Origin of the sequence: Rhodomicrobium sp. R_RK_3 (genome assembly GCF_002198715.1) — a bacterium.
GTDB lineage: Bacteria > Pseudomonadota > Alphaproteobacteria > Rhizobiales > Rhodomicrobiaceae > R-RK-3.
In genome coordinates this window covers 111,156-165,168 of sequence record NZ_MWLK01000031.1, presented here as the reverse complement: position 1 = coordinate 165,168, position 54,013 = coordinate 111,156, and the positions used below count along the sequence as shown (strand labels likewise).

The following is a 54,013-nucleotide window of genomic DNA, read 5'->3' as shown; positions in this document are numbered from 1 at the left end:
CCGCTTGGCGCTCGTCGCCATGGTCGTCACCGGCGCGTCGGGCGCGATGGCGCGCAACCGGGCCGACCAGAACTGGGTGGACATGTCCAAGCAATGCGGCGGCTTTTCCTGCGACAGCCAGCAGGGCAGCCGCGCCTTTTGGGCCACCGAGTCGAGCCACGGCGGCCGCTGACGCCGCGCGCGGCGGCAGGTCCCGCGGACTTGCCGCCGCCGCCCCGGTCACTGTCCCAGCAGCGCGTCCCGCTCCTTGATCAGCGCGTCGAGCTGCTCGCTTTGCTGGGCGATGCGGTCGGCGTTGCGTTCCTCGTCGCCGGCGCCGGAATAGCCGGCGGCCTGCTCGGTCAGCTCGGCGATGTTCTCGCGCAGAAGGGCGATGCGGTATTCGAGGTCGGACAGCGATTGCGAATTGCCATTGCTCATGATGTCGGGTCCCGGCTCAAACTCTCGTTGCGTCAGCATATCCGCTCAGGCGAATTTGGACGAGCCTTCCTCTTCGAAGCTCACAGCGACATCGCCATTGGCCGACAAGCGCACCTTGTCGCCTTCAACATCGGCGACCAGCCCCAGATCGATGAAATGATGATGGCCCTTGTGCGCGCCCTCGCCGCTATCGGCCTTGATGAGCTTGATCTTGCCGTTCTCGACGCGGTCGACGGTGCCGACATGGACGCCGTCGGCGCCGATCACTTCCATATGCTCTTTGATCTCGCTGGCATGCATTTGATTTCACTCCTCGAAACGGTTTGGGGCGACAGTGCTGCGCTAACGTTCGGCAGTGGCCCGCGGTTCACGTCAAGCTTTGCGGGCGGCTGCTCCCCGGCGAATCACACGGCCGGCAAGGGTGCGCCAGCGACATTAGGATGTGTGCAAATCATCACAATGCCGCTCGGATCGGATTTGGTGCGAAAAAACATTCTGAGCTGAAATAGCGCGCTATTTCAATGGCTTGGCTGGCCTCTTCTAGGGCGAAAAGCGCCCTTCCCGACAAGCCTGCAACCCTGGGTCGGTGTCGCTGGTATTGAGGCTCCTTTATGCATTGAATATTCGATTTCCGGGGGGAGCCGATGTTTCGCCGCACCTGCGCGCTATTTTCGTTGATTGCCACGACTGTCTTGCCGTCTCAGCTTTACGCCGCCGACATCTACGCCAAGGACGGCGGAAGCTTCAAGGACGCGCCGGCCTATGCCAGCCCGGCGATCTGGTCCGGTTTCTATATCGGCGCTCATGCGGGCTATGGCTGGGGCGACACCAGCATCGGGGACGGCGGCACCAAGCTGGGCCAGCCGACGGTTCCGGGCGGACCGCCGCCCTTCGGCGCCTTTGCTTGCGGTCCGGCATTGACCGGCAATTATTGCGGCACGCCGATGGAGATCGACTCGGAAGGGGCGTTCGGCGGCGTCCAGCTCGGTTATAACGTGCAGCGCGGCCGTTTCGTCTTCGGCGTCGAGGGCGAACTCGGCTGGCTGAACATCGAAGAGGACAAGCTGCTGTTTCGGCCCAATGACGACCAGGATTTCGGCTCGGTCGAATATGGCATGTACGGCACGCTGACCCTGCGCGCGGGCTACGCCATCGACAGGGCGCTCGTCTATGCCAAGGGCGGCCTCGCTTTCGCCGACATCAAGCACACCGCCTTCGACATCGACAACGGCGCGCTCGCCGAGGGCAGCCAGACCAGCACCAGCGATGTGCAGACCGGCTGGGCGCTCGGCGCCGGCATCGAATATGCGCTGACCGATCGCGTCTCGGTGAAGGCCGAATATCTCTACATGGATTTCGGCACGGACGATTCCCGGAGCCCGCAAGGCGACATCTACGACTTCGAGAACGCGCTGCACACGGCCAAAGTCGGCGTCAACATCCATCTGACGCCGGATGCCGAAGTGCTGAAATAGAACCAAGCGGGGGGCCGAGGCCCCCCTTTCATTTCTGCCCCGGTTTTGCCGCGCATTCCTGTTCCCACGACCCAATCCGGCGCCGCCGCGGCCGCGCGACTGCTGGCGGCTGCGGTAGCGCCGCGGGTGGGGCGAAATTTTAAGGGAGTTCAGGACAGACGGGGGGCTATTTCACCAATTGGCGCAGGGCGGCGACGAGCAGGTCCTGCTGGAACGGCTTCACCACGCGCGGCGCCGCGTCGAATTCGGGCCGGACGCCGCCGGCGCCATAGCCGGTCGAGAAAATGAACGGAATACCCCGGCCACGCAGAATTTCCGCGATCGGATAAACATCCTCGCCGTTGAGATTAATGTCCAGCACCGCAAGGTCGACCGCCGCATTCCTCGCCAAGTCGATGCCGGTGTCGAGCGAATTGGCCACCGCCTCGACCTGCAGGCCGGCATCGGCGAGCATGTCCTGCAGCATCAGCGCAATCAGCACTTCGTCTTCGACAATGAGGACTCGCCGCGGCGAGGCACTGTCATGGTCCATGGCAATTTCCATGTTCATGGGATAATCCTTCACCAGGAAGATACACGGCCCCGGCCACATAGCAAGCGGCGCAAGCGGGCCGCCCTGCCGCATGCGCCTAAAGTCCGGCCGTGTATACGGGGGACGGCGAGGGAAATGAGTTTGAACCTTCCTTTGCCGGAAACGTTATGCCGCCAGTAACAACCCGACGGAGGACGACATGGATAATTCGACGAAAGCTTACGGCAAGGAAGCGATGTCTGCGGCCGAAGATGCCGCCGAGCGCCTCAAGCACAAGGCCAACGAAGTGGCGGACCGCGCCCAGGAGAAGTTCGGCGAAGCGTATGATGAAGTATCCGCGCGCGCCAGCGAAGCCCGCGACGCGGTGCGTGATTACGCCAATCAGGCGGCCGACAAGCTTGACGAATCGCTGAAGACCCGTCCGATGTCGACATTGATCGGCGCGGTTGCGGTCGGTTTTCTGCTTGGCGCGATCTGGAAGCGGTAAACGCCCGAGGCCGTTGCGTTCCGGCTTGGCCGGATCGAGGGTTTTGGGTCCGGCGCTTGGTCGCGTTTCGCGCCCGGACTATGCATTTGCTCGAAATTGCTTGAGAAAGCGCCCCGATGTTTGGCTCGCTCATCGACTATGTGAAACTGAGCGCTGCCTCGGCCACGACGCGGATTATCAGCGTCCTGGCCGTCGCGGTGCCGTTGCTGATCGCCGCCTCATTCGGGCTCGCGGCGATCTATATCGCCATCAGCAACCGCTATGATTCCCTGACGGCGGCGATCTCCTTGGCGGTCGCCTTCGTCATTCTCGCCGTCATTGCGCTGATCGCGGTCACGATCTGGCGCAAGAAGCAGGAAGCGCTGAGGCAGGAAGCGTTGATGCGGGCCAGGCGCACGGCCGCCGCATCGGCGCTGATGGCGGTCAACCCGGCATTGCTGCTCGGCGCCGGACGCATGGCGGTCGGGCTCGCCCGCCGGGCGCCGCTGCTCATCATGCTGCCGCTCGCCGCCGGCTTCATCTTCGCCCTCACCCGGTCGTCGTCGCCGGATGAGGAGAAGGATCACGTCGCCTGACCGGCGATCAGGCAACAGGCAGTTCGTCGGAAACCTCGGCCGTCGCGCCGAGGTTTTCTATTGCCGCATCGACTTCCGCGCCCGCCAGCAGCGTCGTCACCGTCAGCCATAGCCAGGTCATGAAGATCGCCGCCGCCCCGAGCGTGCCGTAGGTGACCGAATAATGCGCGAAATTGGTCAGGTAGAACGAGAACAGCATCGACATCGCCACCCAGAGCAGCGCCGCCAGCATCGCACCCGCCGTCAGCACCTGCCAGTTCTTCTGCCGGCCGTTCGGGGCGAAATAATACAGCGCCGCGATCAGCACCTGCACCCCGAATAGCAGCGCCAGCCAGCGCAGGCTGAGCAACTGGCTTCCCAGCTCCTGCCGCAGCCATTCCGAGATCGGCAAGAGCATGATGTTCACCGCGATAATCATGAAGGCGAGAAACGCCGTGGTCATGATGGCGGCGAGCACGTTGATGCGCAGGAACGAGCGGGTCTCGCGCCGCTCATAGACCACGTTCATCGCCTCGATCAGCGATTTCATGCCGGAATTGGCGCTCCACATGGCGATGCTGAAGCTGAACAGGAAGGTGCCGAGATTGGCGCGCGGCCGCGATATCAGCTCGCGCAGGAAGCCCTGGAGCAGGCCCAGCACGTCGCCGGGCACGACGGCGGGCATGGTGGCGAGGAATGTTGTGATGTCGGCGGGGTCGCCCAGGAAGCCGTAAAGCGCGACGAGCGCCGCAAGGCCGGGAAAGATCGCCAGCACCAGGAAGAAGGCGCTCGAGGCCGCGACGCTGAGAATATTATGCGTCATGAAGCGGTGATAGATGCCCGCCGCAAGTTCGGTAATCAGCGAGCCGGCGGAGCGCGCCTCGGTGCGCGCGCTCTCCCGTTTCGATTGGAACACAAGGCGCCGGAGCGCCCGGTCGAACCATCCGCGCACGCGTGAACGGGGTTTCTGGAGCACATTGGCCGCCACAAACCCCGCCGCGAAAAGTCCGATCGTCGTCAGCACCCTGGTCGCGATGCCGCGCTGGATGCTCGGTCTAGGCGTATCGCCGTCAGCCACGTCTCACGAGACCTGCGACCAGCGACACGACGAATAGGATCACCGCGATCCAGAACAGCAACGAAGCGCCGGACGCCGCGGTCCCGGCGATGCCGCCGAAACCGAGCACCCCCGCGACGATGGCGACGACGAGAAAGATCAGTGCCCAATAAAGCAAATTACCCATGACGACCTCCTGTTTATGATGGTGGAGGACAAACGGCTGGCGAACATAGGGGTTCCCACCCGCCAGCCTCGGGATCATAAGGCGGCTTGCCGCCGTTGGCGAGGGCGCTAAAAGCTGTTGGATGTGCGCAAAAGCACAGCTTCGGTGAGGGGTTCCGGGCCGAAATCCTGCACCGCGTCGATACCGAGGATTTCCACCAGCCGGTTGCGCGCCCGGTTGACCCGGCTTTTGATGGTGCCGACGGCGCAATTGCAGATGGCGGCCGCCTCCTCATAGGCAAAGCCCTCGGCCCCGACGAGGATCAGGGCTTCCCGCTGATCCTCGGTCAACTGGCCGAGCGCCTTCATTAGATCCTGTGCGTCCATCCGCCCCTGTTGCGGTGGCGGCACGCTGAGACGCGAGACATAATCGCCGTCCTGGTCGGGCACTTCGCGGCGCCGGCGGCGGCATTCGGAAAAATATGTGTTGCGCAGGATCGTGAACAGCCACGCCCTGAGATTGGTGCCCTCCTGAAAACTGTCCAGGCTGTTCCACGCTTTCAGCATGGTCTCCTGCACCAGATCGTCTGCGCGGTCGGCGTCGCCGCACAAGGCGATGCCGAACGCCCGCAGATTGGGGAGGTAGGACACCAATCCTTGTCGCACAGCTTCCGAACTCAAGAGCGATCCTCCTGGCATTTCAGCTCGTTCAGAAGTTGTAAAAGGTGATCTGGTAAAGGTTCATGCAGGAGCTTGTCGTAGGAGGTTTTCAATTGAACGATCACCTGCTCCCCCAGCTCGGCACTATGTTCGCTTTGCCGGCTTTTGGCCGATTGGCCCGCCTTCAAACGAATTCCCTTGTGTTCCTCGGTATCTGACATCATCATCGCCGTGTCCCTGCAACCTGAGATCGTGCCACCTTCAGCCGTTCGCACGGCCGAAGTAAAAGGCGTCACGAAATTCAGGTTTGCTTGACTTGATTATCCCTCGATTGGTGCGTAAGTCTTGATGCACCCGCGTAGACTTTTGCGCATCATGGCCTCGGGAAAACTGAGCGTTTTAAAGCCCTCAAGGGCATGTAGCTTCAGGAAAACTCAAGAGTGGCCATGAAAGTTCCAGCCTTTGGCAGGGAACAAAGCGGCGCGTGGTGAGTTACCACGATCGGGCTTGCAACATCGGGAGTGGCATATGCGTTTATCCTCAACAGTGGCGTCAACCTTGCCAACGCTGCGGCGGTACGCCAGGGCGGTGACCGGGAGTCAGGCTGCTGGCGACGACCTCGTCGCGAAGGTTCTGGAGCGCTTGATCGCCACCACGGATCTGCTGCCGGCCGACCAGCCGGTGAGAATTGCGCTTTATCGTGAATTTTTGCGGCTCTTGAACGAAGGCGAGCCGGACGAGGCCGCCGAGCGGGACGAAGACACCGCCAGCGCCGCCGACAAGCGTCTCGGCCGGCTGTCGCCGCGTCCGCGCCAGGCCTATCTGCTGCGCGCGCTCGAGGGCTTCACCCCCGAGCAGGCCGCCTTCGCGCTCGACACCACCGTGCAGAATGTCGCGGCTTTGTCGGAGCAGGCCAACCGGGAGATGATCGGGCAGGTCGCGACCGACGTGCTCATCATCGAGGACGAGCCGATGATCGCGCTCGACCTGAAGGAGATCATGACCAGCCTCGGCCACCGCGTCACCGCCATCGCCCGCACCCATCGCGAGGCGGTTGAGGCCGTCGCCGAGGGCCGCTGCGGCTTGGTGCTCGCCGACATCCAGCTCGCCGATGGCAGCTCTGGCATCGAAGCGGTGAACGACATTCTGGAGACCATCGGCGTGCCGATCGTCTTCATCACGGCTTTCCCGGAGCGGCTTTTGACTGGCGAGCGGCCGGAGCCGACTTTCCTCATCACCAAGCCGTTCCAGCCCGAAAACATCAAGGCCATCACCAGTCAGGCGCTGTTCTTCAATCTGAACGCCCGCGCCCGCCAAGCCAAGCTCGGCACCGGCGCCGACGCGGCTCCGCCGCTGGGGTCTTAATCGGCGGGGCGGTTTGCGCCTCTGAGGCCGCGATACCCCTCACCCACCCGCCTATCGGCGAAGCCCTCTCCCTCAAGGGGAGAGGGTAAGGGCGCAAGGCTTCGAAGCTGTGACTCCCATCTGGCACGGCGCAGGCATCTCCCGTCGAGGAAGAGGGCGGGCGTCGTCAGGTTGAGGGGTGAGGGGGCTTTTGCTTCCTCTCTCCCGTCATCCGCTCAGCACAAAAAAAACGGCGGCTCGCGCCGCCGTCAAATTCCAATCCGGACCCCAGCTTACAGCCGGTTGGCCCATTCCTTAACCTGGCGCTCGGCTTCTTCACGGGCGATGCCGTAGCGTTCCTGTACGCGGCCGACGAGCTGCTCTTGGTTGCCCTCGATGCGGGCGAGGTCGTCATCGGTAAGATCGCCCCAGGATTCGCGAACCTTGCCTTTGAACTGCATCCAATTGCCTTTAATCTGGTCCCAATTCATCAAAGTCGCTCCCATCTGATTGAACTTGCGGAATCTTGCATCCCACTGCGCAATTAACGCGGATTGAACTCGAATAGTTCCGTTATCGCGAAGATGACTTTGGGGGAAGGGGGAGCGGCTTACGGCGTAATCGCCGCAAGCCGCTGGTACATGGACTGGGCAACGTGAGGGCATCGGGGAAGGGAGACTAGTCACGTGTCCATATACTTGCCGGGTCAACACACAGCTTCGGGGGTTGGTTCCCAAAAAATTTGAAATTCTCGCGGGGGCCGTTTGGCCGCACCCCGAAACCCTTCAACCTCCGTCTGAGCCGGCCCGCGTAAGCTGTGCCGCCGCGCGGGTGGAGCTGCGGTGAAATCGCCGCCGCGGGGGCAATCCCTATGCCGGAACTCAGGGCAGGCCGGGACGTTAATCGCGCATCCACGCCGTGCTATTTTGGGTTCATCGACATGCGCAACAATACCGGGATTGAGCGTCCGGCCGTCGCTGTCTCGTCGACATCCCGCTGGGCGAGCGCCGCCAATGTCTCGGTGGTCGGCCTGTTCTTCATCGCCGTGATGGTCGTGCTCTATCTGACGCGCGCCATCGCCGTTCCGGTCGTGCTGGCCCTCATCATCGGCACCATCCTCGCGCCGATGGTCACGCGGGTCGAGCGGCATGGCGTGCCGCGCGTGGTCAGCACCATCCTCATCGTGCTGTTCCTGCTGGCGGCGCTGGTGTTCTTCGCCATCGCGCTCACGGCACCTTTGACCGATTGGATCGGGCGCGCCTCCGAACTCGGCGCCCTCCTGAAATCCCGGCTGCAGGATTTCCGCCAGCCGCTCTCGGCGCTGCAGGATCTTTACGGCGCGCTGCAGAATATCGGCGGCAATGCCGGCCAGGGCACCGAGGCGATCAAGATCGAGGCCTCGGCCAATGCCAGCATCATCGAGACCGCCATCTCGGTGCTGACCCCGGCGCTCAGCCAGCTCCTGATTTTCTTCGTCTCGCTGATCTTCTACCTGATCTTCAAAAACGATTTCAAAGCCTCCGCCATCCTCGCCTTCTCGACGCGCGACACGCGGCTGCGCATCCTGCGCATCTATAATGACGTCGAATCCCGGCTGGCGCGGTTTTTCACGACCTTCACCATCATCAACATCACGCTCGGCGCCGTCATCACCCTGGCGATGTGGATCGTCGACATGCCCAACCCGCTGCTCTGGGGCGTGCTGGCCGCGGTTTTGAACTTCCTGCCCTATCTCGGGCCGGCCATCGTGACGATCGCGCTGATCGTCGCCTCGATCCTGTCCTTCCCGACGCTGGCGCAGGCCGCGCTGCCGCCGCTCATCTACACGGCGCTGCACGTGCTGGAGGGCGAATTCCTCACCCCCAGCGTGCTCGGCTACAGTTTGGCGGTGAACCCGTTCCTGCTCTTCCTGTCGGTGATCTTCTGGACCTGGATGTGGGGGCCGATCGGGGCGTTTCTGGCCGTGCCGATCGCCATGGTGACCGTCGGCGTGCTGCAAAATCTCTTCCCCGGCCCCGAACATCCGAGCCTGCCGTGAGGCCGGGGCGCATGAGCAACAGGAACGAAGATCCGATGCGCGGGCTTCTGCATAGATACGGTTCGTTCAGGGTCGTCGAACCAAAGTCGCAAACGGCGTGAGACGCGACCATCAGAGTCGCAACAGGGAACGGGGACCGTCATCGATGGGCGGCGCGGGGAGGGCAATAGCCAGCCGCGCGCTCAATCTGTCGGCTTTGGTCCCCAAAGCGGATGAAAGCAGTGACATGCGCGAGGAAAGTTGGCCCCTCAGCACGCATTTGATCGTCCTTGCGCTGGCGATCATGGTGCCGCTTCTGGGCCTTGCCGGATTTGCCCTCCGAAGCAGTTTCGCCACGGAGCGCGCGGCTGCGTTCGAGAGCACGCAGCGCATGGCCGATGCCGTGACCGACAGCCTCGACCGCGAATTCATCAGCGTCAAGACCATCCTCAACGTCCTCGCCCAGGACACCGCCTTCGACCGCGGCGAATACCGGACGCTTTATGACCGCGCCAAGGAGGGCCTGAAGGGCCGCCACGGCAATCTGGCGCTGGCCGGGCCGGACGGCGCGATGATCTTCTACACCCGCTATCCCTTCGGCACCGACCTGCCGCCGCCCCGGCTGGCCGACGATGTCGACCGGGATGCCGGCAAGACGCTCTCGCCGTCGCTGACCAATCTGTTCACAGGCTCGGCCTCGCAAAAGCAGCTCTTCGCCACGGTGGTGCCGATCGAGCGCAACGGGCGCGCTGCGGGCTGGCTGCATTTCACCATGGAGCCGCAGGAGCTGGCGACCGCCATCGCCGAGCCGGCGCTGCTGCCCGGCGCGGATTACATCCTCGCCGACGGCGCCGGCAAGGTCGTGCTGACCAGCTCGAAGATGCTGGCCAGCCCCGATATGCTCCCCGCATCCATATTGGACGCCGCCAAGGGCGATTTCGGGGTCTTCGAAACAAAGGTCGGCGACAGCCCGATGCTGGTCTCCTACCGGCGCTCCGCCCTCACCGGCTGGACGGGCTACTCGATCATCCCGCTCGCGGCCATCGAGGCGCCGCTGTCGCGGCTCTGGCACGATTTCCTCATCACCAGCATCATCGCGCTCGGGCTGTCGATCATCGCCGCCTTCCTGTTCAGCCGCACCATGACGCGGCCGATGCACGAGCTGATGCGTGCCGCCACCGCCTTCGGCCTCGGCGAGAGCGCGCCCCTGCCGCATTCGACCTTGCGGGAAGCCAACCTGCTCGCCGAGACCTTGAGCGAGGCCTCAACCACGCTGCGCACCCGGACCGACGAGTTGCGCCAGAGCGAGCGCCGCTTCCGCCTGTTCGCCGAGCGCACGCCGGACGCGATCTGGTTCCTGAATGTCGAGCGCGACCAGATGGACTATGTCAGCCCCGCCTTCGAGACCATCTGGGGCAGGCCGACCGCCGAGCTTACCGGCATGGCCGCCTGGAGCGAGACGATCTACCCCGACGATCTGGCCGCGCTCGGCGGCAAGCTCGAGCTGAAGCCGTCCGACAAGCAGATCGAATACCGCATCGTTCGGCCGGACGGCAGCACGCGCTGGGTGCGCGACACCCGCTTCCTGCTGCAGGCGAGCGAGGGACAGCCGGGCGTCCTCGCCGGCATCGTGCGCGATTTCACCGCCCGCAAGGAAGCTGTCGACGCGCTGACCGCCGCCCGCGTCGAGGCCGAGAACCGCATGGCGGAGCTGGAGCATCTCTACGAGAACGCCCCGATCGGTCTCGCCGTCATCGGCACCGACTACCGCATCCAGCGCGTCAATGATTTCGTCGTCAAACTCAGCGGCAAGCCGCCGGAGAGCCATGTCGGCCAGCCCATCTTCGATCTGCTGCCCAATATGCAGGAGGCGGCCGAGGGGCCGTTCGAGGAGCTGCAGAAGACCGGCAGGGCCATCCGCGGCATCGAATTCCAGGCCAGGATCGGATCGGAGCAGGAGGCGCGCTTCTGGTCCGCGCATCTCTATCCGATCCACGGCGCGGACGGCACGGTCAAATGCATCGGCATCATCCTGGAGGACATTTCCGCCGAAAAGCTGCATCAGCGCGAGCTGGCGCGCCTTGCCGCCATCGTCTATGCCGCCAATGACGCGATGTTCAGCGCCAGCCCGGACGGGGTGATCCTGAACTGGAATCCGGCGGCGGAGACGCTGTTCCAATATTCGGACGCCGACGCGGTCGGCAAGCCGCTGTCGATGCTGTTCCCGCCCCGCGCCGATGGCGAGCATGACGCGCTGATGCGGGAGCTGAAGAAGGGCGAGAGCTCGCGCATCGACACCGAGCTGCGCCGCAAGGACGGCAAGCTGGTGCCGATCTCGATCAGCCTCGCCCCGATCAAGCGCGGCGAGGAAACCATCGCCGTCTCGATCACCATCGAGGACATCACCGAGCGCAAGCGCTCCGAGGCGCGGCAATTGCTGATGAACCGCGAGCTGGCGCACCGGGTGAAGAATTCGCTGGCCGTGATCCAGGCGATGGCGCGGCACACGCTGCGCTCCTCCCCGAGCCCCGAGGCGTTCACCAAGGCGTTCGAGGGCCGGCTGCAGGCGCTGTCGACCTCGCATAATCTGCTCACCGCCTCGCAATGGGAGGGCGCCGAGCTGCGCGACCTGATCCGCGAACAGCTCGCCCCGAGCGGCGCCGGCACCGGCCGGCTGAAGCTGAGCGGCCAGCGGCTGACGCTGCCGCCCGGCATCGCGACTTCGCTCGGCCTCGTGCTGCACGAGCTGGCCACCAACGCGGTGAAATACGGCTCGCTCTCGGTGCCGCGCGGCCGGGTCGAAATCGCCTGGACGGTCGATTCATCGGGCAAGGAGCGGCGGCTGAAGCTGGACTGGCGCGAGGTCGGCGGCCCGCCGGTGACGGAGCCGGCCGAGAAGGGCTTTGGCTCGACGCTGATCGCCCATTCCGGCCGGGTGACCCAGCATTTCGACCCGGAAGGCCTGCATTGCACCGTCGAGATGGCCTTCGCGGAAGACGCCCCGCCGCTGTTCTGAGCGGGAAGGCGGCCGGAGCGGCGCTGGCTCACGGCAGGCATCACCGATCCGCAGCCAAGTCCCCTCTCCCATGGGGAGAGGGCTAGGGTGAGGGGGTAATGCTTTCCGGTGGTTTGATGCCTGTCCAAGAACACCCGGATGGGGCGGTGTGGCAAACCGATCGTTTGTAACCCCTCACCCGGCACGCTTTCAGCGCGCCACCCTCTCCCACTGGGAGAGGGTTTTGGCTGCGGCCACGGAAGGGCGGATTGCACCGTAGAGATGGCTTCCAATCTTGCGGCAGCGCCCCTGGTAAGCAACTCCGCAAAAATCCCTCTCTCGTCGCCCCGGCCGTCAGAGCCGGAGCCGACTCGCCTCGCCGCTTGCCGGCGCTCGCGGATCGGCCAATGGGTCCCGGCTCACCGGCTGCGCGGCGTCCGGGACGAAGCGGGGCTATTGAATGACCGCCGCCTTGGCGCGGAGCGTATCGGCGTCGAAGTCGTAGTGGGTGTTGCAGAATTCGCAGGTGACCAGCACGTGGCCGTCCTCGACCATGTCCTCGATCTCTTCCGGCGAAAAACTGGTCAGCATCTGCTCGACGCGGTCGCGCGAGCATTGGCAGAAAGCCGAGATCGGCGTGGCGTCGAAGGCGCGTACCCGCTCCTCGTGGAACAGCCGGTAGAGCAGCCGCTCCGGCTCAAGGCTGACGTCGAGCAATTCGTGGTCCTCGACCGTCGCCGCCAGCAATTGCGCGCGCAGCCAGGCATCGTCGGCGTCATGGCCGTTGCTGCTCGGCGCGCCGCCCTCGCTGGTCAGTTTCTGCACCATCAGCCCGCCCGCGCGCCAGGACCAGGAGCCGGGCTTGCCGTCCCGGCCGCCCTCGAACTGGCGCGCGACGGCGATCTTGATGAAGGTCGGCAATTGCTCGGACTGGCGGAAATACAGATCCGCCGCCTCGGTGATGTTGCCGCCCTCCAGCGGCACGATGCCCTGATAGCGCTCGCTGTCGGGGCCCTGGTCGATGGTCATGGCCAGATGCCCGTCGCCGAGCAGCTTGGCGCCGCCATCGGGATGCGCCGCATTGGCCGCGTCGAAGGCCTCCTGGTCGAAGGAGGCATAGCCGCGAATATTGCCCGGCGCGTAATAATGGGCGACGAGGAAGCGCACCGGCCCCTCGCTCGAGGTTTGCAGAATGAACTTGCCGTCGATCTTGAGGGCAGCGCCGAGCATCGCCGTCAGCGTCATCGCCTCGCCGAGGAGGTTGGAGACGGGGTCGGGATAGTCGTGCTGACCCAAAATCGTCGTGATGGCCGGTCCCATGCGCACAAGCCGGCCCCTTGCGCCTGACGACTCGATCTGAAAAGGGATCACGTAGTCGTCGGCGCCGCGCGTAAAATCATCCGCCATGGGCTATTGTCTATTGTCTCAGGTTTTTTCGAGGCACCATGCCAGGATCGCCCTCTGCGCATGCACCCGGTTTTCAGCTTCATCGAACACGACGGATTGAGGACCGTCAATCACCTCATCGGTGACTTCTCTTCCGCGCTGAGCGGGAAGACAATGCATGAATATGGCATCGGGGTCGGCAAATTTCATTAGCGCCGCGTTGACTTGATAATCTTTTAGCAGCGTGAGGCGCAGATCCTCGTCCTTCTGGCCCATCGAGATCCAGACATCGGTGACGATGCAGTCGGCGCCGGCGACCGCCTGGCGCGGGTCCTCAAACAGCACGAGCCTTGCGCCCTCGCGCGCCGCCCAGTCGAGCGTTTCCTTCGCCGGCTGCAGCGAGGCGGGCGCCCCGATATGCAGGGTGAAATTGAAGCGCGCGGCGGCATGGATCCAGGACGTTGCCACATTGTTCGCGGCATCGCCCACCCAGGTGATGACCCGGTTCGCCACCGGGCCGATCTTTTCCTCGAAGGTCATGATGTCGGCGAAGATCTGGCAGGGATGCGAATGGTCGGTGAGGCCGTTGATGACCGGCACGTCGGCATGGGCGGCAAGCTGCACCAGATTGGCGTGCGAGGTCGAGCGCAGCATCAGGACGTCGACATAGCGCGACAAGACGCGGGCGGTGTCGGCGATGGTCTCGCCGCGGCCGAGCTGCATGTCGGTGCTGTTGAGCACGATCGACTCCCCGCCCAGCTTGCGCATGGCGACGTCGAAGGAGACGCGCGTGCGGGTGGAGGGTTTCTCGAACATCATCACGAGCATCTTGCCGGCGGCGAGCTGGCCGTATTTGGCGCCGCCGGCGCGCAGATCGGCCTTCATCGCATGGGCGAGCTTCATAAGCTCTTCGAGCGTCGCGCGGTCGAAGGGCTCGATGTCGAGAAAATGCCGGATAGCCATGTCAGGCGGATTCTTCAGCTAAAGGCCTGCCGCTGAGCGCGGCGCAGGCGGAGGAGAGTTTCTGACAGGCCTCGGCAATCTCGGCATCGCCGATGATCAGCGGGGGCGCCAGACGGACGACATTGTCGCCGGCGCCGACAGTCAGCATATGCTCGGCGAGCAGCGCCTGGGAGAGCTTGGTGCTCGGGATCTTGCATTTGAGCCCGATCAGCAGGCCCTCGCCGCGCACCTCCTCGATGATATCGCCATAGAGGTCGGTGATCTCGGCGAGCCGCTGTTTCAAGAGCAGCGCCTTTTGCTGGACGGCTTCGAGGAAGCCGTCTTCCAGCATCACGTCGAGCACGGCGTTGCCCGCGCTCATGGCGAGCGGATTGCCGCCGAAGGTCGAACCGTGGCTGCCGGCCGTCATGCCGGCCGCCGCCCGGTCGGTCGCCAGGATGGCGCCGGTCGGGAAGCCGCCGCCGAGACCCTTGGCGACGCCCATGATGTCGGGCGTGATGCCCGCCCATTCATGCGCGAACAGCTTGCCGGTGCGGCCCATGCCGGTCTGGATCTCGTCGAGGATGAGCAGGATGCCGTGCTCGTCCGCCAGCGCGCGCAGGGCGCGCAGGAACGGCCAGCCGACGGGGCGCACGCCGCCCTCGCCCTGGATCGGCTCGATCAGGATGCCGGCAGTCTCCGGCCCGATCGCGGCGCGCGCTGCGGCGATGTCGCCGACAGGCACCTGGTCGAAGCCGTCGACCTTGGGGCCGAAGCCGGCGAGGTGCTTTTCCTGGTTGCCGGCGGCGAGCGTCGCCAGGGTGCGGCCATGGAAGGCGCCCTCGAAGGTAATCATCCGGTAGCGCTCCGGCGCGCCATTATGGCTGTGGAACTTGCGACCCATCTTGATCGCGCCTTCCATGGCCTCGGCGCCGGAATTGCAGAAGAACACCTTGTCTGCGAAACTGGCCGCGCAAAGCCGCTCGGCCAGCCGCTGCTGGCCGGGGATCTGATACAGGTTGGAGGTGTGCCAGAGTTTGCCGAGCTGTTCGGTTACGGCCGCGACCAGATGCGGATGGGCGTGCCCCAGGGCCGACACGGCGATGCCGGCGCCGAAATCCAGATATCGGGTGCCGTCGGCGGTATAGAGAGAGGCTCCCTGGCCGCGTTCGAAGGCGACATTGGCTCTGGCATATGTGGGCAGCACCGCGGACATGGCTGGATCAGGACGCTCCGTGTGTGAATTGGAAAAAGCCGCATCGCGGCGCATGGGTTAATAGTAGGATCATTCAGCGATTGCGGCTGGGCTGTCAATTGGCACAAAAGACACAGCGGGTCAAAAAACCAGCCCCCTAACAGCCGTTTAACCCTTCCTTCATTTGTTTTCCAAGGCCAGCCGTGTCATTATGATTTTAGTGATGACGGCGCGCGGTTGTTTTGTTCCCGCAAGTGCTTAGTTCCCTGTCGTCACAATCCAGCAGCTTGTTGTTGTTCACAGCACTCGTCCCGCTCGCTGGTTTTCTCAAGTACAGCGTTTGTATCTGCGTTTGACGTAAACCGGGCTTTTGCTCCGCGTAGCCGCGCCGCGTTCGCTTTTTTGCGACGCTGGTCTGCCGCCGCGGAAGCTGGGTGCACGTGCCAACATCAATTCGCTTTAGAAGTACGAGGAGGCAGAATTATGGGGTGGACCGAAGAACGCGTAGAGCTTCTGAAGAAGCTTTGGGCCGATGGGCTCAGCGCAAGCCAGATCGCTGGCCGTCTTGGCGAGGTCACACGCAATGCCGTCATCGGCAAAGTTCACCGTCTCGGTCTCGCCGGCCGGGCAACCACGTCCCGCATGCGCTCGGCCCGTCCGCGCAACCGGGTTTCGCACCTGCCGCTGCGGCCGACCCGCGTGCAGTACCGCACGCAAGGCAATGTGGCGCTGAAGCCGATCTTTGCCCCGATGGAGCACACCCACGTCGCATTGGCGCTGGTGCCGTCCATCGTCGAGGAGCTGAACATCCCGTCGGCTCTGCGCATCGATCTGCTCGACCTGAAGGAATGCATGTGCCGCTGGCCGGTCGGCGATCCGCAGGACGACAATTTCCATTTTTGCGGCCGTCCGAAATCGTCGGGCGTGTCCTATTGCGAACATCACGCCCGCGTCGCCTTCCAGGCCGCGCCGCGCCGCAAGCGCTAGCCGGATCTCCGGGGAAGCCTGTGGGTGAGCAGGTTGGGGGAACCGAGATTCGGTCCCGGATTACGGCGATGCCAAGCAGTCAAAGCGGGGGGTGAGGGCCGGAAGCGATTGAGGGATTTCGCGCTTCCGGCTCTCCTGTTTTTTGCGCAGGGGCGCTGCCTGGCCCGGACTTGGTAAGGGCTATGAACTTCCAAACGTTTCCGCGGATCGCCCTGTCGCCTTGGCGGGCGTGATCGTCTTTGAGATCACCGAGAGGCATTACCCCCTCACCCGGCGCTGCGCGCCGACCTCTCCCCATGGGAGAGGTGAAGGCGGCTCGGAGATTTGGTTCTACTGCCTGTCGGATTCGCCTTTGAGCTACGCGGTATTCCGCCGGTTGGGGTGAGGGGGTTATGCCTCTCGGCGCAATCTTCAGCCTATCGGCCGCGCCAATACGCGGCCCAGCACTCACCCCGTCATGATCTGCGAGCGCTCGCCGAAGGCGTAGCCTGAGCCGCGCACCGTCCGGATCGGGTCCTTGTCCCGGCCGCGATTGATCGCCTTGCGCAGCCGGCCGATATGCACATCGACCGTGCGCTCGTCGACATAGACGTCATGGCCCCAGACGCCGTCGAGCAATTGCGTGCGCGAGAACACCCGGCCCGGGCTCTGCATCAAGAACTCCAGCAGCCGGAACTCGGTCGGGCCGAGCCGCACCTCGCGCGTATTGCGGGTGACGCGGTGCGCTTCGCGGTCGAGCTGCATGTCGCCGACCGCCAGCACGCTCGCGATGCGCTCCGGGCTCGCCCGGCGCAGGATCGCCTTGATGCGCGCCATCAGCTCGGGCACCGAGAACGGCTTCACCACATAATCGTCGGCGCCGGTGGTCAGGCCGCGAATGCGGTCGGCCTCCTCGCCGCGCGCGGTCAGGATGATGATCGGGATGCCGCGGGTCGCCCGGCCGCTGCGCCAGCGACGGCACAGCTCCAGGCCGGACAGGCCGGGCAGCATCCAATCCAGAATGATGAGGTCGGGCGGCGTCTCGGCGACGGACAGCTCCGCCTCCTCGCCGCGGCGGGCGACGGAGACGAAATATCCCTCGGCCTCGAGATTGTAGCGGAGGAGGAGCGCCAATGGCTCCTCATCCTCCACGACGAGGATCTTCGGAGTCATCGCCGCCATCGCACCGGCCTCGGCGCGTTACGCAGTGGGCTTTTCAGGCATGACAAAGCTGGTCGTATCCCCTTTTGGTCGCTGCTCCGTGACGGGCCTTCCGGTGACGAGGAAATGGATCATCTCGGCGATATTGGTGGCGTGGTCGCCGATGCGCTCCAGGTTCTTCGCCCCGAACAGGAGGTGGGTGCACAGGCCGATATTGCGCGGATCTTCCATCATATAGGTGAGAAGTTCGCGGAATACAGAATTGTAGATCGCGTCCAGCTCTTCGTCGCGCCGCCAGACGCGCAAGGCTTTCTCCGCGTCGCGCTGCGAATAGGCGTCGAGCACGTCGGTGAGCTGCTCGAGCGACTTGTTGCCGATATGGCGGATGCCGATCATCAACTGCTTGGGCCGGTTCTCGGCGGCGATCGCCATGGCGCGCTTGGCGATGTTCTTGCCGAGGTCGCCGATGCGCTCCAGATCGCCGGCGACGCGCACCGCCGTCATGATCTGGCGCAGGTCGACCGCCATCGGCTGACGGCGGGCGATCATCGAGATCGCCATGTCCTCGACCTCGCGCTCCAGCCGGTCGATCTGCTCGTCCTGGCGGATGGTCGCCTCGGCGAGGCCGGGATCGCGGTTCTCGAGCGAGTCGATGGCGCGGCCGAGGAGCTGTTCGGCAAGACCGCCCATCTGCGCGATCCTGTTGTCGAGGGCCTTCAGCTCGTCCTCGAAGGCGCTGACGATATGTTCCGTGACCATGCTGGGTGCCTCCTGGGCGTATGCGCGCGGCGGCTCAGCCGAAGCGCCCTGTAATATAATCCTGAGTGCGTGTCTCGCGCGGGACGGTAAAAATCTGAGAGGTCTCACCTTCTTCAACCAATATGCCGAGGTGGAAAAACGCCGTGCGCTGAGAGACGCGGGCGGCCTGCTGCATGGAATGGGTGACGATGACGATGCAGAAATTCTGCCTGAGTTCGTCGATCAGCTCCTCGATGCGGGCGGTGGCGATCGGGTCGAGCGCCGAGCAGGGCTCGTCCATCAGGATGACTTCCGGATTGACCGCGATGGCGCGCGCGATGCACAGGCGCTGCTGCTGGCCGCCCGAAAGGCCGGTGCCGGCTTCCAGGAGGCGGTCCTTCACCTCCTTGTAGAGCCCGGCCTTTTCCAGGCTGGTGATAACGATCTCGTCGAGGTCCGCCTTGGACTTGGCGAGGCCGTGGATGCGCGGGCCATAGGCGACATTGTCGTAGATCGATTTCGGGAACGGGTTCGGCTTCTGGAACACCATGCCGACGCGCGCGCGAAGCTGCACGGGGTCGATGCTCGGGTCATAAATGTTGACGCCGTCGATTTCGACGCTGCCGGTGACGCGGGCGGCGGGAATGAAATCGTTCATCCGGTTCAGGCAGCGCAGGAAGGTGGACTTGCCGCAGCCGGAGGGGCCGATAAAGGCCGTCACCGACTTGTCGCGGATGTCGATGCCGACATCGATCAGCGCCTGTTTCTCGCCGTAGAACACCGAGACATCGTGCGCCTTGATCTTGGCGTCGGTGCTGACCGGCGCGGCGGTCGGCTCATGCAGCGTCACCGCGATATTGGCGAAGCGGCCCTGTTCCATAGTCGGTACCTCGTTCACGGGGTCCTCCAAGCTCATCTCTTCTCTTCGCCCGTCTACCATTTGCGCATGAACCGCTGGCGCAGCACGATCGCGACGGCGTTCATGACCACCATGAAGCCCAGCAGCACGAGCGTCGCCGCGGCGGTGCGCTCGATGAAGCCGCGCTCGGCTTCGGTTGCCCACATATAGACCTGGACGGGCAGGGCGGTGGCGCTGTCCAGCGGGCTGGTCGGATAGTCGATGACGAAGGCTACCATGCCGATCATCAGGAGCGGCGCGGTCTCGCCCAGCGCCTTGGCGAGGCCGATGATGGTGCCGGTCAAAATGCCCGGCATCGCCAGCGGCAGCACGTGGTGGAAGATCGTCTGCACCCGCGAGGCGCCGACGCCGAGGGCCGCTTCGCGGATCGAGGGCGGCACGGCGGCGACGGCGGCGCGGGTGGCGATGATGATGGTCGGCAGCGTCATCAAGGTCAGCACGAGGCCGCCCACCAGCGAGGCGGAGCGCGGCAGCCCGGCGAAATTGATGAACACCGCGAGGCCCAAGAGGCCGAAGACGATGGACGGCACCGCGGCCAGATTGTTGATGTTGACCTCGATCAGGTCGGTGAAGCGGTTCTTCGGCGCCAGCTCCTGCAGGTAGATCGCGGCGGCGACGCCCAGCGGCACGGCGAGCAGCAGCACCGTCGCCATCATGAAGAACGAGCCGATCAGCGCGACGCCGAGGCCTGCGGTTTCCGCATCGCTCGAGGCGCCGTTGACGAACAGGCCGGTGTTGAAGCGCTTGACCATGCGGCCGTCGGCGACGAGCTTGTCGGCCCAGCCGATCTGGCGGTCATTGACCTTGCGGCGATCCTCCGGCGTGTCGCGGCTGATCGAGCCTTTCAGCAAAGCGTCGATCTCATCGCGGGCCAGCACCCAGACCGGCTGGGTCGTGCCGATCAGCGCCGGGTTCTTCATGACCATGTCGCGGAGCTGGATATCGACGCTTTGCGACAGCATCTGGTTGGCGTCGCGCCGCACCTTCCGGTCGCTGCTCTCGAGGCCGATCAGCTTATACAGGGCGGCCTGGGCAAGCTTGGGATAATTGGCGTTGCGGATATCCTCGGGCTTTTGCGTGCCGGAGGGGTCGATCTCGGCCGGGTCGAAAAACACGTCCAGCTTGATCGAGGACTGCACGAAGGCCGGATAGCCGTTGCGGACGATGGTGGTGAACAGGATGGCCAGCGCGCCAAGGCTGATGGCGATGGCCACCATGCCATAGGCCTTGAAGCGCCATTCGGCGAATTTGCGGCGGCGCGCCAAGGCGGCGGCGACATCGGCGCGCGTCGCGGAAGCGGGCGGGTTGAAGGACGTGCTGGCGATCGTCATTCATATTGCTCCCGGTATTTGCGCACGATGTGCAGCGCGTAGATGTTCATGCCAAGCGTGATGGTGAACAGCGTCAGGCCGAGCGCGAAAGCGACCAGCGTCTGCGGCGTGTTGAATTCGAGGTCGCCGGTGAGCTGGCTGACGATCTTCACCGTGATCGTCGTGACCGATTCCAGCGGGTTGAAGGTGAGATTGGCGGCGATGCCGGCGGCCAGCACCACGATCATGGTCTCGCCGATGGCGCGCGATCCGGCGAGCAGCACCGCGCCGACGATGCCGGGCAGGGCGGCGGGCAGCACCACCTGCCGGATGGTCTCAGATTTCGTCGCGCCGAGGGCGAACGAGCCTTCGCGCAAGGCCTGCGGCACCGCGCTGATGATGTCGTCGGAGAGCGAGGAGACGAAGGGGACAATCATGATGCCCATGACGAGGCCCGCGCCGAGCGCGCTGGTTGCCGAGATCTGCAGGCCGAACAGCGCGCCGGTGTCGCGCAGGAACGGGCCGATGGTGATGAGCGCGAAGAAGCCGTAGACGATGGTCGGGATGCCGGCGAGGATTTCCAGGAGCGGCTTGAAGGCGGCGCGCACCCTGGGATGGGCGTATTCCGACATGTAGACCGCCGAGAACAGGCCGAGCGGCACGGCGGTCGCCAGCGCGATGGCGGAGATGAACAGCGTGCCCCAGAGCAGCGGGACGAGGCCGAACTGGCCGTGCTCGGCGGCTTCGCCCGCGCCGGCAAAGCGCGGGTCCCAGACGGTGCCGAACAGGAATTCCAGCGGATTGACGGCCTTGAAGAAATTCACGCTCTCGCCGAGCACCGACATGATGATGCCGAGCGTCGTCAGGATGGCGACGGTCGAGGCGGCGATCAGCCCGGCCCGGATCACGCTCTCGACGGAGTTGCGGGCGCGGAACTGCGCGCTGATGCGGCTGAAGGCATAGACGAAGCCGGCAAGCGCAAGCAGGGCGGCGATGCCGGTCATCAGCCAGCGGCTGGTCGCGCGTACGGCGTTCAGATGGTCGGCGGCGGCGATGACATAGGGCTCGGGCTCGGAGGCGAGGATCACCCCGGCCTTGCCGAGAATATCGCGGACGGCGGCCGGATCGCTCGCGATCTGGCTGCGCTCGGCCGGCGTCAGATAGGGCAGGCCGCGCGCCACCGCATCGATCGTGCCCATGATCAGCGAGACCTCGCCCTGCCGGTGCTCCAGCACGGTGGCGGGCAGCTCGGCGCGCACCATCATGTTGATGGCGGTGGGGGAGAGGACGGCCCAGAGCAGGGTGAAGATCAGCGCCGGCAGCACGGTCCAGAGCGCCAGGTAGCCGCCATAATAGCCGGCCCGCGAATGCATCGCGCGGGGATTGTCCTCGGCGATACGCCTCGCCTTGAGGAGGCCGATGATGAAGGCCGGAATGAGCGCGATTAGCAGGATGGTCAGGAGAACGCTTATACTCACTGGTGTCTATCCGCTTTTAGAGGTTTCGCGCGGTATGCGGGGAGGGCGGCCCTTGCGGACCACCCTCGATATGCGCATCAGATCAGGACTTGGCGCCCATGGTCGTCAGCTTGTCGACCGTCTCGCGCACGGCCTTGGCCTCGGCGTCCGGCAGCGGCACGAGGCCGTTCTCGACCAGCGGGCCGTCGGCGCCGATGACCTTGTCGGAGACGAAGAAGTTGGCGTATTCCTTCAGGCCGGGAATGACGCCGACATGCGCCTTCTTGATGTAATAGAACAGCGGGCGCGACACCGGATATTTGCCCGACGCGATGGTCTCCTGGGACGGCTTGATGCCGCCCATGGTGGCGACGCGCAGCTTGTCGGCATTGTTCTCGAAGAAGAACAGGCCGAACACGCCGATGCCGGTCTTGTTGCCGTCGATGCGGGCGAGCGTCTCGGGATAGTCGCCGTCGATGTCGACCGCGTGCTTGCCGCCGTCATCCTTGCGGACCTGCAGGCAAGCCTTCTCGGCCTTCTTCTCGTCGCCGAGCTTGGCGGTCAGGGCAGCCAGCGTGCCGGTCGCCTTGCAGCCGGCGCCGAGGACCTTTTCCTCGAACACTTCGCGCGTGCCGTGCTTCTCGCCGGGGATGTAGGCGGCGATTTCCCAATCCGGGAAAGCGGGGTTGATCTGGTTCCACTTGGTGTTCGGATTGGCGACCAGCTTGCCGTCGACGACCACTTCCGGCGCGAGCGCGAGGAACCAGTCCTTCGGCTCGAACTTGAAGTCGGGGCCCTTGACGTCGCTGGCGAAGACGATGCCGTCATAGCCGAACTTGACCTCGACGACGTCCTTCACGCCGGCCGCCGCGCAAGCTTCCAGCTCGCTCGGCTTGATCGGGCGCGAGGAATTGGCGATGTCGATGAATTCGGGGCCGACGCCCTTGCAGAACTGGTTGATGCCGGCGCCCGAGCCGCCGGACTCGACGATGACCTTGAACTTGGAATTGCCCTTCTGGAACTGCTCCGCGACGATTTTCGCATAGGGCAGCGCGGTCGAGGAACCGGCGACCTTGACTTCGTCGCGGGCGAAAGCGGGGCTGGCGGCGAGCGAGGCGGCAGCGGCCGTCGCCGCGGCGAGCGCGATAAATCCTGGTTTCACGGGGTGGCACTCCTTGATTTCGTTTTTGGAGGGAGGGGCCGCTAACCCGCTCCCCACGCCAGACCTTAGCAACGGCGTCATAGAAGCAGTATGACAGTTGCATAAACTTATGATGACAGGTTAAGGCGTTGGTTTTGAAAGGGTATTCGCAGAAGCGTTAATGTTTTTGCGAAGATGGGGTAAGGCGGACCGCGGAGGGTCCGGCGTCCCGCGACTGTCCGCGCGGTCACGTCGCTCAAATCGGCGGCGGCGCCTCGGTCAACGTCACCGTAAAAATCGAGCCTTCGCCGAGGCGCGAGGTGATCTTCAGGTCGCCGCGATGGCGGGTGACGACGTGCTTGACGATGGCAAGGCCGAGCCCGGTGCCGGATTTCTCGCCGCCATTGTCGTTGGCGCGGTAGAAGCGCTCGGTCAGGCGCGGCAGGTGCTTCTCGGCGATGCCCTCGCCGTCGTCGCGCACGGCGAGGGCGAATTTGCCGCCCTCCGCCTCGCCCGCCCGCGCGACGCTCAGCCAGACATTGCCGCCCGTCCGGCCGTATTTGATGGCGTTCTCGACCAGATTGGAGGCCATCTGCACCAGCTCGTCGCGGTCGCCGAGCACCCAGGCCCCATTGCCGTGAACGGCCAGATGCACCGTGGCGCCGGCCTTCTCGGCGGTCGGCTCGAGGCCCGTCACGACCTGGCGCGCAACGTCGTTCAGGTCGACGCGGGCCTGCGGCTTCAGATGCAGCCGCATCTCGACCCGGCTCAATGACAAAAGATCGTCGATCAGGCGCTTCATGCGGTAGGCCTGGCGCGCCATGATCTCCAGGAAATGATCGCGCGCGGCCGGGTCGTTGCGGGCGGCGCCCTGCAGCGTCTCGATGAATCCGAGCACCGAGGCGAGCGGCGTGCGCAATTCATGGCTGGCATTGGCGATGAAATCGGTGCGCAGCCGGTCGAGCCGTTCCTGCTCGGTCAGGTCGCGCAGATGCACGAGGATGGCGGGCGTCGCATCGCCGGGGATTTCGCTCGCCGGGCCGATCCAGGAGATCGTCACCTCCATATGGCGCTCGATCGGCACGCGCGGTTCGTAGGAGACGACCTGCCGGGGGCGCAGCGCCGCATTGACGCGCGAGATGCCGCCGAGCACGCCGGGATCGCGGATGGCGCCGGACAGATGCTGGTTCTGCCGGATGGTCGGGAAGAAATCGCGGGCGAGATTGTTGAAAGCGAGCACCCGCCCTTGCGCGTTCAGAATGATCGCCGGGGCGGGCAGGCCCTCGAGCAGGCCCGCGACGGCGCGGTCGGCCAGCATCCGGTCGTTGACGCGCAGATCGAGCCGGACGGGCCGCATCACGCCTTCGCGCGGCAGCAGGGCGGCACCGGCGAGAATCGAGAGAAAGCCGGAGATGGCGGGGACGGCGGGCAACTCGTAGATCAGCACGAAGATCAGGATGACGCTGCTGCTCAGCGCCAAGAGCCAGCGGCGGAGATAGAGCCGCTGCGCCACCCGGGTCGCGAGCGCTTCGGCGCTGGGGGGAAAATCAGGCAACACGATATCGCCGACATAACCGCCAAAACGGCTGTCCTCGTCTTGCAGATGGTCCACCATGAGGAGCGTGATCTTCCGGGTCTGTCGTTGCGGCGCGGTGAGCCGCGATATGCGGCCGAAACTTGCCCCCGGGTGTGATTGCTAGCATGGGAATGCGACAGTTTGTTCACAAGGACCGCCGAATCCGTGCGCGGACGGCGAGGAAATTTTTGCCATAAGAGCAAAGTTGCCGGAGGATCGCAAGCGTGTGGGGCAGGGCGGGCTACGATCAGCGGTAGGCCGGGCGCGCATATTCCTTATAGGCGCCGCCGAAAGCCGCGGCGACATAGCCCGCGCCGCGGCAGGCCGTGTAGAAGCTCGAGGTGACCCGGTCGGGGCGGCGCCAGCCATGAGCCAGCAGCGCATAGGCGATGCGCGCGCTGCCCGCGCCGAGGCGGGCGAGGCCCTTGGCGAGGCTCCCGAGGCGTCCGGCGGCCGAGGGCCTCGCGGACATCGCCAGATGCGCCTCGACATTGCCGGTGCGGTACCAGCGGGTGAAGATCCAGCGGCGGCTCATGCGGCGCTCGGGCACGAATTCATGCACCCGCGCGTCCTCGGCCCAGGCGATGCGGTGGCCGCGCGCCAGCAGCGATTTGAAGAACATGGTGTCTTCGCCGCCGGTCTCGTTGAAGCGCGGATCGAAGCCCGCGCCTTCGCCGAGCGCCGATAGGGCGATGATGGCGTTGCAGGTGAAGCCGTCCTCGGCGAAGCCCCCGCGCTCCGCGACGCGGTTGACATAGCGATGCACCGGCAGCCAGGACGGCGGGGTGCGCTCGAAGATCGGGAAGACCGGGCCGAGGGCGGCGGCGGCGCCGCTTTCGATGAGCCGCCCGTAAAGCGCCTCGAGCCAGAGCGGTTCGGCGGCCTCGTCATCATCGATGAAGATAATATGCGTCGCCTCGTCGGCGCGCGCGGCGGCGAGACAGGCGTTGCGGGCATGGACGAGCCCCTTTTTCGGCTCATGCACGGCCCGCAGCGTGAAGCGGCCGCTCCCGGCATAAAGCCGGCACAACTCCGCCGCCGAGCCCTCCGCCGAATTGTCGACCACGACCAGCACGATGTGGTCGTCCTGCAGCCGCTCCAACCGCTGCCGGTCGAGCGAGGCGAGCAGGGCGGCGAGGCCCGTGGGGCGGTTATAGGTGCAGACGCAGAGGGCCAGCAGCGGGGTGGCCGGGGCGAGCACGGTCATACGGGAACGAGCCTCCTCAGCCGCTTGCCGATGGCCGCGCCGCCGAAGCGCAGGATCAGCGGCCAGATGGCGGGATTGGTGGCAACGAGTTGCAGCACGGCGCGGAGGTCGCGGGCCTTGGCGGCATCGACGGCGGCGACGAATTCGGCCGCGCGCTCAAAACTGCGTACATAGGATTGGGCGGCGAGCGCGATGTCGGAACGGGTGCCGAAGCGTTCGGCGAGCCTTTCATCGCCGATCATCTGGTGCAATTGCGCCAGATGCGACGCCTTCAGCCGCCAGCTCTGCGATGCCGCGTGCATGCGGTAGCGGTAAAAGCTCTCCGACGTTACGACGAACCGCGCGCCCGCCAGCAAGCCATTGAGGCAGAACAGGAAGTCCTCGCCGAAATCGAGCCCTTCGCGATGCCGGATGCCGTTCGCCTTCAAGAATTCGGTGCGGAACATGCCCTTCACCGCGCCGAGCGTGAAACGCGGGGAGCCGAAGGCGCGGTTGGCGCGCAGGAAGGCCGGGGCATCGACGATGAAGGCGTAGGGCTCGGCTCCGGGCGGGATCATGGTGGCGCCGCCGGTTTCGCCGTCGCGGTGGAAGCGCCGGAAATTGTCGGCGACGATGTCGGCGGAGGTGGCGGCGGCAAGATCCAGCAAACGGCGGCTGCGCTCGGGCGCGATCAGATCGTCACCGTCGAGAATGGCGAGCCAGTCGCCGCCCGCCCGCTCCATCGCCGCGTTGCGGGCGGCCGAGGGACCGCCATTCGCCGCACGGCGGATCAGCATAATGCGGGCGTCCTCGCGCGCCATCGCCTCGACGAGATCGGCGGTGCCGTCGGTGGAGGCGTCGTCGGCGACGATGACTTCGATGCAGACGCCGGTCTGGGCGAGGGCCGAGCGGATCGCATCGCCGACAAAGGGCGCAGCGTTATAGGTGGCGACGATGAAGGAGATGTCCGCGCGGACGGCGCCGTCTTGCGGGCCGGGCTTGTCGCGCGTCTCGATAGCCGCCTCGATCATCGCCTAGCCTCTCGCGCCGCGCTCATTGGACCGGCCGGTTCTCGGTCGGCTCGAACACGACGCTCATCGCTTCGCGCTCGCGCAGCCAGCGGCCGTGCGGGCGCCGCGTCACGGTTTCCAGCACGATGTCCTTCAGCCGCTCGAAGGGATGATCCATCTGCAGGAAATGCTCGACGGGCGGCAGCAAGGCGGCGAGCGGACGCCGGCTGAAGGCGAATTTAAGCAGGTTCCAGCCGACCGCCGTCTTGCCGCGCAGAATATGCGACACGCCGGACCAGTAGGTCTTGGCGGCGAGCTTGCGGCGCAGATTGCGCATCAGCCCCGCCGATTGCGGGAAGCCCTTGCCCTCATTGGCGAAGAAGCTGACGAAGGTCGCCTCGCGCTCGATGATGTCCTGGACGGGCTGGGCGTAATAGAAGGAGCTGTGCGCGCCCGGATGCAGGCGGCGGACGGCCTGGACGGCGCCGGTCTCGGCCACCTTGCCGAAGCTGGCCATACGCAGCATCAGTTCCCAATCGTCGTAGAAGCGCAGCGCGGGGCGGTAATAGCCCGCGGCTTTCTGCACCGAGGTGCGCCGGATCATGGTGCTCGACCCGACGGTGCAGAAGCCGGCCTCGATCTGCGAACGGACGAAATCCTCGCCGGTCATGACGCGCCAGCCATCGCCGTCGCCGGTGTCGTAGCGGGGGACGACGCCGGGGCCGAATTCGAGGCGCAGCTCGGTGCCGTAGGTCAGGCCGATCCCGGGATCTTGCTGCATCAGGCCGACCGCGCGGCGCAGCGCGCCGGGGGCGAGCAGGTCGTCGGCGTCCAGCAGCAGGAAATAGTCCGAGGCGGCCCAGTCGAGGCCGAAATTATAATTGGCGTGGCTGCCGATATTTTTCGCATGGCGATGCACCGCGATCCGGGCGTCGCCCCTGGCAAGTTCCTGCGCGACCTCGAAACTGTCGTCGGTGGAGGCGTTGTCGAGCACCAGCACCCTGAGGTCGGTCACGTCCTGCGAGACGATGCTTTCCACGCATTCGCGCAGAAAGCGGCCGTAATTATAGCAAGGAACTGCGATGTCCACGGTCGCCATGGTCAAAATCCCTTTGAATATAGTGTTTTGGATTCAACGCTCGGTTCGATGATTTCGCTGGTTCCCGAGGCTTCGCAGAAACGGGTGTTGGGGAAGCCGACCAGGAAGCGCGGGGTGGGGGGCGCTTCGCCGATGCCCGGGCGCAGGCGCCGGATCATGGCATGGCGCTTGGCGCGGGCGGTCTCGGCCAGGATATAGGGCAGGGCGCCTGGATGCTCGGCGAGGACGCCAAGTCCTGCGCGCAGGCCCTTCTCGCGCTTGCGGTCGAGCATCAGGCCGTGCAGGTATTTCTTCTCGGTCGCGGCGCGGTGGCGGAGCAGGGCGCGCCGTTCCGGGGCGGCGAGACCGGTATGCGTCGCCAGGATGGCGTCGTCGAAGGCGGCGATGCGGCGCAGATCCTCCGCCGAATGGCGCGAGCTCAGCGAATCGTGCCGCTCCACAGCGACGTAGCCGCAGGCGCTGACCAGCCGGAAGCGGGCGCCGCAAAGCAGGGCCTGCACATAGAGCGCGTAATCCTCGCCGAGCCGCAGGCCCTCGTCATAAGCGAGGCCGTGCTGGTCGATGAAGGCGCGGCTTATGATGGGCTTGAGGAAGCCGAGTTCGGCCCGCGGCCGGCCGGGGCGGGAGATGTTGCCGTTGACGAAGGCTTCGAGGTCGAGGGTGCGGGCGCCGGTGTCGCCGTCGCGGCTGACCGAAAAGGCGTGGTTGGCGCGCTGCGGCACGATGACGATGTCGTCGGCGATGAGGTCCCATTCGGCCGGGGCGCTGGCCATCAGCCGCGCGATGCGGCCGGCCATCATATAGTCGTCGGCGTCGAGCACGCAGAAATAGGGGGCGGAGGATTCGCCGAGCGCCATGTTGCGCGCCGCCGCCGGGCCGACATTCTGGGTCAGCCGGATCAGCTTCAGCCGGCCGCTGCCGTCATCCTGCGACAGCGCGGCGGAGGCAGTGGCGTCGCCCGAGGCGTCGTCGACGACGAAGAGCTCGGCGACCGGCGGCTGGGCGAGCGCCGAGCGCACGGCTTTGGCGATGGTCGCCTCGGCGTTGAAGGCGGCGATGACGACGCAGATTCCGGTCACGCCCGCCTCCATCCGCGGCTGCGGATCTGCGTCCTGGCAATCGTTCGAGCGCTTTCGATCATGGTGCCCCCCGCCGCCTCCGGCTCATGTATTGGCGGCGATCGGCTCGCCGCGGCGCATCCGGCCGAGACCGGCCCGGCCGATGAGGATGATTTCGTCCCAGAGCGGATGTTTGGTGAACCAGAGGCCGAACACCCAGCCGATCCCCGCCAGCACCATGGCGCCCAGCGCCGCGAGAAATGGCAGGTTGAAATGGCCGCCATTGGCGATGCCGGCGGCGACCGGCCCGGCGAGGGTAAAGACGGTGACGACGGCGCTCGGCCACAGGGCGGCGAACAGCTCGCGCAGCGAGAACGGCACCACGCGGCGGATGACGTAGAGCGAAACGGCAATTTCCATCGGCGCGATGACGAACATGGCCCAGGCCACCATCGTCACCCCGTAATGGGCGGCGACCGCGACCAGCAGGATCGACAGCGGCACGACGATGAGATTGAGCAGGAAGAAGGAGCGCACGCCGCCCGAGGTCAGCAGCACCGAGGGGGTCAGATTGGCCGAGAAATTGAACATCGAGGCGGCGGCGATGATCGAGACCAGCGGCGCGACGCCCTGCCAGTTGGGACCGAGCAGGATATTGACGATCGGGCTTGCGAGCACGGCGAGCACGGCCAGGCTCGGCCATTGCACGGCGGTGACGAAGGTCGCGGCGCGCAGATAGCTGCCCTTGAGATCGCCGTCCTCGCGGGCGGTTGCTGAGAAGATCGGCAAGACGATCGCGGCGATGCCGCCCAAGATGGCCTTTTTCGGGATCTGGCTGAGGGTCTGCGCCCGGTTGTAGAGGCCGACCGCGGCGGCGTCGAGGAGACGGCCGAAGATCAGATAGGGGATGTAGTCCCACAAGGTCAGCAGCAGATGCGCGCCGGTCTTGTAGCCGCCGAAATTGACCAGCGTGCGCCAGTCGATCAGCGAGATGCGGAAGATCGAGAAATCCGGGCGGAAATAGAAGCACAGCAGCATGCCGCAGGTGCCGGATATGAAATTGGCCCAGGCAAAGCTCATATAGCTGAAGCCGAGCGTGGCGAAGACGATGGTCGAGAGCGCGTAGATCAATGTGGTGGTGACATTGATGGTGGCGATCCGGCCGAAGGCCATTTCACGGTGCAGCAGCGCCGAGATCGGCGAGACGAAGGGGCCGACGACATAGGAGAGGGCGACGACGCAGAGATAGAAAGCCAGCCCGGGCTCATTGTAGAAGTTCGCCAGCGGCGTCGCCGACAGCAGCAGCGCGCCGGCCAGCACGGCCGTCCACATCAGCGTGATGGTGAAGGAGGTGCGCACCCGCTCGGTGGTGAGCTCGCGCTCCTGTATGATATAGGCGGTGCCGCCGAAATCGCGAACCGCTTCGGCGATGGCGAGCGCCGCCATGCCGAGCACCGATATGCCGAATTCCGCCGGTCCCATCAGGCGGGCGATGATCGGAACCATGGCGAGATTGATCAGGATGATGATGTAGCGCTCCCCCGAAGCGAGGAACAGGGCGCGTCTGACTGAACTCATGAACTCGTCCTTGTGGAACTCGACTGGGCGGCCAACTCCATGCGTTACGAGTTGGTGCCGATTGGGTCTGCCCTGTTAAGACATGACAAACGCTGGGCAGACCTGCTGTTCGCGAAAGAAATTGCGAATTCATTACCGGCACAAGGCTAAGCAATCAGCAAATCAATCATCAAAAGCTTGGACGAGCAATAAGTCCGGCCTCAAGGCGTTAAGTTCAAGCGCATCTGCCCGTCAACGTTAAGATCGCGCATTCTGGCGGCCGGGGGGCAGCGGCCTCGCCGGCCAGGCGCGAAGACGGCCGGTTCAAGCCGTTTCGTCGAATTTCAGCACGGCCGGTATGGTCTTGAACAGGATGATGAAGTCGAGCAGCAATGACCAGCGCCGGACGTAGAAACGGTCACAATTCACCCGGTGCGCGTAGCTGGTGCTGCTGCGGCCGTTGACTTGCCACATGCCGGTCAGACCCGGCTTGGCCCGCAGATAATCCTGGGCATGCTCGCCGTAGCGCTGCAGCTCCTCGGCGATGACCGGGCGCGGGCCGATGCAGCTCATCTGGCCGAGCAGGACATTGAAGAGCTGCGGCAATTCGTCGAGGCTCGATTTGCGCAGAATATGGCCCAGCCAGGTGATGCGGGGATCGTATTTCAATTTCTGCGTTTCCTGCCAGGCGCGGGCCGCCTCGGGATGGGTCGCCAGATGCAGTTTGAGTCGCGCATCGGCGTCGGTCACCATGGTGCGGAATTTGTAGCAGGAGAAGGTGGCGCGGTTGAAGCCGATGCGGCGCTGCGCGAAAAAGACCGGGCCGCCGGTGGTGGCATAGATCAGCGCCGCGATCAGCAGCATCAGCGGGGCCATCAGCACCAGCGTGGTGAAGGCGATGGTGATGTCGAAGATCCGTTTGGCGGCGCCGCCGATCGGGGCGCCGGCCACAGGGTGAAAGCCGGCCTCGGCGGATTGCTCCGCGTTCTGCGCATGAGCGGAGGCCCATGCCGAGAGGCTGGAGGCAGTTTCCTCACCGAGACGGGCGGCGGGGTCGCGGCCGAGCAGCATGACCGGGTGCGATTTTACCAGCGGTTCATTATGATTTTGGCCAATACGACGGCCAGTGAGATTGGAAACTCTTAGCATATTCAGTCGTCCCCGTAGCAATTAGGCCCATTGGAGGAGTGTGTGATCGACGTTTTGTTTTTGACGTCTTTTGATGCTTAAGTTTTATTGTTGTTGTTTTGCAGTCTCGTGACGATATAAGCGACTTCGGTTCTATTGCGCGCTTTCAGCTTCTTCATGATGTTGCGGATGTGCACTTTGACGGTGCTTTCTTGCAATTGAAGCTCATAGGCAATGGTCTTGTTGGCCTTGCCTTGCCGCAGCGCTTCCACGACGGCCGCCTGGCGGGCAGTAAACATGCTGCTCCAGGCGGTTTTAGGGCTCCGCGCCACGGCCGGGTCGTCGGTGGCCCTGAGGCAGCTTGCGGGGATGAAGACCCCGCCCGCCCGGACCAGCCGCATAGCTTCGACGGCGACGTCGAGCGAAAGGTTCGTTGGAATGTAGCCTTTGACGCCTTTATTCAGCGCGCTGAGCACATCGCCGGCCTCTTCCGCATCGGCCAGCACCACGGTCGGAAGCCGTTTCTTGGCGCCCGCAAGCCGTTGAATTTTATGGCAGAGATCGCCGTCGCCGGCTTGCTCGAAACCGCTCAGCAGCACGACCGCCGCCGGCGTGTGCTCGCAAATATTCAGCCATTCGTCGATAGAGGCGACGGCGATGACGTCGTGCCCGCAAGCCGCCCGCAGAGCGCGCGCCAAGCAATCTCGAATGAGTTGGCGTGGTTCTATAATGACGGCCGACAGTTGAGGTGCAACATTCGAAGCAGGTCTGGAGGCTATATTAGCGGTCGCAAATCGGTTCTCAGAGTCCCGATGTACATGTCCCGGCTCTCTATAGGTGATACTCATCAACGGACTCGTGCCTAAGGTCGGGGCTTTGGGTAGAACGTAATGATGAACGAGCGCTAAATCTTACTCCGGACTATAACTCCGTTTCATCCTAGCGCAAGATAGATTGTGCACCGCAGCACCACGTTCCGGCAGCGGTAAGCAGGAAAACTTTTGCTTAGGTTAACAGTAGCCCCGAAATTTATGTTTGTCTGACTTTAAAATTAATGATCCGCCTTCTCGCGGAAGACGGTTAATTCACGCGGCTTATTTAAGCAATATATTCAACACGGGTCAACTTTGTTTCGTTCTGAAACGGGATTGTAAGAAAACCGCGCGAATACGCTATGACAAATTTCAGTTTCTCACCGATATTTAACAGTTTTCGACGCATTGTTGTCTTTATGCAACGGGGGCTAAGTCTTTCTTCCTTAACGAAAAATGGCCGGGGATTAACCGCTAAACCCCTATTGACGATCCGCGAACGCACGAATTCACCGCGAGGGTGATCGCGAATTGGCACGGCGCTGGCTTAAGCGGGGATGAAGTTAAGCAAGGCCGAATCGGCCACCCGGCGATGTGGCCGGGCGGCGAGCCTTGAGCGGAAAATTCGTTAAGCGTAAGAAGGGGTTCGGTCGGCGGCGACTTCGCCTGGGCCGTCGGCGCGCACCAGCGCGGCCACCGCTTCGCGCCAGCTTTCGAGTTCGGTCTTGCCGGGTTTGCGCTCGCCGAAGAACTGCACGAAGCAATGTCCCTCGCGGTCGAACAACTCCAGCGAGGTCACGATGCCGTCTCTTGTGGGCTTCCGCACGACCCAGGCTTCGGCGACCGCATCCTCGCGCAGGTGGAGATTGAAGCTGGGGTCGAGAATATTGAACCAGGGACCCATGATCTTCAGCGTCTGGATCGGCCCGGTGTGGATCTGGATGCAGCCGGAATTGCCCACGAAGCACATGATCGGAATCGTGTCCGTGGCGCAGCGCTCCAGCGCCGCGCGGAAGGCGTCGGTCTCGATCGGATAGGCGAATTCCCGCTCGGCGAGCCGCATGGCCTGGGCGCGGCCCACCCCGAACTCCTGCAGCAGGCCGAAGAAGTCATGGGTATCCTGCAAGGCGCGCCAATGCTTGCGGAAGGTCGCGATGTCGATCTGGTCGTCGGGCCGGTCCGGCAGGCGGGCGGGCAGGGCGGCGATTTCGATCTCGGCCGTTTGGGTGGGCGCCTTGAAGCGCTCGACCAGCGCGTCATAGGCGGCGCGGTCGGTATCGCCCACGGCGTAGATCTTATGCACGGCCGTGCCGTCGATATCGAAGAATTGCAGGCTGGAGCGGGTGCCGGACTGCACCTCCTCGGTGACCGCGAAGCCGAACCGCCAATGGCTCATGAACAGCCGCAGGTCGACATCGTGATTGAGCACGATGCCGTGGCCGGGGCCGATCGAGACATGATCGAAGACGCCATGTTTCTCATGCACGCAATGTTCGTTGCGGGTCAGCACCATGACGCGGCCGAGGCTGGGCGCGGCGCGCAGCACATCGGCGAAATCGGCGTCCAGCCGGACCACGCCGTTGCCGACGCGGCAAGCGACCAGCTCCGCCTCGCTCACCCCCAGCTCCCGTGCCGCATCGCGCGCCCGGATGCCCGGATGCTTCTCCTTGCACAGCGCCAGCGCCTGCCGCAAGGCCTCGCCGGATAGGCGCGCTCCGTTCGCCTCGATCATAATCTTTCGATCTCCCTCTCAGGACCACTTTTGCGGCGGGACCTGCCGCCGCGCGCAATTCTGGCGGTATTGTAAGGCATCGGCGGGGCGTTGCCTCCCGCTTTATGCACAGGGAGTGGATTGAGCGGCGTTCAAAACTGCTCGGCAAAGCCTCTTTCGCCTTTCGGCGTAATGGTCACCAGCCGGCTGCCGGGCGTGCGCCGCGCCCAGCCGAGCGCCTCGAAACGGCTGAGAAAAGCCGCGCCCAGGCCGCCCGCGAGATGGCTGCGCCGCTCGCTCCAATCCAGGCAGCCCTTGCAGAGCGGCCGCCGGCCCTTCGGAAGCGCGGCCAGATCGATGCCGAATCCGGCGGCAAATTGCTCGCCCTCGGCCGTCAGGTGTAAGTGTTCGCCCTCATGACGGATCAGACCCCGCGCGGCGAGCCGGTCGAACATGCGCACCGCCAGATCGCCGGCGAGATGGTCGTAGCAGACCCGCGCCCGCCTAAGGGCGGGGTCCCTCGGCCCGGTGCGCAGGCGCAAATGGCCGCTGCGCGCGGCAAGCCCCGTCAGACCTTCCAGCACCGCCATGACATCGGGTCCGCTCAGCCGGTAATAGCGGTGACGGCCCTGCTTCTCGATGCTAATGAGGCCGCCCTCGTCGAGCTTGCCGAGATGCGAGCTGGCGGTCTGCTGGGTGACGCCGGCTTCCTGGGCAAGTTCGATGGCGGTCAGCGCGCGTCCGCTCATCAGCGCGGTGAGCATGGCGGCGCGGGCAGGATCGCCGACCAGCGAGGCGATCAGGGAGATGTCGGGTTTAGCTGTCATACATCGATGCTAGTCGAACTGTTCGAAGCAGGCAATGGGCGACGCGACCCCTGGGCGCGCCTACCCGGAGATCGCCCGAAGGGTCATGACGCGTGCTCCATTATGCTTTCGGCTTCGACGGCCTGCGGCGTGCTGCGGAAGCTGATGGCCATGCGGTTGTAGCTGTTCATCAGGCTGATGGCGATGGTGAGGTCGACCAGTTGTTTCTCATTGAAGACGGCCCGCGCGGCCTGGTAGGCGCTGTCCGGCACGCCGGTCGCGGCGACGAGCGTCACGCTCTCGGCCCAGGCGAGCGCGGCGCGTTCGGCCTCGCTGAAGAGATTGCCGCCTTCCTCCCAGGCCTGCACCAGCGCCAGCTTCTCGGGTTTCACGCCCCGCTTGAGGAGGTCGCGGCTGTGCATGTCGAGGCAATAGGCGCAATTGTTGATCTGCGAGATCCGCAGATAGACGAGGTCCACCAGTTCGCCGGGCAGACCGCTCTGCAGCACATAGCCGTAGACACCACCGAGCGCCTTGGCCCCGTTGGGAGCCACTTGATTGTAATCGAGCCTCTTGGTCATATTTCGCGTCCTTGATCTTATTTGACGGGGGTTGTGAGCGCCGTTTCGCCGGAGTCGACGACGAAGACCGCGAGCAGCTTTGCCGGCTCGGTCTTGCTCGCATTGCGGCTGATCGGATGGGTCGCGTCCGGCGGTTCGAACCAGCCCTCGCCGGCCTTGTAGATGCGGGTCTCGCCGTCATTCACCTTCGACTCGATCGCGCCCGAGACGACGTAGGCATAGATGAAGGCGGACTTGGCATGACGATGCGGCACGGAGGCCGCGCCCGGCGGGAAGTCGACTTCCAGAACAGCGAGCGACTTGCCGGGAATGTTCGGGATCGCCTGATGGAATTTGGGCGTGACGGTGTCGGTCTGACCGTCATGGGCCGAGATCGGCCCGGCAGCCGCGAGAGCCAGCGCGGCGCAGCTCGCGGCGATGATGATGCGGATTCGCATGGGCTTTCTCCTTTTCGTCAGCCTAGGAAATGGCGCGCGCTGGGCTAGAAAAAAGCACCAAGAAGGCGAAGAAATCGTGTACTAGGGTCGCGTGACCAAAGCGCTGCAGCTCAAGCTCGACCGAACAACAAAGATCCCCTTGGCGGAGCAGATCCGCCGGGGCGTCGGCACGGCCATCGAGACGGGCGTGCTGGCGCCCGGCGCGCGCTTGCCGTCATGGCAGGATCTTGCCGCCCAGCTTGGCGTGGCGCGCGGCACGGTGCGGACCGCCTATGAGAAGCTGGCCGCCGCGCAGTTGATCGTGGCCTCGCGCGCGGCCGGCACGCGCGTCGCCCAGCGTCCGCGGGCGGCCGAGGAGAGCGAGCAGCCGCCGGGCGCAGGCTCGTTCATGCAGACCTATCAGGAGATGACGCGCGGCCCCGCGCTCTTCCAGATGGGCGTGCCCGCGACCGAGACCTTCCCGGCCACCCTGTTCGCGCGGCTTCGCGCCCATGCGGTCCGCGCCGAGGCAAACGCCGCGCCCATCTATCCGGACCCGCGCGGCGAGCCCGAGCTGAGGCGAGAAATCGCGGGCTATCTTGCGCTGGCGCGCGGCATCAATTGCTCGCCGTCGCAAATCATCGTCACCAGCGGTTTCAGTGCGGGGCTCGGCCTCGCGCTCAACGTCCTCGGCCTTAGCGGCCACACCGCCTGGATCGAGAATCCGGGCTTCCCGTTCACCAGGAAGGGCCTCGAGCTTGCGGGCTTGTCGCTCGCGCCGATCCCGGTCGATGCCGGCGGCATCGATATCGATCACGGGCTGCGCCATCATCCGGGCGCCAGGCTCGTCGTCGTGACCCCAGGCCAGCAGGCACCGCTCGGTTACACCTTGTCGCTGGAGCGGCGGCTTCGCCTGCTCGAATGGGCGGCCGCAAACAGTACATGGGTGATCGAAGACGATTATCTGAGCGAGTTGCAACTGTACGGCCGGGCCGCGCCCGCGCTAGCCTCGCTCGACCGGGACGGACGCGTCATCCACATCGGCTCGTTCAGCAAGACCATCAGTCCGGCGGTCCGGCTTGGCTTCCTGGTCGCGCCGGTCGAGTTGATCGCCCGCTTCGCGGAGATGTCGGCCTGTCTCGCGCCGGCGCCCGGACCCGCGGTGCAACTGGCAACCGCCGCGTTCATGCATGAGGGCCACTACATGCGCCATCTCCGGCGAACCAAGCGCGCCTATGCCGCCAAGCGGCAGGCGCTGCTGGATTATTTGCAGGCATCCGCCGGCGCCGATCGGGTTGCCGCGCCGGGTCTGGCCGTGCTGCTCAAACTGCCGAGGGGGGCACCTGACGTGGCCATCGCGCGCGAGCTGTCCGCATTCGGCATGTCGCCGACGCCGCTTTCAGCCTGGTATGCCCCGCCCGGCGGCGCCGAATCCGGGCTCCTGCTCGGCGTCGCAACCGCACCGGCACGCAACCTTGGCCGCTCCTGCGACCGGCTCTTGGACGTGGTTCGCCGGTTCGTCTGATCGGCTCGGAATCTGCGGCGATGAGTTTTGGGGGATTTTGGATGCCACCGGGATTCGGCTGGCTGGGGCGCTAGGAGCAACATTATTCGATATTTCTTAGTTATTTCAGATGGTTAGTTGGTGTAAAAAATAAAATCACCAACTCCAATACCAACGATTTTCGGGGAAGCCTGCGGACGCCATTGGAACGCGCGTCCCGCGCACCGACATTTGATCTCCCACTCGGGTTTTTGCTCTCATCGCGAACACAGGATGCGCGCCGGTCAGGAGTTGGCGGCGAAAAAGCTCGCGCCCCGCCCTCGTCGCCGTCGGGGTTGCGCCCTCCCGCGCGGGAATGCTCCACGCCGGCGCCATCGGCACCACGTCCTCAGCAATCGGCCGGGCCGGCTCCGCATCACCGGCGATCACTGGGCCAATGTGGCTGATGCTGATGCTCGGCTCCGCGACGCGCGGTTCCGCATCCTGCGCAACGTCAGAAAGCTGCCAGCTTGGTGATGGCGACGGGGATGGCTCGCGCTGGGGCGCAACCCTGACGCGTTCTTGGCCATTTCGCGTAATCATTGGTTGACGATGGAAATTGCTTCCATCATCAGCTTTCGATTGTATTTCTTCTCGAACACTACCAACTAGCGGATGGCTCACCCCCAACTCTTCCGCATGCTGCCTATCTGACTTACGCGGATCTTCCACCAGCGCCGCCGCAATCAGCTCACGCTTCTGCTCGCGTGTGAGATGCCGCCGCGCGAGATTCAGCTGACGCGCGTGGATGCGCTTTTGCTGCTCTGTGAAGCGCGGCCCAAAATGCCGGGCAGCGGAAACGGCTGTCGCGGAAGCCCGCAGCGCGCTCGTGGCGACCGCACCCGTCACCGCAGCGGATCCCGGCGCCGAGCGCCTGGCGGCCGTGCTCGGCATCGACGCCGGCGACGTCCGGCTATACCTGCCGCTGATCCTGCCGCTCGGCCTCGAGCTGGGCGGCTTCATCTTCCTGGCGCTCGGCCTTGCACCGCGCCGCCGCGAGGATGCAATTGCAACGCCTGCTCAGGACGTTGCAACGCCGGATGCGGACGCTGTTGCAGCGCCTGCACCGCAAGCCGTTGCAGTGGCTGCAAAGCGCGGCAGCGCCGCCTACTACCTCGCGCGGCTGCAAGCGGACCACCCGGCCATTGCAACGCGCGTCGTCGCTGGCGAGATCAGCTGCTACGCCGGATGCATTGAAGCAGGGTTGCGGAAGGCGCCGGCGAAACGGCGCTGGGATGCAAACGAGTATGCGGCGGCCACGGCCTAGCAGCGCCGCCAGTGGCGCCCAAAACCAAGCCCGTCGCGGATCAGCTCTGCGGCGGGTTTTTTTTTGCCCGCTGGTCCGCGAGCCATTCCCGCAATGCGAAAACTATGAGGTTCGCGACGGGGCGCCCTTGCTCGTCCGCAATGGCGCGCAGATCGTCCTTCATCTCGTCATCGAGCCTTATCGCCATGGAGTGCAGGCGCTTCTTGCTTCGCTGTTCGTCGCGTTTCGTAGCCATGCCAGCAGCATAATGACTACGTATTGACGCCACAATTTCCTATGCGTACACATTAGTGGATATACGTGGATGTGTGTGGAGATATCCTGATGGTGACCGACGAATTCCCCTCTCAATCCGAAGCCGAATACGAGCAAGCCGCCAGCCGCCTCATGTCGCTCAGCAAATCGCTGCGTGTCGTGCTGGCTGGCGCGGCCGACTGCCAGAACAACGGCGAGCACGTGGCCAGCGCGATATTCCTGGTTGGGGAAATCGAGCGCGAGCTCGACCATTCATTTCGAGCCTGCATCGACTGATCGCCGATGGCCGTGCCGCCCGTGAGGCAAGCCTCACGGGCGGCGTTTTCTTGATAGCGGCTCACGCATAGGGCGGCAGGTCCGCGAAATCCAAGGCGACGGTCGGGTCAGGGTTGCCGATATCCGTCAGGTGCAGGCCGTTGCCGCTGGTATCGTTGAAACCGTCCGAGCCATCGTATCTGCTGCCGAGGGTGCCGTAGCTCACCGAAGGCGCCATCCGAGCTGACCATACGCCGCTGACATCCGCAGCAAATGACGACGGCGCATAAATGTTGCCGGGGCATATGTCCACGAATGCCAGCTTTCCGGCTATGGGGAAGAGAGCACCAAGGCTAAGAGCCGCACCCGAAAGGAAGAACGCCGACAGCCGGTTCTGCGTCATGACAACCGGATCAAGCGGAAATATCTCGGCGTTGTCCTTGAACACTTTGAGCCTATCGGCTTCAACTGCCTGCGATGTGTCGAGCTGAAACACAAAGTGAGACCAAACGTCATTAGGAATGCCAGAGTAAATCGCTCCGTCTAATCCGCCGGCAGCGTAGCTAACTTGCAACCCGGTAATGGCGGCAAGACTAATGGCAGAGAAATCTCCGGTAAGTGCAAAGATCGCCGCGCCGGTGCCATCGTCACCAGCGAGATTTCTTACCCAACACGACAGAGTAAAACGCCTTCGATCTGCATCTGACGCCGTGCCAGGGTAGCCCACTTGCAGGACGCTACCGCCGTCTGCGGCATATAGAAATCTCATGGAAGCCGGTAGCGGCGCAGGCCGTGGGCGACGCCGTACATGAACAATGCGCGGTTGCATCATCACGAAGCCTCAAACTTCAAATCCACGATCAGCCCCATTGGCGGCGAGGATTGCACCGTGTCGACGTCGATCACGATCAGATCGCCGGTCGCGACGTCATCGTTCGCCGTGTCAATCGTGCCGGGCTGCGCGCTCGTCTGCGTACCGCTCTCGCCGCTCTCAATCCTCATGGCTGTCGAGAGCATGTCGGCCGCCTGCATGGCGTTCCGAACCTGAATGTCAAGATTTCCGGTCGTGCCGGGCGTCGCCACCGATGCACCGACGCCGGCAAGTTCGAACCCGTCCAGATCAGCCGGAACGCGGAAGGCAACGCCACCAGCTGCATTCGAGATGACGACATTCTCATTGGCGAGATAGACTTGCAACGAGACGATGATGGGAGCGTCGGCGCCAGACGCGCCTTGCTCGCCCTGCTCCCCCTGTTCCCCTTGCTCGCCCTGCATGCCCCGCTGGCCGGCGATGCTGAAGGTCCAGTCAGCGTGCGTTCCGCCGCCGCCGATGAGATCGACGAGCACTTCGAGCGCCGTCCCGCTATAGCTGGTGATGACGCCTTCCATGAAGTTCACAGACGGATTTGCGGCGCTGCTTGCGCGCAATCGAGCGCCGACGCCTCAGCCCCGATCCGTCTCCGCCACGGTGAACGCTTTCGTGCCGGTCCCGATGGCAACCGATGATGTCGAAGTGCCGACCACATCGGAGGCGCCGGGCGCACCGTCCGCGCCGCTCGTTCCCATCGTCCCGACATGCGTCCAGTCGGCATCCGATGAAGGCGCCGCAGGCGAGCCAGACACTTGCGGCTCGTTCCCGACATTGCCGCTCCCGTTCGAGACGAAAGCGAAGCCGTCATGCGAAACGAGATCATTCTGCGCGTAGGTCGTGCCGCCCGCCCATGCGCCGCGTGGCAGGAATGCATCGACGAAGTCCCGCTCGGCCATGAGGCCCATGGCGACATAGCGCCAGGTCCGCGACACGGTGCCGAGCTGGGCCGTAATCCGATAAGCCCCGCCCGGCGCATGGAAGGCGGCAAAACCCTCGCTATCGGCCGGGAACGGATTGCCGAGCGGCGTTGCGCCGGACCGGTCGGAATAGATCCGAGCCAGCGGCGCGCCCGGTACTTCGCGCCGAACGGTAATCTGTGCGGCGGGCAGCACATTGCCTTTGCTGTCGACGATGGTCGACTGCCAGCGTGCCATGGTCATGAGGGGGATTCCTTACACGCAAAACGCGAAATTCTTACGGTTTAGAGTTTTTGCAGTCTCACGCCGGTGTCCGAGGCGACGGGGAAAAGCTTGTGCATCCCCCCGTCGCCGCGACGCGCCGATGCCAGCTAACTACTGGATCGTGCGAAGAAATTTCACCGCATCATTGTTCAGCGGCCTGCCGCCCTCGCGGCGGCGCACATAGAATTTGGTCAGACCAGGCGTCGTCACCTCGTCGCGCGTGATGCGCAAGCCTACGCGGTCCATGAGTAGATAACCGCGCCTGAAATCACCGAACCCGACAGGGAACGCGTTGGCGCCGATGTCCGGCATCTGCTCCATGATTTCCACCGGATAGCCGAGCAGCGACGCCGGCTGACCGACAATCAGGGAATCGCCCCAGATATACCGGCCATCGGCAGTCTTCAGCTTGCGGATGGCGCCGGCCGTGGCGCTGTTCATGATCCAGTTGGCATTCGACCGGTAAGCGCTGTTGACAGTGTAAACGAGATCGATGAGGGCATTGGCGCTAATGCCGATCGGCGCAGGCGAATCGTCCACATCGGCGTCCGAATTGACATATTGGTACGCATCCTGCGCGCGCAGCGGCGAGGCGCCGTCGGCGGTCAGCACCGGAGTGGTGTTCAGCATCCCAGTAGGCCTGTTGGATCCGTTGCCGCTGATAACCGCGAGACCTTCCTGGAAGGCGAATTCGGTTGCTATCTCCTCGGTCAGGAACGCCGAAAGATCAAAAAAGACGTCGTCCAAAGACCAGTTGCTAACTGTCGGATAAGCGTAGAGCTCACCCTGCGTCGGCGCGACGTCGCGCAGCTGCGGCGTCGCTGTCGCCGAGCGCGTGCCGGTCTCGCTCGACCAGCCGCTTTCCGTTCCGCCAACACTGACGATGTGATGAAAGTCGGAAGTTCCCGCCTGCACGATCTTCACGAGGCGGCGCACCGGCGAAAGTTTCAGCTCGAGGCGTTCGATGTCAGCGGCGATCTGCTGCGGGACGGCGAATCCGCCGTTCGGATCGCTTCCGATGGTCATGTCCTTCTTAGCGAGCCCGTCTTGAAATTCGCCGAGTGCAGAGATCGTTCGAGGATCGCTGGGCTTCCGGAGCCAAGCCTCAAACCTCGCTTTGTGCTCGCGGGCTTCGGCATCGCCGCCCGCGCCGGGATTTCTGGGGTTTGCCCCCTTAGCCTCGATCGTCTCTATGCGGTCGACCAGGTCGGCCTGGATTGCTTGGCTCGTCGATCGGTATTCGTCGAAGGCCTTCGAATTTTCGTCGATGGCGGCTTTGATTTCAGGAAAAACGGAGGCCAGCGCCGGGCGCTGTTCACGATTTTGGAAAGTCATGGATTGCGGTCTTGCGTCAGCTCGCGCCTGGCTCGCGGCGTCCAGCATCCCGCCGGCGTTTCGCTCGCCCGCGTGGAGCGGGTAAATCACAGGGGGGTGGCGATGGCTCTGCATCCCGCAGGTTCCCCGCGCAGCGTCCCACTGGCGAAGTCCGCATCGTTGCTCATGAGATTCAAAGAGAACCCCGGCGCGGGCATCCCGCGCGCGCCGGGGCGCCTAAAGGGTCGTCAATGAGCGAATCAAATCTGCACCGCTCAAGTCCCGCCGTCAATGCGGACGCCCGTTGCTGGCAACGCCTTCCGTCAAGGTTTTCAACAAGATCCCCTCGGCCGTGTTGGCCGCGAAGCTCGCCGTCGCCGGAAAACCTTTAGCGCCGAGGTGATGCAAAATCCCAGCTTCCATGGCGCCAGCGGCGAGGTCTGCGGCGGCGAGGCCATGCTCCCGCTCGAGCCTCGCCAACATCCGCAAAATGACGGCGGCAACGCGGCGGCCTACATCCGACTGCTGGCTCATGGTTTTTTTCTCATCATCAAAATTTGATCTTCCTTCGGACGGCATCGTTTTTGGCATCGTTTCCCCCTTCGGGGGAAAATTGATCTCCCCCTTCGAAAATCGCTTTCGGTGCAAATGCAGGATGCGCGCCGGTCATGGCTTGGCGACGAAAAAGCTTGGCATCCCCCCGGGCCCACAACTCAGCCACCGGCGAGCGCTTGCTCGATCAGCGCGGCGCCGACTTCATCGAGCCAGGCCGCAGTCTCCGCCGCGCTCGCTGAGGCAAGCTTGAGATTGATGGCTGCCAGCAGCGCGCCGGCTGCCATCGAGGCGGAGCTGGCCAGCGGTTCGTGGCGATAGGCCAGCATCACGATCGCGCCGGCGATGCGCTCGGCGGCTGGTTCGTTGATCTGCATCCTGTCACCCATGTCCAACGAGCCTCGCCGTCAGAAAATGCCTCATGGTCTCGAACTTGGTTCCTTCGTCATCGACGCTGCCGTCAGGGCACAGGATCGCGCCACTGTCGTCGCCGATGACGGTGATGGGCGTCACCGCGTCAAAGCCGTCGCCGGCCTGGCTGCGGCGATGCTCAATTCGCCAGGCGATAACGTCGCGGCATGGCCAGGACGGCCAGCGGCGCGGATCGTTCAGCAGCGCCTGCATTTCCTGCACATCAATGTTCTTGATGACCTTGTAGCCCGGCGCCGCCGGCACATGGTTCACGGTCAACAATCTGCCTTGCTCGTTCATGCTCGCGTCCTTTCACTCCTTATGCCCGCCGGGTGACGCATATGACGCATGGTGACGCATTCCCCGGTTATCGCCTCATACGCGCGTACGTGAGCGTATAAGCGGAAAATGCGTCACCATGCGTCATATGCGTCACCCAAGCGAAATTTTCAGCTGTATTCCCAGCCACTTACGAACGCCCTTCGCGCCTCGATGCGAGACACAGCCCGCATTTTCAAGCGATTTTGCAAACGCTTTTTGACTGCCAGAATCGATACCTGCGTTCGATGCAAACGCGCGCCAAGAGTCGAAGAGGTGGGCGGCAAACGCCTCAAAGCGGGTGCCGCCCGGCGCCAGCTCGCAGCACTCCTTTAGCCACTCCGCGAACGGCTCCGAGACGGCCGCCTGCGTGTCCAGGTAAGTCGCCGTCTCGCTTGCCACGCTAGCCGGCAGAACGAGGCCGTTGGCGAGCCAGTCAGCGCAGCCTTCGATCATCCAACGGAGTATAGCGGGATACTCGCCACGCAACTTTTCCGGCAGTGCCGTATCCGCCGTCACCGGCTTGTGCTGAAACGGGATGATTCGGACGCGTCGCCTAATCGCATCGTCAACGTTCCGTAACGTCGGCACGTGGTTGCCGCCGGTCAGCAGCTTGAACTGGGGCACATAGGTGAAAAAGTCTTGGCGCATAAACCGCGCCGTTATGGGGTCGGCGCCCGTCACCTGTTTAATGCGCGCCTCGGCCCATGCGCGGCCGCTTTCCGTCTCAATTGCTGTGACGAGACGGGCACCGCGCAGCATCGCCAGGTCAGTCGGATGCTGATCGTATGGCGCGGCCGTGAACGTCGTCATGGGCGCCATCATCGCATACGCAGCAAGGATGTCCGTGAGCACGCGCAGGAACGTCGTTTTGCCATTTCCGCCCGGCCCGTAGAGGAACAGCAGGATGTGTTCGCGGACAACGCCAGTGAGACAATATCCGCAGATCTGGGCGAGGTAGCGCACGAGCTCACCATCCCCGGCCGTGGCCTCCCTCAGAAACGTTCGCCAGATCGGGCAATTTGCTTTGTCGGCAGGCGGAATAGCAGTCACCCTGGTGATACCGTCAGCGGGATCACCAGGCCGCAGAACGCCCGTCTTGAGGTCGACAGTGCCGCCCGGCGTTCCGAGTAGCCAAGGGTCGCGGTCCCAATCGCTGGCCGTGCGCGCTACAAACGGGTCGGACCGAGCAAACCGCTCGACGCCGGCTGCGAATGTTGCCCGCCGAATCGCCTTTTGATCATCGTCACCCAGCCGCTCCGACAGCTCGCGGGCCACTTTTCGCGCGAAATGAAAGGCGAGCTGGCGCTCATCTTTGTGCCACCAATGCCCCTCCCAAAAAAACCATCGGCCTTCGCTGTGGCAGTACAGTAGGCGCCCGTCCGCCGTCCCGACAAATGCAGTTGCGATAGCATCTTGAGAGACGGTGCCGACGATCTCGCCATGGAGCGCTGGCGGCGCGGCAACGCGGTCGGGTTGCGACACCGAGTCGGCCGTCCTCGAGCGCCCGCGCGGCCGCTTCGCCTCCGGGGCCTTTGCCGGTGCCGGCTTCGCCTCGGCCTTGGCCTTGAACTCATCGCGCATCTTGACGCGCCACAGCACCATTTCGGCCGCCCCGGCGAGATCCATATCGGCGATCCCCCCGTTTTGCTCGGCCGGATGAGCCGCCGCGATCAGCGCCAGGATCTCCGTTGATCCGTCTGAGCCGCCCCACACGCCGCATAACCGGGCGATTTCGTCCTCGCGGCCCCGCGCCAATTCCCGCGCTGCCTCGATCTGGCCCTCGGGCGCCACAGCCTTGCCACTGCGCTTGCGTGGCCTCGACGCAACCATCGCCGCCGCCGCCGCCTCGAACGCGAGGCGGTCCAACTCCGAATCGTCGAGCATGCGCTCAGCGCCCCCGCCCAGATCTACGCGGATTGACGTCAGCCAGCGTCGCAGTTATTTTGGCGGGGCTCGTCTGCCGATATATGCCTGCCAGCGCCGCCCGGGATCGCGCCCGCGGCGGCGTTGCCGTGTCTAGAGGGTCACGCATCGGCGGCGGCCTGATCGCGCTCAGCGATGCGCTGCGCCTGCCACGCGCCGATTTCGGCGGCGTCCCACACAACGGTTGCCGATCCGATCTTGATGGGGCGCGGAAACTCGCCTGCCTCAACGGCGCGGTAAAGCCACGATTTCTTTTTTCCGATTGCCGCTTCTACCGCGGGCAGGCGCAAAAATTTGCGCAGTGGCGCATCAGCCATATCGAGCTCCTACTGGGTACGAGGTGGAACACAGGGGGAGCGGGACATTGAACGATCCGCTCGACACACAGCGCGACGGGCTGGTGTGCCGTGGCGCACCGACATTTTTTGTGATTCCTCCTTGGATAGCAAGCGCCTTTTTTCGCTATCCCCGGAAGGCCTTGGACAGCTTTTTTATGACAGGAAGCGAAACGACTTTGTCGCCCGGGGTGGCAGCCTTCACCACGTCGAGGTGGTCGGCGTACCACTGCAGCATGGCGCGGCGCTCCGGTAGATATTCGGCCGAATTATAGGCGCCGCGGATTTTGTCGTCATCGTCATGCGCGAGTTGGCGCTCGATCGCATCGGAATCGAAACCGCGCTCATTAAGGATCGTGGATCCGATGCCGCGAAAACCGTGCGTCGTCATCCGAGAGTGATAACCCATCCGATACAATGCGAAGAGCATGGTGTTATTGGACATGATGCCTTCGCGTGCCGGCGATGTGAACAAAAGCGGTGAGCACCCGGTGAGGGGGCGCAGCTCGTCCAGTATCGCCACGGCCTGCTTGGGCAATGGAATTAAGTGCTCGCGGGCCATCTTCATTCGCTCTTTGGGGATGCGCCAAAGCGGTTCCGCCGTGTCGAGACCTTCGAATTCTGCCCACAGCGCGCCACGCACTTCGGTGGTCCGAGTCAGAGTCAGAATGACAAGCTTCAAGGCAAGGCGGGTCGTTGCCTCGCCATCGTAACCGTCAATCGCGCGCAATAATTCTGGCAGCTCATTCAGGTGAACCCGGCCGCGCGGCTTCACCTTAGGCGAAGGCTTCAGCGATCCCAGAAGATGATCGCACGGATTTTCCGCCTTTGGGATAATGCCCTCAGATACCGCAAAACGAAAAATTTGACTGACGTGCTCCCGGACCCGCTTCGCCATCACCAGCGAACCGCGCGCCTCGATCTTGCGCAACATCTGCAGCAGCTCAGGCACTGTGATGTCGGCAATCAAACGCTTCCCGATTACGGGGAAAACATCCGCTTCGAGCCGGTCCATGATCTGGCCGGCGTATCGCGGCGCCAGCGACGCTTTCTTGTTCTCGTGCCACATTCGGCCGACAGCCTCGATTGACCGATCTGCCGCATGCGTCAGTGCCATCTTTTCGAGTTTGCGCACTTCCCCGGGGTCGATGTTTTCGGCGAGCTGCAGCTTTGCCGCATCGCGGGCCTTCCGAGCAGCGCTGAGGGTCACAAGTGGGTAGACGCCGAGCGCCATCGTCTTTTGCTTGCCTGCGAATCGATACGAGAGGCGCCAATATCGCTTGCCGTCCGGCTGCACCAATATGAAAAGACCGCCGCCATCCGCCAGTTTCCAGGGTTTTTCACGCCCCTTTGCTGCCCGCAAAAATGTGTCTGTCAAAGCCATGTTGGTATCAAAGCCCCCGCTCGCGGTTGGTACTATCAAAGGTACCAACCGCTTTACCAACATATTTTATGGATGCCAATGGACCAATGCGGAAGGGATTGGACGCGCACACGTTGGTTTTTAAGGCTTTCCAATGTTTGGAAGCACGCCTTTGGAAGGTCGTGGAATTGAAATTGGCTGGGGCGCTAGGATTCGAACCTAGGAATGACGGGATCAAAACCCGTTGCCTTACCACTTGGCGACGCCCCAATTCCTAACCGTGAGATAGCGAGGTTTCCCCCTATTGTAAAGCCGTAGAGTTGGCCGGTGGCGAGGTGAACAAAATAAGAACGTCGATCGCGCTGCGCGGCCTCGGAGAGGGGACGGCCTGCTTATGGCTTCATCAAAAAGGTCACGGGCGGAGGATAGGTGGATGCCCATACCGAAATCTGATTGCGCACCGATTTCGCCCCAATTAAGACTCCCCGCGTCCACAGTGTTTGGACAGGTGGGGACCTTCAGGGCATGTCGAAGATTGGATTAGGTATCGTAATCCCAAGTCTGGTTCTGTATTTTATAATCCTATTCTGGCTCGTGAAGGATCTTTATATTTACGACTGAGTGAATTTTGCATTCTTTATTTAAAGAGCAAGCACCGCAACTCACATTATAGTCTGAAAGCGATCAGCCCGGCGGCGCGTCGATTGCGCCGCCGGGCCATGGTCACTCTTTCTTCGGCTCCGGTTCGGCGTCTGGCGCGGCGGCCGGCGGCACGCTATCGCTCGCCGGTGTCGGTACGGCGGCGGGGGCGGGCAGGGCGTCCTGGTCCGCGGCGGCGGCCGGGGGGGCGTCTGGAGCCTTGGCGGCGGGAGCGGGGCGGCTGTCCGTGGCGCTTTGGCCGAGGTCGCCGATCACCGGACCGCTATAGCGCGTCGAGGCATCGGTCGTGCCGCCGCCCGAGTGCGGCGCGCCGCCCGCGCTCGCAGGCTCGCTTCTGCGCGCAAGGAAATAGGTCAGGATCGCCGTCAACAGCCCGATCAGCGCCGCGCCGATGGCATAGACCGGCTCCAGCGTGCGCGCCTGGATCACCAGCCAATCCCATGTCGTCACGTCGACCTTGATGCTGGCGTCGAGCGTCTTCACCAGCAGCGGCGGCATGGTGCCGTCCGGGCCCTGCAAATGGGCGTAGAGCCGCAATTTCAGGGTTTTGTCAGTGCCGGTTTCGGTCGGCGAGACCTGCCAGTTCCAGCTCACCGGCTGCGGCGGCACCACCGTGCGCTCCTGGCGCGCGGAGGGGGTGATGTCGAAATCGCGGCCGGTCAGCTCGGCCGACATCACGCGGGTGATCTTGCTGATGCCCTGCTGCACCGCGCCGGGCAGGCCCTTCAGCTCCTCCGAGACTTCGGCGGGCAGATCCTTGCCTTGCCAGTCGGTGCGCAGGACGAGGGCGATCTCGGTCTTGCGGCCGAGCAGCATGGTGTCGGGGCGGTTGAATTCGAGCGGCTTTTCCAGCAGCCGGTCGAGCGCCAGGTTGAGATCGGGGCAATTGCTCAGCACGCCGAGCGCGCGGCATTCCTCCTCGCCCAGCGTGCCGGTGACGCTGCCGCCGGGAGCGGCGGCCTTGGTTTCCGGTGCGGGCGTCGCGCCATCCGGTGCCGGAGCCATTGCAACGGGCGGAGGCGGCGGTGCGGCGGCTTCAGGCGCGGCTGCGACGGGCGCCGGTTCCGGAGCGGCAGGGCTCGGCGCGGCGGCCGTCTCGCTCGGCGCGGGCGTTTCGGCGGCCGGGGCACTCTGGCCGGCCTGCGGCAGGGCGCCCGGAGCGCTGTCCTGCGGAGCGGGAGCGGAGGGCGGCTCGGCCGCGGCCACGGGCTGATTCTCGCTCGGCGCGGGGCTGGCGGACGGCTGCGGCTCCGCCGGTGAAGCGTCCGGTCCGGCCGCGACTTGCGGCGGCGCGGGCGTTGCTTCGGGCGCAGGCTGAGCGGCCGGCTGCGGCTCACTCGGAGCGACCTCGGGAGCTGGCGCGGGGCTGGGGCTTGCCGTTTCCGGCGCGGCAGCCGCTTGCGGCGATGCCGGTATAGCCTCCGGCGCGGCCGGGGCAGGGCTCGTCGGCTCGGGAGCGGTCGCGACTTGCGGCTCGGGAGCGGGCGAGGGCGCCGCGGGCGCGGCTTCCGGCGCGGCGGGCGCGGCCTCCACCGGCTTGGCTTCGGCGGACGCGCCGGTCTCCGGCCCCGGATAGGCGACGCCGAGTGCGGTGGCGACGGCGGTCAGCGCGGATTTGGCATCGCCGGGAGCCACGGTTTTCTCGGCGAGCCGGGCGCAGACCGCGCCAAAATAGGCGCGCCGGACGAGCGCTTCGTCCGCCCCGTGCGTGCTCGCCAGCGCGGCGACGCTTGCCTTGGCGGCGTCCGGCAGCTCGGCGAGGCGGTCCGCGAGCGCATCGGCATCGGCCTGGGCCTTCGCCGTGATCGCGCCGGACGCATCGGCATTTTCGATTGTCACCGCCGGGCCGCATTGCAGCGCATCGGCGCGTTCGGCGGCGACTGCCGGTGTCGCCCGCAGGTCGGCCGCTGAGGCGATGGTGGATAGGACAGACAATATAATGGCTGCAGCTAGGCGCATTGCCGAGACCTCCCCTAGACGTCCCGCCACGCGAGTGCGGGCTCCCCGCGCCTCCCATAGCACGGCGACGGCGACGGCGTTAACCCTTTAGCGGAAGGTTTTCGCGGCTGTCCGCAGACTATGGCCGTTCGGCATCGTCGGCGCCGGGCGTCGCCGGGGGATAGGCGGCGGCGACCCGTTCGGCGAAGGCGGCGAAGCGCCGTTCGGCGATGGCGAGGCGTGCTTCGGCCATAAGGTCTTGATAGAAATGGACATTCGCCCAGCTCACCAGCATCGCGCCGAGGATTTCACCGGCCTTGAACAGGTGATGCAGATAGGCGCGGGAATAGTCGCGGGCGGCCGGGCAGGCGCTGGATTCATCGAGCGGGCGGCTGTCCTCGGCATAGCTCGCATTGCGTAAATTCATTTTCCCCGCCCAGGTGAAAGCCTGGCCGTGGCGGCCGGAGCGGGTCGGCATCACGCAGTCGAACATGTCGACGCCGCGCGCGATGGCGGCAACGAGATCGGAGGGCGTGCCGACGCCCATCAGATAGCGCGGCTTGTGCGCGGGAAGCAGCGGCGTGGTCGTCTCCAGCGTGCGGAGCATCGCGGCCTGTCCCTCGCCGACCGCGAGGCCGCCGATGGCATAGCCTGGGAAATCCATCGCCGTCAGCGCGGCGGCGGAGCGGGCGCGCAGATCGGGAAAAATGCTGCCCTGGACGATGCCGAACAGCGCCTGATGCGGGCCGGCCATTTCGGCGAAGGCGGCACGGGAGCGCTCGGCCCAGCGCAGCGACAGTTCCATGGATGAGCGGGCGGCCTCCGAGGTCGCCGGGAAGGGCGTGCATTCGTCGAACTGCATCTGGATGTCGGCGCCGAGCAGGGTCTGGATTTCGATCGAGCGCTCGGGGGTGAGCGTATGGCTGGCGCCGTCGATATGGGATTGGAAGGTGACGCCCTGCTCGGAGATTTTTCTGAGCTGCGACAGCGACATCACCTGGAAGCCGCCGCTATCGGTGAGGATCGGGCCGGTCCAGTTCATGAAACGGTGCAATCCGCCGAGCCGGGCGACGCGCTCGGCGCCGGGGCGCAGCATCAGATGATAGGTGTTGCCGAGGAGGATGTCGGCGCCGGTCGCCTTGACGCTGTCGGTCAGCATCGCCTTGACGGTGCCCGCCGTGCCGACCGGCATGAAGGCGGGCGTGCGGATGGCCCCCCGCGAGGTGGTGATCTCGCCGAGGCGCGCGGCCCCGTCCTGGGCTTTCAGGGTGAAGGCGAAGGGCGTCGTCATGCGCGCAAGGGTTCGGGCGCGAGCAGGCAGGCATCGCCATAGGAATAGAAGCGGTAGCCGTCGGCGATGGCGTGGGCATAGGCGCGTTGCATGAGATCCAGACCCGAGAATGCGGAGACCAGCATAAATAGGGTGGATCGCGGCAAATGGAAATTGGTGATGAGCAGGTCCGCAGCCTTGAAGCGGTAGCCGGGCGTGATGAAGATCGCCGTATCGCCGGAAAACGGCTCGATGCGGCCATCCTCGGCGGCGGCGCTTTCGAGCAGGCGCAGCGAGGTGGTGCCGACGGCGACGATGCGGCCGCCTTCCGCCCGCGCGGAGTTGAGGCGGGCGGCGGTTTCGGCGGAGAGGGTGCCCCATTCGGCATGCATGCGGTGATCGGCGGTGTCCTCGGCCTTGACCGGCAGGAAGGTGCCCGCGCCGACATGCAGGGTCAGCAGGGCGGTGCCGATGCCGGCGGCGGCGAGCTTGGCGTTCAGCGCGTCGGTGAAGTGCAGGCCGGCGGTCGGCGCGGCGACGGCGCCTGGTTCGGTGGCGAAGACGGTCTGGTAGTCGTCGAGGTCGCGCGCATCGGCGGGGCGGCGCGAGGCGATATAGGGCGGCAGCGGCATCTTGCCGTGTTCCGCGAGGCGGGTCTCGAACGGGGTATCGCCTGCGTCGAAGACAAGGGCCAGTTCCCCGGCATCGAAGCGCTCACGGACGACGGCCTGGAAATCGGGGCCGAAGGCCAGCCGGTCGCCCGTTTTGAGTTTTTTCGCGGGCCGCGCGAAGGCGTGCCATTCGGTGTCGGAAATCCGCTTATGCAGCGTGATGCCGATCGGCGTCGAGCCCTCGGGGCGTCCCAGATGGCGGGCGACGAGCTGAGCCGGCAGCACGCGCGTGTTGTTGAACACCAGCACGTCGCCCGGCCGCAGGAACTCGGGGAGGTCGGCCATCCGGCGGTCCGCCAGCTCCGGCTCCCCGCCCGGCGCGACGATCAGCAGACGCGCCGCCTCGCGCGGCTCGGCCGGGCGGAGCGCGATGCGCGCCTCCGGCAGCTCGAAGTCGAACGCATCGACGCGCACGGCCCGGTCAGGCCGGGTCGGCGGCGACGCGCAGCGTGTTGATCTTGTCCGGATTCTTCACCGGCTCGCCGCGCTTGATCTTGTCGACATTCTCCATGCCCTCGATCACCCGGCCCCAGGCGGTATATTGCCGGTCGAGGAAGGTGGCGTCGCCGAAGACGATGAAGAACTGGCTGTCGCCGCTATTGGGGTCGCTGGAGCGGGCCATCGAGACGATGCCGCGCTCATGCGGCGTTGCGTTGAACTCGGCCTTCAGCTTCTGGCCGGAGCCGCCCATGCCGGTGCCGGTCGGGTCGCCGGTCTGCGCCATGAAGCCGTCGATGACGCGGTGGAAGACGATGCCGTCGTAAAACCCCTTGCGCGCCAGCTCCTTGATGCGCGCGACATGGTTCGGCGCGACATTGGCGAGCATTTCGATCACCACGCGGCCATGCGTCATGTCCATGATCAGCGTGTTTTCGGGATCTTTGATCGTCGCCATGAGGGTCATCCTTTTCTGGTTATCGAGGGGTTAGCCCCGCTTATTTTGCGTCCGATGCCAGCTGCATCTTGACGATGATATCGGGATTAAAGACTTCGCCGCTGGAGCTGTTCCCTTTTTTTATCTTGTCCACGAACTGCATGCCGTCAACCACCTCGCCGAACACCGTGTACTGGCCGTTCAGATGGGGCGAATCCTCGAAGACGATGAAGAACTGGCTGTTGGCGCTGTTCGGGTTGCCGGTGCGGGCGGCGCCCAGCGTGCCGCGCTTGAACGGCGTCTTGGTGAATTCGGCGGGCAGGTCCGGATAGCTGGAGCCGCCGGCGCCGGTGCCGGTCGGGTCGCCGGTCTGGGCCATGAAGCCGGTGATGACGCGGTGGAATTTCAGGCCGTTATAGAAACCTTCCTTGATGAGCTTCTTGACCCGCTCGACATGTTTGGGCGCAAGGTCGGGGCGTAATTCGATGGTGACGCGGCCGCCTTTGAGGTCGAGATAGACGGTGTCCTTGCTGGCGGCCTGGACGCTGGCGGCGGTCAGCACGGCAAAAGCGAAGAGGAGGCCGAAAATACGCATCATCTCAGGCGAACTCCGAATGGATGGGCCGGCTCACGGTGCGGCGGGCGAATTGAACTTGTCGTACAGGCGCTTGGCGACCGCCGGCGGGACGAAGGCGGTGACGTCACCGCCCATTTGCGCGATCTGGCGGACAAAAGTGGCGGCAATGTGCCGGTAGGCGCTCGAGGCGGGCAGGAAAATCGTATCGAGATCGGGCGCCAGCGCGGCGTTCATGCCGGACATCTGCATTTCATAGTCGAAGTCGGTGGCGTCACGGATGCCGCGCAGCACGGCCGAGGCGCCATGGGCGCGGGCGGCGTCGACCACGAGGGTGTCGAAAGTGACGACCTCGATGCCGCGGGCGGCGGGCAGGGCGGCGATCTCGAGGCGCAGCAGCGCGACGCGCTCGTCGTCCGAATAGAGCGGCTTTTTGCCGTGATGCACGCCGACGCCGACCACGACGCGGCCGAACAGCCGCGCCGCCCGCGCGATCAGGTCGAGATGGCCGAAGGTGACGGGATCGAAGCTGCCGGCATAGAAGACGGTGCGGGACATGGCTATGTCCTCCGCG

The 54,013-nt window shown here is 64.5% G+C and carries 59 protein-coding genes and 1 tRNA gene (2 of these 60 only partly in view); 11 read left to right on the top strand and 49 right to left on the bottom strand.

What is annotated here, in order from left to right; translation table 11 throughout:
* Positions 1-172, top strand: the 3' portion of a protein-coding gene (locus BLEFHOIH_RS18575) for a hypothetical protein (RefSeq protein ID WP_088347509.1). It extends 14 nt beyond the left edge of the window; only the last 172 of its 186 coding nucleotides appear in the window; the start codon falls outside the window, past its left edge; the stop codon is at positions 170-172.
* Between the two features lie 47 nt (positions 173-219).
* Here BLEFHOIH_RS18575 and BLEFHOIH_RS18570 read toward each other — a convergent pair whose 3' ends face one another.
* Positions 220-420: a hypothetical protein gene (locus tag BLEFHOIH_RS18570; protein WP_088347538.1), complete on the bottom strand. Its 201-nt coding sequence runs from the start codon at positions 418-420 to the stop codon at positions 220-222.
* Between the two features lie 45 nt (positions 421-465).
* On the bottom strand, positions 466-720 hold the full coding sequence (locus BLEFHOIH_RS18565; protein ID WP_088347508.1) for a DUF2171 domain-containing protein: 255 nt from the start codon (positions 718-720) through the stop codon (positions 466-468).
* A gap of 344 nt (positions 721-1,064) precedes the next feature.
* On the opposite strand from BLEFHOIH_RS18565, the gene BLEFHOIH_RS18560 reads away from it, so the two are divergent.
* Positions 1,065-1,895, top strand: coding sequence for an outer membrane protein (locus BLEFHOIH_RS18560; RefSeq protein ID WP_088347507.1), 831 nt, complete (start codon positions 1,065-1,067; stop codon positions 1,893-1,895).
* A 166-nt stretch (positions 1,896-2,061) separates the two neighbouring features.
* On the opposite strand, the gene BLEFHOIH_RS18555 is transcribed toward BLEFHOIH_RS18560, so the two are convergent.
* Positions 2,062-2,520 carry a response regulator gene (locus BLEFHOIH_RS18555; protein ID WP_245297088.1) on the bottom strand — a complete coding sequence of 153 codons (459 nt, stop codon included), beginning with the start codon at positions 2,518-2,520 and terminating at the stop codon, positions 2,062-2,064.
* A gap of 106 nt (positions 2,521-2,626) precedes the next feature.
* Between BLEFHOIH_RS18555 and BLEFHOIH_RS18550 the strand changes: the two genes are divergently transcribed.
* The gene (locus BLEFHOIH_RS18550; protein ID WP_088347506.1) at positions 2,627-2,914 is read left to right on the top strand and encodes a DUF883 family protein; all 288 of its coding nucleotides are present in this window, start codon (positions 2,627-2,629) and stop codon (positions 2,912-2,914) included.
* Between the two features lie 116 nt (positions 2,915-3,030).
* On the top strand, positions 3,031-3,489 hold the full coding sequence (locus tag BLEFHOIH_RS18545) for a hypothetical protein (RefSeq protein WP_088347505.1): 459 nt from the start codon (positions 3,031-3,033) through the stop codon (positions 3,487-3,489).
* Positions 3,490-3,496: 7 nt separating this feature from the next.
* On the opposite strand, the gene BLEFHOIH_RS18540 is transcribed toward BLEFHOIH_RS18545, so the two are convergent.
* From BLEFHOIH_RS18540 to BLEFHOIH_RS18525, 4 genes are all read right to left on the bottom strand, one after another.
* A complete protein-coding gene (locus BLEFHOIH_RS18540; RefSeq protein WP_088347504.1) occupies positions 3,497-4,546 on the bottom strand; it encodes a YihY/virulence factor BrkB family protein in 1,050 nt (349 codons plus the stop codon).
* Positions 4,539-4,712, bottom strand: a complete 174-nt coding sequence (locus BLEFHOIH_RS18535) for a DUF1328 domain-containing protein (protein ID WP_088347536.1) — start codon at positions 4,710-4,712, stop codon at positions 4,539-4,541. The genes BLEFHOIH_RS18540 and BLEFHOIH_RS18535 overlap by 8 nt, the downstream gene beginning before the upstream one ends.
* Before the next feature lie 107 nt (positions 4,713-4,819).
* On the bottom strand, positions 4,820-5,389 hold the full coding sequence (locus BLEFHOIH_RS18530) for a sigma-70 family RNA polymerase sigma factor (RefSeq protein ID WP_170937251.1): 570 nt from the start codon (positions 5,387-5,389) through the stop codon (positions 4,820-4,822).
* Positions 5,368-5,577, bottom strand: coding sequence for a NepR family anti-sigma factor (locus BLEFHOIH_RS18525; RefSeq protein ID WP_088347502.1), 210 nt, complete (start codon positions 5,575-5,577; stop codon positions 5,368-5,370). Before BLEFHOIH_RS18525 ends, BLEFHOIH_RS18530 begins: the two co-directional genes overlap by 22 nt.
* A gap of 301 nt (positions 5,578-5,878) precedes the next feature.
* Between BLEFHOIH_RS18525 and BLEFHOIH_RS18520 the strand changes: the two genes are divergently transcribed.
* Positions 5,879-6,715, top strand: a complete 837-nt coding sequence (locus BLEFHOIH_RS18520; protein WP_088347501.1) for a response regulator — start codon at positions 5,879-5,881, stop codon at positions 6,713-6,715.
* A 272-nt stretch (positions 6,716-6,987) separates the two neighbouring features.
* On the opposite strand, the gene BLEFHOIH_RS18515 is transcribed toward BLEFHOIH_RS18520, so the two are convergent.
* Positions 6,988-7,185 carry a CsbD family protein gene (locus BLEFHOIH_RS18515; protein ID WP_088347535.1) on the bottom strand — a complete coding sequence of 66 codons (198 nt, stop codon included), beginning with the start codon at positions 7,183-7,185 and terminating at the stop codon, positions 6,988-6,990.
* Positions 7,186-7,634: 449 nt separating this feature from the next.
* On the opposite strand from BLEFHOIH_RS18515, the gene BLEFHOIH_RS18510 reads away from it, so the two are divergent.
* Positions 7,635-8,732 (top strand): AI-2E family transporter, encoded by a 1,098-nt coding sequence (locus BLEFHOIH_RS18510; protein WP_170937250.1) that lies wholly within the window; start codon positions 7,635-7,637, stop codon positions 8,730-8,732.
* Positions 8,733-8,958: 226 nt separating this feature from the next.
* On the top strand, positions 8,959-11,727 hold the full coding sequence (locus tag BLEFHOIH_RS18505) for a PAS domain S-box protein (protein WP_170937249.1): 2,769 nt from the start codon (positions 8,959-8,961) through the stop codon (positions 11,725-11,727).
* Between the two features lie 432 nt (positions 11,728-12,159).
* Here the strand turns inward: BLEFHOIH_RS18505 and BLEFHOIH_RS18500 are convergent, their stop codons facing one another.
* From BLEFHOIH_RS18500 to BLEFHOIH_RS18490, 3 genes are read right to left on the bottom strand one after another with little or no spacing between them, the layout of a single operon-like run.
* Positions 12,160-13,113, bottom strand: coding sequence for an Hsp33 family molecular chaperone (locus BLEFHOIH_RS18500; protein ID WP_088347498.1), 954 nt, complete (start codon positions 13,111-13,113; stop codon positions 12,160-12,162).
* Between the two features lie 18 nt (positions 13,114-13,131).
* Entirely contained in the window at positions 13,132-14,055 is a 924-nt protein-coding gene (argF, locus tag BLEFHOIH_RS18495) for an ornithine carbamoyltransferase (protein ID WP_088347497.1), read from the bottom strand.
* A 1-nt stretch (position 14,056) separates the two neighbouring features.
* Complete coding sequence (locus tag BLEFHOIH_RS18490; protein ID WP_088347496.1) at positions 14,057-15,250, bottom strand: aspartate aminotransferase family protein; 1,194 nt, start codon at positions 15,248-15,250, stop codon at positions 14,057-14,059.
* Positions 15,251-15,712: 462 nt separating this feature from the next.
* Between BLEFHOIH_RS18490 and BLEFHOIH_RS18485 the strand changes: the two genes are divergently transcribed.
* Entirely contained in the window at positions 15,713-16,216 is a 504-nt protein-coding gene (locus BLEFHOIH_RS18485; RefSeq protein ID WP_088347495.1) for a GcrA family cell cycle regulator, read from the top strand.
* Between the two features lie 447 nt (positions 16,217-16,663).
* On the opposite strand, the gene phoB is transcribed toward BLEFHOIH_RS18485, so the two are convergent.
* From phoB to BLEFHOIH_RS18395, 18 genes are all read right to left on the bottom strand, one after another.
* Entirely contained in the window at positions 16,664-17,368 is a 705-nt protein-coding gene (gene phoB / locus BLEFHOIH_RS18480) for a phosphate regulon transcriptional regulator PhoB (RefSeq protein WP_088347534.1), read from the bottom strand.
* 27 nt (positions 17,369-17,395) lie between these two features.
* Entirely contained in the window at positions 17,396-18,115 is a 720-nt protein-coding gene (gene phoU, locus BLEFHOIH_RS18475) for a phosphate signaling complex protein PhoU (protein WP_088347494.1), read from the bottom strand.
* Between the two features lie 34 nt (positions 18,116-18,149).
* The gene (gene pstB, locus BLEFHOIH_RS18470) at positions 18,150-18,992 is read right to left on the bottom strand and encodes a phosphate ABC transporter ATP-binding protein PstB (protein ID WP_245297087.1); all 843 of its coding nucleotides are present in this window, start codon (positions 18,990-18,992) and stop codon (positions 18,150-18,152) included.
* A gap of 35 nt (positions 18,993-19,027) precedes the next feature.
* Entirely contained in the window at positions 19,028-20,344 is a 1,317-nt protein-coding gene (gene pstA, locus BLEFHOIH_RS18465; RefSeq protein ID WP_088347492.1) for a phosphate ABC transporter permease PstA, read from the bottom strand.
* Positions 20,341-21,801, bottom strand: a complete 1,461-nt coding sequence (pstC, locus tag BLEFHOIH_RS18460; protein ID WP_088347491.1) for a phosphate ABC transporter permease subunit PstC — start codon at positions 21,799-21,801, stop codon at positions 20,341-20,343. Before pstC ends, pstA begins: the two co-directional genes overlap by 4 nt.
* A gap of 82 nt (positions 21,802-21,883) precedes the next feature.
* Positions 21,884-22,942 carry a substrate-binding domain-containing protein gene (locus BLEFHOIH_RS18455; RefSeq protein ID WP_245297086.1) on the bottom strand — a complete coding sequence of 353 codons (1,059 nt, stop codon included), beginning with the start codon at positions 22,940-22,942 and terminating at the stop codon, positions 21,884-21,886.
* A gap of 235 nt (positions 22,943-23,177) precedes the next feature.
* A complete protein-coding gene (locus tag BLEFHOIH_RS18450) occupies positions 23,178-24,536 on the bottom strand; it encodes an ATP-binding protein (RefSeq protein WP_088347489.1) in 1,359 nt (452 codons plus the stop codon).
* A gap of 208 nt (positions 24,537-24,744) precedes the next feature.
* Positions 24,745-25,704, bottom strand: a complete 960-nt coding sequence (locus tag BLEFHOIH_RS18445; RefSeq protein WP_088347488.1) for a glycosyltransferase family 2 protein — start codon at positions 25,702-25,704, stop codon at positions 24,745-24,747.
* Positions 25,701-26,714 (bottom strand): glycosyltransferase, encoded by a 1,014-nt coding sequence (locus tag BLEFHOIH_RS18440; protein ID WP_088347487.1) that lies wholly within the window; start codon positions 26,712-26,714, stop codon positions 25,701-25,703. The genes BLEFHOIH_RS18445 and BLEFHOIH_RS18440 overlap by 4 nt, the downstream gene beginning before the upstream one ends.
* 22 nt (positions 26,715-26,736) lie before the next feature.
* Positions 26,737-27,792 (bottom strand): glycosyltransferase family A protein, encoded by a 1,056-nt coding sequence (locus BLEFHOIH_RS18435; RefSeq protein WP_088347486.1) that lies wholly within the window; start codon positions 27,790-27,792, stop codon positions 26,737-26,739.
* Positions 27,793-27,794: 2 nt separating this feature from the next.
* Positions 27,795-28,871 carry a glycosyltransferase gene (locus tag BLEFHOIH_RS18430; RefSeq protein WP_170937248.1) on the bottom strand — a complete coding sequence of 359 codons (1,077 nt, stop codon included), beginning with the start codon at positions 28,869-28,871 and terminating at the stop codon, positions 27,795-27,797.
* An 84-nt stretch (positions 28,872-28,955) separates the two neighbouring features.
* A complete protein-coding gene (locus BLEFHOIH_RS18425; protein WP_088347484.1) occupies positions 28,956-30,428 on the bottom strand; it encodes a lipopolysaccharide biosynthesis protein in 1,473 nt (490 codons plus the stop codon).
* Positions 30,429-30,731: 303 nt separating this feature from the next.
* Complete coding sequence (locus BLEFHOIH_RS18420; RefSeq protein ID WP_088347483.1) at positions 30,732-31,478, bottom strand: sugar transferase; 747 nt, start codon at positions 31,476-31,478, stop codon at positions 30,732-30,734.
* A gap of 155 nt (positions 31,479-31,633) precedes the next feature.
* Positions 31,634-32,233, bottom strand: coding sequence for a response regulator transcription factor (locus BLEFHOIH_RS18415; protein ID WP_170937247.1), 600 nt, complete (start codon positions 32,231-32,233; stop codon positions 31,634-31,636).
* A 742-nt stretch (positions 32,234-32,975) separates the two neighbouring features.
* Positions 32,976-34,079: a ChuX/HutX family heme-like substrate-binding protein gene (locus BLEFHOIH_RS18410; protein WP_088347481.1), complete on the bottom strand. Its 1,104-nt coding sequence runs from the start codon at positions 34,077-34,079 to the stop codon at positions 32,976-32,978.
* A 131-nt stretch (positions 34,080-34,210) separates the two neighbouring features.
* The gene (locus BLEFHOIH_RS18405) at positions 34,211-34,885 is read right to left on the bottom strand and encodes a winged helix-turn-helix domain-containing protein (protein WP_088347480.1); all 675 of its coding nucleotides are present in this window, start codon (positions 34,883-34,885) and stop codon (positions 34,211-34,213) included.
* 83 nt (positions 34,886-34,968) lie between these two features.
* On the bottom strand, positions 34,969-35,445 hold the full coding sequence (locus tag BLEFHOIH_RS18400) for a carboxymuconolactone decarboxylase family protein (protein ID WP_088347479.1): 477 nt from the start codon (positions 35,443-35,445) through the stop codon (positions 34,969-34,971).
* A 17-nt stretch (positions 35,446-35,462) separates the two neighbouring features.
* Entirely contained in the window at positions 35,463-35,882 is a 420-nt protein-coding gene (locus tag BLEFHOIH_RS18395; RefSeq protein ID WP_088347478.1) for a cupin domain-containing protein, read from the bottom strand.
* 91 nt (positions 35,883-35,973) lie between these two features.
* Here BLEFHOIH_RS18395 and BLEFHOIH_RS18390 point away from each other — a divergent pair, with 91 nt between their 5' ends.
* The gene (locus tag BLEFHOIH_RS18390) at positions 35,974-37,386 is read left to right on the top strand and encodes a PLP-dependent aminotransferase family protein (RefSeq protein WP_088347477.1); all 1,413 of its coding nucleotides are present in this window, start codon (positions 35,974-35,976) and stop codon (positions 37,384-37,386) included.
* Between the two features lie 135 nt (positions 37,387-37,521).
* Here the strand turns inward: BLEFHOIH_RS18390 and BLEFHOIH_RS26350 are convergent, their stop codons facing one another.
* On the bottom strand, positions 37,522-38,253 hold the full coding sequence (locus BLEFHOIH_RS26350; protein WP_125461790.1) for a hypothetical protein: 732 nt from the start codon (positions 38,251-38,253) through the stop codon (positions 37,522-37,524).
* Between BLEFHOIH_RS26350 and BLEFHOIH_RS18385 the strand changes: the two genes are divergently transcribed.
* The gene (locus BLEFHOIH_RS18385; protein ID WP_125461789.1) at positions 38,234-38,671 is read left to right on the top strand and encodes a hypothetical protein; all 438 of its coding nucleotides are present in this window, start codon (positions 38,234-38,236) and stop codon (positions 38,669-38,671) included. The genes BLEFHOIH_RS26350 and BLEFHOIH_RS18385 overlap by 20 nt on opposite strands.
* A 40-nt stretch (positions 38,672-38,711) precedes the next feature.
* Here the strand turns inward: BLEFHOIH_RS18385 and BLEFHOIH_RS18380 are convergent, their stop codons facing one another.
* On the bottom strand, positions 38,712-38,906 hold the full coding sequence (locus BLEFHOIH_RS18380; protein WP_088347475.1) for a hypothetical protein: 195 nt from the start codon (positions 38,904-38,906) through the stop codon (positions 38,712-38,714).
* An 89-nt stretch (positions 38,907-38,995) separates the two neighbouring features.
* Here BLEFHOIH_RS18380 and BLEFHOIH_RS18375 point away from each other — a divergent pair, with 89 nt between their 5' ends.
* Positions 38,996-39,202, top strand: coding sequence for a hypothetical protein (locus BLEFHOIH_RS18375; protein WP_088347474.1), 207 nt, complete (start codon positions 38,996-38,998; stop codon positions 39,200-39,202).
* Between the two features lie 61 nt (positions 39,203-39,263).
* Here the strand turns inward: BLEFHOIH_RS18375 and BLEFHOIH_RS26345 are convergent, their stop codons facing one another.
* The 18 genes from BLEFHOIH_RS26345 to BLEFHOIH_RS18295 form a co-directional block, all read right to left on the bottom strand.
* Positions 39,264-39,950 (bottom strand): hypothetical protein, encoded by a 687-nt coding sequence (locus tag BLEFHOIH_RS26345; protein ID WP_125461788.1) that lies wholly within the window; start codon positions 39,948-39,950, stop codon positions 39,264-39,266.
* 62 nt (positions 39,951-40,012) lie between these two features.
* Positions 40,013-40,570: a hypothetical protein gene (locus BLEFHOIH_RS18370; protein ID WP_088347473.1), complete on the bottom strand. Its 558-nt coding sequence runs from the start codon at positions 40,568-40,570 to the stop codon at positions 40,013-40,015.
* 54 nt (positions 40,571-40,624) lie between these two features.
* Positions 40,625-41,212 (bottom strand): hypothetical protein, encoded by a 588-nt coding sequence (locus tag BLEFHOIH_RS18365; protein WP_088347472.1) that lies wholly within the window; start codon positions 41,210-41,212, stop codon positions 40,625-40,627.
* Between the two features lie 132 nt (positions 41,213-41,344).
* Entirely contained in the window at positions 41,345-42,682 is a 1,338-nt protein-coding gene (locus BLEFHOIH_RS18360) for a phage major capsid protein (protein ID WP_088347471.1), read from the bottom strand.
* A gap of 153 nt (positions 42,683-42,835) precedes the next feature.
* Positions 42,836-43,138 carry a hypothetical protein gene (locus tag BLEFHOIH_RS26340; protein ID WP_125461787.1) on the bottom strand — a complete coding sequence of 101 codons (303 nt, stop codon included), beginning with the start codon at positions 43,136-43,138 and terminating at the stop codon, positions 42,836-42,838.
* Positions 43,139-43,260: 122 nt separating this feature from the next.
* Positions 43,261-43,494: a hypothetical protein gene (locus BLEFHOIH_RS18355; protein ID WP_125461786.1), complete on the bottom strand. Its 234-nt coding sequence runs from the start codon at positions 43,492-43,494 to the stop codon at positions 43,261-43,263.
* Positions 43,481-43,810, bottom strand: coding sequence for a hypothetical protein (locus BLEFHOIH_RS18350; protein ID WP_125461785.1), 330 nt, complete (start codon positions 43,808-43,810; stop codon positions 43,481-43,483). The genes BLEFHOIH_RS18355 and BLEFHOIH_RS18350 overlap by 14 nt, the downstream gene beginning before the upstream one ends.
* 132 nt (positions 43,811-43,942) lie before the next feature.
* Positions 43,943-45,715, bottom strand: coding sequence for a phage/plasmid primase, P4 family (locus BLEFHOIH_RS18345; RefSeq protein ID WP_088347468.1), 1,773 nt, complete (start codon positions 45,713-45,715; stop codon positions 43,943-43,945).
* Between the two features lie 140 nt (positions 45,716-45,855).
* Positions 45,856-46,071, bottom strand: coding sequence for an AlpA family transcriptional regulator (locus BLEFHOIH_RS18340; protein ID WP_088347467.1), 216 nt, complete (start codon positions 46,069-46,071; stop codon positions 45,856-45,858).
* 145 nt (positions 46,072-46,216) lie between these two features.
* Positions 46,217-47,473 (bottom strand): integrase arm-type DNA-binding domain-containing protein, encoded by a 1,257-nt coding sequence (locus BLEFHOIH_RS18335; RefSeq protein ID WP_088347533.1) that lies wholly within the window; start codon positions 47,471-47,473, stop codon positions 46,217-46,219.
* Positions 47,474-47,647: 174 nt separating this feature from the next.
* A tRNA-Gln gene (locus BLEFHOIH_RS18330) sits at positions 47,648-47,722 on the bottom strand.
* Between the two features lie 453 nt (positions 47,723-48,175).
* A complete protein-coding gene (locus BLEFHOIH_RS18325) occupies positions 48,176-50,047 on the bottom strand; it encodes a hypothetical protein (protein ID WP_088347466.1) in 1,872 nt (623 codons plus the stop codon).
* A gap of 142 nt (positions 50,048-50,189) precedes the next feature.
* Positions 50,190-51,341, bottom strand: a complete 1,152-nt coding sequence (gene tgt / locus BLEFHOIH_RS18320; RefSeq protein ID WP_088347465.1) for a tRNA guanosine(34) transglycosylase Tgt — start codon at positions 51,339-51,341, stop codon at positions 50,190-50,192.
* On the bottom strand, positions 51,338-52,405 hold the full coding sequence (gene queA, locus BLEFHOIH_RS18315) for a tRNA preQ1(34) S-adenosylmethionine ribosyltransferase-isomerase QueA (protein WP_088347464.1): 1,068 nt from the start codon (positions 52,403-52,405) through the stop codon (positions 51,338-51,340). The genes tgt and queA overlap by 4 nt, the downstream gene beginning before the upstream one ends.
* A 7-nt stretch (positions 52,406-52,412) precedes the next feature.
* Positions 52,413-52,877, bottom strand: a complete 465-nt coding sequence (locus BLEFHOIH_RS18310; RefSeq protein WP_088347532.1) for a peptidylprolyl isomerase — start codon at positions 52,875-52,877, stop codon at positions 52,413-52,415.
* 49 nt (positions 52,878-52,926) lie between these two features.
* Positions 52,927-53,463 (bottom strand): peptidylprolyl isomerase, encoded by a 537-nt coding sequence (locus BLEFHOIH_RS18305; protein ID WP_170937246.1) that lies wholly within the window; start codon positions 53,461-53,463, stop codon positions 52,927-52,929.
* Positions 53,464-53,493: 30 nt separating this feature from the next.
* Positions 53,494-53,997, bottom strand: a complete 504-nt coding sequence (gene coaD, locus BLEFHOIH_RS18300; RefSeq protein WP_088347463.1) for a pantetheine-phosphate adenylyltransferase — start codon at positions 53,995-53,997, stop codon at positions 53,494-53,496.
* 2 nt (positions 53,998-53,999) lie between these two features.
* Positions 54,000-54,013, bottom strand: the final stretch of a protein-coding gene (locus BLEFHOIH_RS18295; protein WP_088347462.1) for a LysE family translocator. Its footprint extends 601 nt past the window's final position; the window shows 14 of its 615 coding nt (coding positions 602-615); the start codon falls outside the window, past its right edge — the gene reads right to left on this strand; the stop codon is at positions 54,000-54,002.

Bases quoted from the DNA above. Each gene is read 5' to 3' on its own strand.
- BLEFHOIH_RS18435 (WP_088347486.1), bottom strand. From the start codon at position 27,792: ATGGCGACCGTGGACATCGCAGTTCCTTGCTATAATTACGGCCGCTTT.
- BLEFHOIH_RS18400 (WP_088347479.1), bottom strand. From the start codon at position 35,445: ATGACCAAGAGGCTCGATTACAATCAAGTGGCTCCCAACGGGGCCAAG.
- BLEFHOIH_RS18345 (WP_088347468.1), bottom strand. From the start codon at position 45,715: ATGCTCGACGATTCGGAGTTGGACCGCCTCGCGTTCGAGGCGGCGGCG.
- BLEFHOIH_RS18515 (WP_088347535.1), bottom strand. From the start codon at position 7,185: ATGAATTGGGACCAGATTAAAGGCAATTGGATGCAGTTCAAAGGCAAG.
- BLEFHOIH_RS18350 (WP_125461785.1), bottom strand. From the start codon at position 43,810: ATGAACGAGCAAGGCAGATTGTTGACCGTGAACCATGTGCCGGCGGCG.
- BLEFHOIH_RS18560 (WP_088347507.1), top strand. From the start codon at position 1,065: ATGTTTCGCCGCACCTGCGCGCTATTTTCGTTGATTGCCACGACTGTC.
- BLEFHOIH_RS18525 (WP_088347502.1), bottom strand. From the start codon at position 5,577: ATGATGATGTCAGATACCGAGGAACACAAGGGAATTCGTTTGAAGGCG.
- BLEFHOIH_RS18505 (WP_170937249.1), top strand. From the start codon at position 8,959: ATGCGCGAGGAAAGTTGGCCCCTCAGCACGCATTTGATCGTCCTTGCG.
- BLEFHOIH_RS18420 (WP_088347483.1), bottom strand. From the start codon at position 31,478: ATGCTGCTCGGCCGCGACCCCGCCGCCCGTCTCGGTGAGGAAACTGCC.
- BLEFHOIH_RS18305 (WP_170937246.1), bottom strand. From the start codon at position 53,463: ATGATGCGTATTTTCGGCCTCCTCTTCGCTTTTGCCGTGCTGACCGCC.
- argF (WP_088347497.1), bottom strand. From the start codon at position 14,055: ATGGCTATCCGGCATTTTCTCGACATCGAGCCCTTCGACCGCGCGACG.
- pstA (WP_088347492.1), bottom strand. From the start codon at position 20,344: ATGACGATCGCCAGCACGTCCTTCAACCCGCCCGCTTCCGCGACGCGC.
- BLEFHOIH_RS18550 (WP_088347506.1), top strand. From the start codon at position 2,627: ATGGATAATTCGACGAAAGCTTACGGCAAGGAAGCGATGTCTGCGGCC.
- BLEFHOIH_RS18365 (WP_088347472.1), bottom strand. From the start codon at position 41,212: ATGACCATGGCACGCTGGCAGTCGACCATCGTCGACAGCAAAGGCAAT.
- BLEFHOIH_RS18375 (WP_088347474.1), top strand. From the start codon at position 38,996: ATGGTGACCGACGAATTCCCCTCTCAATCCGAAGCCGAATACGAGCAA.
- BLEFHOIH_RS18380 (WP_088347475.1), bottom strand. From the start codon at position 38,906: ATGGCTACGAAACGCGACGAACAGCGAAGCAAGAAGCGCCTGCACTCC.
- BLEFHOIH_RS18425 (WP_088347484.1), bottom strand. From the start codon at position 30,428: ATGAGTTCAGTCAGACGCGCCCTGTTCCTCGCTTCGGGGGAGCGCTAC.
- BLEFHOIH_RS18500 (WP_088347498.1), bottom strand. From the start codon at position 13,113: ATGGCGGATGATTTTACGCGCGGCGCCGACGACTACGTGATCCCTTTT.
- BLEFHOIH_RS18535 (WP_088347536.1), bottom strand. From the start codon at position 4,712: ATGGGTAATTTGCTTTATTGGGCACTGATCTTTCTCGTCGTCGCCATC.
- BLEFHOIH_RS18545 (WP_088347505.1), top strand. From the start codon at position 3,031: ATGTTTGGCTCGCTCATCGACTATGTGAAACTGAGCGCTGCCTCGGCC.
- BLEFHOIH_RS18530 (WP_170937251.1), bottom strand. From the start codon at position 5,389: ATGCCAGGAGGATCGCTCTTGAGTTCGGAAGCTGTGCGACAAGGATTG.
- BLEFHOIH_RS26345 (WP_125461788.1), bottom strand. From the start codon at position 39,950: ATGAGATTTCTATATGCCGCAGACGGCGGTAGCGTCCTGCAAGTGGGC.
- BLEFHOIH_RS18410 (WP_088347481.1), bottom strand. From the start codon at position 34,079: ATGATCGAGGCGAACGGAGCGCGCCTATCCGGCGAGGCCTTGCGGCAG.
- tgt (WP_088347465.1), bottom strand. From the start codon at position 51,341: ATGACGACGCCCTTCGCCTTCACCCTGAAAGCCCAGGACGGGGCCGCG.
- BLEFHOIH_RS26340 (WP_125461787.1), bottom strand. From the start codon at position 43,138: ATGCCAAAAACGATGCCGTCCGAAGGAAGATCAAATTTTGATGATGAG.
- BLEFHOIH_RS18490 (WP_088347496.1), bottom strand. From the start codon at position 15,250: ATGTCCGCGGTGCTGCCCACATATGCCAGAGCCAATGTCGCCTTCGAA.
- BLEFHOIH_RS18360 (WP_088347471.1), bottom strand. From the start codon at position 42,682: ATGCAGAGCCATCGCCACCCCCCTGTGATTTACCCGCTCCACGCGGGC.
- BLEFHOIH_RS18450 (WP_088347489.1), bottom strand. From the start codon at position 24,536: ATGGTGGACCATCTGCAAGACGAGGACAGCCGTTTTGGCGGTTATGTC.
- BLEFHOIH_RS18520 (WP_088347501.1), top strand. From the start codon at position 5,879: ATGCGTTTATCCTCAACAGTGGCGTCAACCTTGCCAACGCTGCGGCGG.
- BLEFHOIH_RS18555 (WP_245297088.1), bottom strand. From the start codon at position 2,520: ATGCGGCAGGGCGGCCCGCTTGCGCCGCTTGCTATGTGGCCGGGGCCG.
- BLEFHOIH_RS18440 (WP_088347487.1), bottom strand. From the start codon at position 26,714: ATGATCGAGGCGGCTATCGAGACGCGCGACAAGCCCGGCCCGCAAGAC.
- BLEFHOIH_RS18340 (WP_088347467.1), bottom strand. From the start codon at position 46,071: ATGGCTGATGCGCCACTGCGCAAATTTTTGCGCCTGCCCGCGGTAGAA.
- phoB (WP_088347534.1), bottom strand. From the start codon at position 17,368: ATGACTCCGAAGATCCTCGTCGTGGAGGATGAGGAGCCATTGGCGCTC.
- BLEFHOIH_RS18405 (WP_088347480.1), bottom strand. From the start codon at position 34,885: ATGACAGCTAAACCCGACATCTCCCTGATCGCCTCGCTGGTCGGCGAT.
- BLEFHOIH_RS18570 (WP_088347538.1), bottom strand. From the start codon at position 420: ATGAGCAATGGCAATTCGCAATCGCTGTCCGACCTCGAATACCGCATC.
- BLEFHOIH_RS18485 (WP_088347495.1), top strand. From the start codon at position 15,713: ATGGGGTGGACCGAAGAACGCGTAGAGCTTCTGAAGAAGCTTTGGGCC.
- BLEFHOIH_RS18335 (WP_088347533.1), bottom strand. From the start codon at position 47,473: ATGGCTTTGACAGACACATTTTTGCGGGCAGCAAAGGGGCGTGAAAAA.
- BLEFHOIH_RS18510 (WP_170937250.1), top strand. From the start codon at position 7,635: ATGCGCAACAATACCGGGATTGAGCGTCCGGCCGTCGCTGTCTCGTCG.
- phoU (WP_088347494.1), bottom strand. From the start codon at position 18,115: ATGGTCACGGAACATATCGTCAGCGCCTTCGAGGACGAGCTGAAGGCC.
- BLEFHOIH_RS18395 (WP_088347478.1), bottom strand. From the start codon at position 35,882: ATGCGAATCCGCATCATCATCGCCGCGAGCTGCGCCGCGCTGGCTCTC.
- coaD (WP_088347463.1), bottom strand. From the start codon at position 53,997: ATGTCCCGCACCGTCTTCTATGCCGGCAGCTTCGATCCCGTCACCTTC.
- BLEFHOIH_RS18565 (WP_088347508.1), bottom strand. From the start codon at position 720: ATGCATGCCAGCGAGATCAAAGAGCATATGGAAGTGATCGGCGCCGAC.
- BLEFHOIH_RS18445 (WP_088347488.1), bottom strand. From the start codon at position 25,704: ATGACCGTGCTCGCCCCGGCCACCCCGCTGCTGGCCCTCTGCGTCTGC.
- BLEFHOIH_RS18370 (WP_088347473.1), bottom strand. From the start codon at position 40,570: ATGGAAGGCGTCATCACCAGCTATAGCGGGACGGCGCTCGAAGTGCTC.